This is a genomic window from Gluconacetobacter aggeris, assembly GCF_014174395.1.
In the GTDB taxonomy this organism is placed as follows: domain Bacteria; phylum Pseudomonadota; class Alphaproteobacteria; order Acetobacterales; family Acetobacteraceae; genus Gluconacetobacter; species Gluconacetobacter aggeris.
The window spans coordinates 56314-113984 of the sequence record NZ_JABEQD010000002.1; the positions used below are offsets into that span (position 1 = coordinate 56314).

At 67.8% G+C, this 57671-nt stretch carries 50 protein-coding genes (2 of these 50 only partly in view); 18 read left to right on the plus strand and 32 right to left on the minus strand.

Translation table 11 applies throughout. The annotated features are described in order from the left end of the window. The 19 genes from rplD to HLH36_RS20005 form a co-directional block, all read right to left on the minus strand. Positions 1–268: the 5' portion of a 50S ribosomal protein L4 gene (gene rplD, locus HLH36_RS02985; RefSeq protein WP_182966053.1), read on the minus strand. Its footprint begins 347 nt before the window's first position; 268 of the gene's 615 nt are visible here — the first part of the coding sequence; the start codon lies at positions 266–268; the stop codon falls past the left edge of the window. A gap of 12 nt (positions 269–280) precedes the next feature. Further along, entirely contained in the window at positions 281–964 is a 684-nt protein-coding gene (gene rplC, locus HLH36_RS02990) for a 50S ribosomal protein L3 (protein ID WP_182985007.1), read from the minus strand. 10 nt (positions 965–974) lie between these two features. Beyond that, the gene (rpsJ, locus tag HLH36_RS02995) at positions 975–1283 is read right to left on the minus strand and encodes a 30S ribosomal protein S10 (RefSeq protein ID WP_007282720.1); all 309 of its coding nucleotides are present in this window, start codon (positions 1281–1283) and stop codon (positions 975–977) included. Positions 1284–1391: 108 nt separating this feature from the next. Continuing rightward, the gene (tuf, locus tag HLH36_RS03000; protein ID WP_182985008.1) at positions 1392–2582 is read right to left on the minus strand and encodes an elongation factor Tu; all 1191 of its coding nucleotides are present in this window, start codon (positions 2580–2582) and stop codon (positions 1392–1394) included. A gap of 94 nt (positions 2583–2676) precedes the next feature. Then, positions 2677–3153, minus strand: coding sequence for a 30S ribosomal protein S7 (rpsG, locus tag HLH36_RS03005; RefSeq protein ID WP_182985009.1), 477 nt, complete (start codon positions 3151–3153; stop codon positions 2677–2679). A 15-nt stretch (positions 3154–3168) separates the two neighbouring features. Next, entirely contained in the window at positions 3169–3540 is a 372-nt protein-coding gene (gene rpsL, locus HLH36_RS03010) for a 30S ribosomal protein S12 (protein ID WP_003621118.1), read from the minus strand. A 516-nt stretch (positions 3541–4056) separates the two neighbouring features. Beyond that, positions 4057–8244 (minus strand): DNA-directed RNA polymerase subunit beta', encoded by a 4188-nt coding sequence (gene rpoC, locus HLH36_RS03015; RefSeq protein WP_182985010.1) that lies wholly within the window; start codon positions 8242–8244, stop codon positions 4057–4059. Positions 8245–8349: 105 nt separating this feature from the next. Beyond that, entirely contained in the window at positions 8350–12522 is a 4173-nt protein-coding gene (gene rpoB, locus HLH36_RS03020) for a DNA-directed RNA polymerase subunit beta (protein WP_182985011.1), read from the minus strand. A gap of 276 nt (positions 12523–12798) precedes the next feature. Further along, a complete protein-coding gene (rplL, locus tag HLH36_RS03025) occupies positions 12799–13173 on the minus strand; it encodes a 50S ribosomal protein L7/L12 (protein WP_114727484.1) in 375 nt (124 codons plus the stop codon). A gap of 101 nt (positions 13174–13274) precedes the next feature. Next, complete coding sequence (gene rplJ / locus HLH36_RS03030; RefSeq protein WP_182985012.1) at positions 13275–13793, minus strand: 50S ribosomal protein L10; 519 nt, start codon at positions 13791–13793, stop codon at positions 13275–13277. A gap of 293 nt (positions 13794–14086) precedes the next feature. Further along, entirely contained in the window at positions 14087–14782 is a 696-nt protein-coding gene (gene rplA, locus HLH36_RS03035) for a 50S ribosomal protein L1 (RefSeq protein ID WP_182985013.1), read from the minus strand. A 4-nt stretch (positions 14783–14786) separates the two neighbouring features. Further along, entirely contained in the window at positions 14787–15221 is a 435-nt protein-coding gene (rplK, locus tag HLH36_RS03040) for a 50S ribosomal protein L11 (protein WP_182977378.1), read from the minus strand. Between the two features lie 108 nt (positions 15222–15329). Beyond that, the gene (locus tag HLH36_RS03045) at positions 15330–16961 is read right to left on the minus strand and encodes an efflux transporter outer membrane subunit (protein ID WP_182985014.1); all 1632 of its coding nucleotides are present in this window, start codon (positions 16959–16961) and stop codon (positions 15330–15332) included. Next, positions 16958–18241, minus strand: a complete 1284-nt coding sequence (locus HLH36_RS03050) for an efflux RND transporter periplasmic adaptor subunit (RefSeq protein ID WP_182985015.1) — start codon at positions 18239–18241, stop codon at positions 16958–16960. The genes HLH36_RS03045 and HLH36_RS03050 overlap by 4 nt, the downstream gene beginning before the upstream one ends. Beyond that, complete coding sequence (locus HLH36_RS03055; RefSeq protein WP_182985016.1) at positions 18238–21420, minus strand: efflux RND transporter permease subunit; 3183 nt, start codon at positions 21418–21420, stop codon at positions 18238–18240. Before HLH36_RS03055 ends, HLH36_RS03050 begins: the two co-directional genes overlap by 4 nt. A gap of 157 nt (positions 21421–21577) precedes the next feature. Next, positions 21578–22990, minus strand: a complete 1413-nt coding sequence (locus HLH36_RS03060; RefSeq protein WP_182985017.1) for a sensor histidine kinase — start codon at positions 22988–22990, stop codon at positions 21578–21580. A 3-nt stretch (positions 22991–22993) separates the two neighbouring features. Next, the gene (locus HLH36_RS03065) at positions 22994–23737 is read right to left on the minus strand and encodes a response regulator transcription factor (protein ID WP_182985350.1); all 744 of its coding nucleotides are present in this window, start codon (positions 23735–23737) and stop codon (positions 22994–22996) included. Positions 23738–23766: 29 nt separating this feature from the next. Continuing rightward, on the minus strand, positions 23767–25005 hold the full coding sequence (locus tag HLH36_RS03070) for a DNA recombination protein RmuC (RefSeq protein WP_182985018.1): 1239 nt from the start codon (positions 25003–25005) through the stop codon (positions 23767–23769). Between the two features lie 22 nt (positions 25006–25027). Next, the gene (locus HLH36_RS20005; RefSeq protein ID WP_182985019.1) at positions 25028–28285 is read right to left on the minus strand and encodes an AsmA-like C-terminal region-containing protein; all 3258 of its coding nucleotides are present in this window, start codon (positions 28283–28285) and stop codon (positions 25028–25030) included. Between the two features lie 89 nt (positions 28286–28374). On the opposite strand from HLH36_RS20005, the gene HLH36_RS03080 reads away from it, so the two are divergent. Then, positions 28375–31473 carry a bifunctional [glutamine synthetase] adenylyltransferase/[glutamine synthetase]-adenylyl-L-tyrosine phosphorylase gene (locus HLH36_RS03080; protein WP_182985020.1) on the plus strand — a complete coding sequence of 1033 codons (3099 nt, stop codon included), beginning with the start codon at positions 28375–28377 and terminating at the stop codon, positions 31471–31473. Between the two features lie 51 nt (positions 31474–31524). Continuing rightward, a complete protein-coding gene (gene bcp / locus HLH36_RS03085; protein ID WP_182985021.1) occupies positions 31525–32004 on the plus strand; it encodes a thioredoxin-dependent thiol peroxidase in 480 nt (159 codons plus the stop codon). A gap of 19 nt (positions 32005–32023) precedes the next feature. Here the strand turns inward: bcp and HLH36_RS03090 are convergent, their stop codons facing one another. The 4 genes from HLH36_RS03090 to aat form a co-directional block, all read right to left on the minus strand. After that, positions 32024–32407 (minus strand): hypothetical protein, encoded by a 384-nt coding sequence (locus tag HLH36_RS03090; RefSeq protein WP_246376384.1) that lies wholly within the window; start codon positions 32405–32407, stop codon positions 32024–32026. A 137-nt stretch (positions 32408–32544) separates the two neighbouring features. Continuing rightward, on the minus strand, positions 32545–33135 hold the full coding sequence (locus tag HLH36_RS03095) for a hypothetical protein (RefSeq protein ID WP_182985023.1): 591 nt from the start codon (positions 33133–33135) through the stop codon (positions 32545–32547). Next, positions 33132–33806, minus strand: coding sequence for a DUF4412 domain-containing protein (locus HLH36_RS03100; RefSeq protein WP_220792689.1), 675 nt, complete (start codon positions 33804–33806; stop codon positions 33132–33134). Before HLH36_RS03100 ends, HLH36_RS03095 begins: the two co-directional genes overlap by 4 nt. A gap of 46 nt (positions 33807–33852) precedes the next feature. Next, positions 33853–34557: a leucyl/phenylalanyl-tRNA--protein transferase gene (aat, locus tag HLH36_RS03105; RefSeq protein WP_182985024.1), complete on the minus strand. Its 705-nt coding sequence runs from the start codon at positions 34555–34557 to the stop codon at positions 33853–33855. Positions 34558–34663: 106 nt separating this feature from the next. On the opposite strand from aat, the gene HLH36_RS03110 reads away from it, so the two are divergent. Next, positions 34664–35638: a 2-hydroxyacid dehydrogenase gene (locus HLH36_RS03110; protein ID WP_182985025.1), complete on the plus strand. Its 975-nt coding sequence runs from the start codon at positions 34664–34666 to the stop codon at positions 35636–35638. Positions 35639–35643: 5 nt separating this feature from the next. Further along, positions 35644–35808: a hypothetical protein gene (locus tag HLH36_RS03115; RefSeq protein WP_182985026.1), complete on the plus strand. Its 165-nt coding sequence runs from the start codon at positions 35644–35646 to the stop codon at positions 35806–35808. A gap of 42 nt (positions 35809–35850) precedes the next feature. On the opposite strand, the gene HLH36_RS03120 is transcribed toward HLH36_RS03115, so the two are convergent. Continuing rightward, positions 35851–36702, minus strand: a complete 852-nt coding sequence (locus tag HLH36_RS03120; RefSeq protein ID WP_182985027.1) for a shikimate 5-dehydrogenase — start codon at positions 36700–36702, stop codon at positions 35851–35853. A 44-nt stretch (positions 36703–36746) separates the two neighbouring features. Then, positions 36747–37742, minus strand: a complete 996-nt coding sequence (locus HLH36_RS03125; protein ID WP_182985028.1) for a LacI family DNA-binding transcriptional regulator — start codon at positions 37740–37742, stop codon at positions 36747–36749. A gap of 149 nt (positions 37743–37891) precedes the next feature. Here HLH36_RS03125 and ptsP point away from each other — a divergent pair, with 149 nt between their 5' ends. Genes ptsP through HLH36_RS03140 form a run of 3 tightly spaced genes read left to right on the plus strand, consistent with a single transcriptional unit; the run spans position 37892 to position 43121 of the window. After that, positions 37892–40429 carry a phosphoenolpyruvate--protein phosphotransferase gene (gene ptsP / locus HLH36_RS03130; RefSeq protein WP_182985029.1) on the plus strand — a complete coding sequence of 846 codons (2538 nt, stop codon included), beginning with the start codon at positions 37892–37894 and terminating at the stop codon, positions 40427–40429. Continuing rightward, entirely contained in the window at positions 40429–41397 is a 969-nt protein-coding gene (gene pfkB / locus HLH36_RS03135) for a 1-phosphofructokinase (protein WP_182985030.1), read from the plus strand. Before ptsP ends, pfkB begins: the two co-directional genes overlap by 1 nt. Then, the gene (locus tag HLH36_RS03140; RefSeq protein ID WP_182985031.1) at positions 41394–43121 is read left to right on the plus strand and encodes a PTS fructose transporter subunit IIC; all 1728 of its coding nucleotides are present in this window, start codon (positions 41394–41396) and stop codon (positions 43119–43121) included. The genes pfkB and HLH36_RS03140 overlap by 4 nt, the downstream gene beginning before the upstream one ends. A 22-nt stretch (positions 43122–43143) precedes the next feature. Here HLH36_RS03140 and HLH36_RS03145 read toward each other — a convergent pair whose 3' ends face one another. Then, the gene (locus HLH36_RS03145) at positions 43144–44034 is read right to left on the minus strand and encodes an EcsC family protein (RefSeq protein ID WP_182985032.1); all 891 of its coding nucleotides are present in this window, start codon (positions 44032–44034) and stop codon (positions 43144–43146) included. A gap of 232 nt (positions 44035–44266) precedes the next feature. Here HLH36_RS03145 and HLH36_RS03150 point away from each other — a divergent pair, with 232 nt between their 5' ends. Continuing rightward, positions 44267–44806 carry a hypothetical protein gene (locus HLH36_RS03150; RefSeq protein WP_182985033.1) on the plus strand — a complete coding sequence of 180 codons (540 nt, stop codon included), beginning with the start codon at positions 44267–44269 and terminating at the stop codon, positions 44804–44806. Positions 44807–44819: 13 nt separating this feature from the next. On the opposite strand, the gene HLH36_RS03155 is transcribed toward HLH36_RS03150, so the two are convergent. Together HLH36_RS03155 and HLH36_RS03160 are read right to left on the minus strand one after the other, a co-directional pair. Continuing rightward, positions 44820–45230, minus strand: coding sequence for an EVE domain-containing protein (locus HLH36_RS03155; protein WP_182966001.1), 411 nt, complete (start codon positions 45228–45230; stop codon positions 44820–44822). Positions 45231–45233: 3 nt separating this feature from the next. Then, the gene (locus tag HLH36_RS03160) at positions 45234–45527 is read right to left on the minus strand and encodes a YciI family protein (RefSeq protein WP_182965999.1); all 294 of its coding nucleotides are present in this window, start codon (positions 45525–45527) and stop codon (positions 45234–45236) included. Between the two features lie 179 nt (positions 45528–45706). Here HLH36_RS03160 and HLH36_RS03165 point away from each other — a divergent pair, with 179 nt between their 5' ends. From HLH36_RS03165 to HLH36_RS03205, 9 genes are read left to right on the plus strand one after another with little or no spacing between them, the layout of a single operon-like run. Next, on the plus strand, positions 45707–46522 hold the full coding sequence (locus tag HLH36_RS03165; protein WP_182985034.1) for a heme ABC transporter permease: 816 nt from the start codon (positions 45707–45709) through the stop codon (positions 46520–46522). After that, a complete protein-coding gene (gene ccmD / locus HLH36_RS03170) occupies positions 46519–46674 on the plus strand; it encodes a heme exporter protein CcmD (RefSeq protein ID WP_182985035.1) in 156 nt (51 codons plus the stop codon). Before HLH36_RS03165 ends, ccmD begins: the two co-directional genes overlap by 4 nt. Then, positions 46671–47201, plus strand: a complete 531-nt coding sequence (gene ccmE / locus HLH36_RS03175) for a cytochrome c maturation protein CcmE (protein WP_182985036.1) — start codon at positions 46671–46673, stop codon at positions 47199–47201. Before ccmD ends, ccmE begins: the two co-directional genes overlap by 4 nt. Positions 47202–47207: 6 nt before the next feature. Next, complete coding sequence (locus tag HLH36_RS03180; RefSeq protein WP_182985037.1) at positions 47208–49187, plus strand: heme lyase CcmF/NrfE family subunit; 1980 nt, start codon at positions 47208–47210, stop codon at positions 49185–49187. Continuing rightward, positions 49184–49762, plus strand: coding sequence for a DsbE family thiol:disulfide interchange protein (locus HLH36_RS03185; protein WP_182985038.1), 579 nt, complete (start codon positions 49184–49186; stop codon positions 49760–49762). Before HLH36_RS03180 ends, HLH36_RS03185 begins: the two co-directional genes overlap by 4 nt. Next, the gene (locus HLH36_RS03190) at positions 49759–50235 is read left to right on the plus strand and encodes a cytochrome c-type biogenesis protein (RefSeq protein WP_408871835.1); all 477 of its coding nucleotides are present in this window, start codon (positions 49759–49761) and stop codon (positions 50233–50235) included. Before HLH36_RS03185 ends, HLH36_RS03190 begins: the two co-directional genes overlap by 4 nt. Before the next feature lie 16 nt (positions 50236–50251). Beyond that, the gene (ccmI, locus tag HLH36_RS03195; RefSeq protein WP_182985352.1) at positions 50252–50971 is read left to right on the plus strand and encodes a c-type cytochrome biogenesis protein CcmI; all 720 of its coding nucleotides are present in this window, start codon (positions 50252–50254) and stop codon (positions 50969–50971) included. 44 nt (positions 50972–51015) lie between these two features. Then, positions 51016–51312: a hypothetical protein gene (locus HLH36_RS03200; protein WP_182985039.1), complete on the plus strand. Its 297-nt coding sequence runs from the start codon at positions 51016–51018 to the stop codon at positions 51310–51312. A 54-nt stretch (positions 51313–51366) separates the two neighbouring features. Further along, positions 51367–51534 carry a DUF1674 domain-containing protein gene (locus tag HLH36_RS03205; protein WP_182985040.1) on the plus strand — a complete coding sequence of 56 codons (168 nt, stop codon included), beginning with the start codon at positions 51367–51369 and terminating at the stop codon, positions 51532–51534. Positions 51535–51568: 34 nt separating this feature from the next. Here the strand turns inward: HLH36_RS03205 and HLH36_RS03210 are convergent, their stop codons facing one another. The 3 genes from HLH36_RS03210 to HLH36_RS03220 all read right to left on the minus strand — a co-directional run bounded on the left by HLH36_RS03210 (position 51569) and on the right by HLH36_RS03220 (position 53722). After that, a complete protein-coding gene (locus HLH36_RS03210; protein ID WP_182985041.1) occupies positions 51569–52090 on the minus strand; it encodes a hypothetical protein in 522 nt (173 codons plus the stop codon). Positions 52091–52221: 131 nt separating this feature from the next. Further along, on the minus strand, positions 52222–52428 hold the full coding sequence (locus HLH36_RS03215; RefSeq protein ID WP_182985042.1) for a (2Fe-2S)-binding protein: 207 nt from the start codon (positions 52426–52428) through the stop codon (positions 52222–52224). A gap of 121 nt (positions 52429–52549) precedes the next feature. Next, the gene (locus HLH36_RS03220; RefSeq protein ID WP_182985043.1) at positions 52550–53722 is read right to left on the minus strand and encodes a serine hydrolase domain-containing protein; all 1173 of its coding nucleotides are present in this window, start codon (positions 53720–53722) and stop codon (positions 52550–52552) included. Between the two features lie 107 nt (positions 53723–53829). Between HLH36_RS03220 and HLH36_RS03225 the strand changes: the two genes are divergently transcribed. Next, positions 53830–56532, plus strand: coding sequence for a M16 family metallopeptidase (locus HLH36_RS03225; RefSeq protein ID WP_182985044.1), 2703 nt, complete (start codon positions 53830–53832; stop codon positions 56530–56532). A gap of 206 nt (positions 56533–56738) precedes the next feature. Here HLH36_RS03225 and rpsA read toward each other — a convergent pair whose 3' ends face one another. Then, on the minus strand, positions 56739–57671 hold the 3' portion of the coding sequence (gene rpsA, locus HLH36_RS03230) for a 30S ribosomal protein S1 (protein ID WP_182985045.1). 783 nt of this gene lie beyond the right edge of the window; 933 of the gene's 1716 nt are visible here — the last part of the coding sequence; its start codon lies beyond the right edge, outside the window; the stop codon is at positions 56739–56741.

Sequence of the window (57671 nt, forward strand, 5' to 3'; positions counted from 1 at the left end):
CATGCACGGCGCCACCGGTGCGGTACTGCGGCGCACGCAGCGAGCCCTGGCGGGCGCTACCCGTGCCCTTCTGGCGGTACGGCTTCTTGGTCGTGCCGGAGACTTCGCCCATCCCCTTGACCTTGTGCGTGCCGGCGCGGCGCTTGGCCAGCTGCCAGTGCACCACACGCGCCATGATATCGGCCCGCGGCGTCACCCCGAAAATCTCGTCCGGAAGCACGGCCGTGCCGGCGCTCCCGTTGTCGAGGGTTTTGATCTCGTAATCCATTGCCCTCTATCCTCAGCCCGCAGCCTCAACCAGGGCCGCCGGATACGGCGCCTCGGCATGACGGGCTTTCTTGATCGCATCACGAACCAGCACCAGCTCGTTCTTGGCGCCGGGCACGGAGCCGCGGACCAGGAGCAGGTTCTTCTCGGCATCCACCGCCGCCACCTCGAGATTGAGGGTGGTCACGCGCTCGGAGCCCAGGTGGCCGGCCATCTTCTTGTTCTTGAAGGTCTTGCCCGGATCCTGGCGGTTACCCGTCGAACCATGCGAACGATGGCTGATGGACACGCCGTGTGAGGCCTCGAGACCCGCGAAGTTCCAGCGCTTCATGGCGCCGGCAAAGCCCTTGCCCTTGCTGGTGGCGGTCACGTCGACCTTCTGCCCCACCACGAAATGGGCGGCGGAGAGGGTAGCGCCAGCTTCCAGCACGGCATCGTCCGCAACGCGGAACTCAACCAGCTTCTTCTTGGGTTCGACCTTCACGCGGGCAAAATGGCCGCGGTTCGGCTTGGAGACGTTCTTCACCTTGGCATTGCCGAGCCCGAGCTGCACGGCGGTATAGCCGTCGCGTTCCTGGGTACGGACATCCACCACCTGCACATTGTCGATATGCAGGACGGTGACAGGCACATGGGTGCCGTCTTCCTTAAACAGCCGGGTCATGCCCAGCTTCTTTGCGATCAATCCGGTGCGCATCGTCTGGACCTTAGAGTTTAATCTCGACATCCACGCCAGCGGCGAGGTCGAGCTTCATGAGAGCGTCCACGGTCTGCGGGGTCGGCTCGACAATGTCGAGCAGCCGGCGATGAGTCCGAATCTCGAACTGCTCGCGGCTTTTCTTGTCCACGTGGGGAGAGCGGTTCACGGTGAACCGTTCGATATGCGTCGGCAGCGGGATAGGACCCCGAACCCGCGCACCCGTACGCTTCGCCGTATTGACGATCTCTTTGGTGCTGTTGTCGAGCACCCGATGATCGTACGCCTTCAGGCGAATGCGGATGTTCTGGTTGTCCATCGTCTATTCAGTCCAACTTCAATGGTTCGGGGGAACCCGAGCCGCCAAAGGAGACCCCGGCCGGATTGCTCCGGCCGGGGCGCCTCCAGTTCTGGTTAAGAACCCCGATCAGGCCGTGATCGAGGCCACCACGCCGGCGCCGACGGTGCGGCCGCCTTCGCGAATGGCGAAACGCAGACCTTCGTCCATCGCGATCGGGGCGATCAGCTCGACATCCATCGCGACGTTGTCACCCGGCATGACCATTTCCGTGCCCTCGGGCAGGTGAACGACACCCGTCACGTCGGTGGTGCGGAAATAGAACTGCGGGCGATAGTTGGTGAAGAACGGCGTGTGACGGCCACCCTCTTCCTTCGTGAGGATGTACGCCTCGGCCTTGAACTTCGTGTGCGGGGTGATCGAACCCGGCTTGGCCAGAACCTGGCCGCGCTCGACGTCTTCACGCTTCGTGCCACGGACCAGCGCACCGATATTGTCACCGGCCTCGCCGCGATCCAGCAGCTTGCGGAACATTTCGACGCCCGTCACCGTCGTCTTCTGCGTCGCACGCAGGCCGACGATTTCGATTTCGTCACCGACATTCACCACGCCACGCTCGACACGGCCGGTCACCACGGTGCCGCGACCCGAGATCGAGAACACGTCTTCGATCGGCATCAGGAACGGACGGTCGACCGGACGCTCCGGCTGCGGGATGTAGGCATCGACGGCGTCCATCAGGTCGCGCACGCGGTTCTCGCCGACCTCCGGGTCGCCATCTTCCAGGGTGACCAGAGCCGAACCCTTGACGATGGGGATATCATCGCCCGGGAACTGGTAGGCCGACAGAAGCTCGCGCACTTCCATCTCGACCAGCTCCAGCAGTTCCGGATCGTCGACCTGGTCAACCTTGTTCAGGAACACGACCAGCGCCGGAACGCCGACCTGACGCGCCAGCAGGATGTGCTCGCGGGTCTGCGGCATCGGGCCGTCGGCAGCCGAAACCACCAGGATGGCGCCGTCCATCTGCGCCGCACCCGTGATCATGTTCTTCACGTAGTCGGCGTGGCCGGGGCAGTCGACGTGCGCGTAGTGGCGCTTCGCGGTCTCGTACTCGACATGGGCGGTCGAGATCGTGATGCCACGGGCGCGCTCTTCCGGCGCCGCATCGATCTGGTCATACGCCTTGAAGGTGGCGCCGCCGGTCTTCGCCAGCGTCTTGGTGATCGCGGCGGTCAGCGACGTCTTGCCATGGTCGACGTGACCGATCGTGCCGATATTGCAGTGCGGCTTCGTCCGCTCGAATTTAGCCTTTGCCATCGTCTATCTCCGTTACCTCGACCCTCGGGCCGGGAGTCGGGTTGAAATGTTCCTAACCGGAAGCGTGCCGGTCTTTAGACCGGAGCAGCGCCTCTTACCAGCGGTAATGACTGAACGCCTTGTTGGCCTCGGCCATGCGATGCGTGTCTTCACGCTTCTTGACGGCGGCCCCGCGATTGTTGACCGCATCCAGAAGTTCGTTGGACAGACGCTCCTGCATGGTGTTCTCGCCACGCTTGCGCGAGGCGTCGATCAGCCAGCGGATCGCAAGCGCCTGACGACGCTCCGTGCGCACTTCGACGGGCACCTGATAGGTGGCACCACCGACGCGACGCGAACGGACCTCGACGGCCGGCTTCACGTTGTCCAGCGCGCTGTGGAACATCACAACCGGATCGGCAGCCGCGCCACCACGGCGACGCAGCACCTCAAGCGCACCATAGACGATGCCTTCGGCGGTGGACTTCTTGCCGTCGTACATGAGCGCATTCATGAAGCGCGTGATGACGACGTCACCAAATTTCGGATCGGGAAGAATCTCGCGCTTCACGGCGCGATGACGGCGACTCATGCCTGGTTATTCCTTTTACTTCGGACGCTTCGCGCCATAGAGCGAGCGACGCTGACGACGCTTGGCGATACCCTGGGTATCCAGAACGCCACGCAGGATGTGGTAACGCACGCCCGGAAGATCCTTGACGCGGCCACCACGGATCAGAACCACGCTATGCTCCTGCAGGTTGTGGCCTTCACCGGGGATGTAGCTGACGACCTCATAGCCGTTCGTCAGACGCACCTTCGCAACCTTACGCAGAGCCGAGTTCGGCTTCTTCGGTGTAGTCGTGTAGACGCGGGTGCAGACACCGCGCTTCTGCGGGCAACCCTGCAGAGCAGGCACCTTGTTGCGCTTGGCTGCGGGCTCGCGGCCTTTGGCGATCAGCTGGTTGATGGTCGGCATACGCCTTTCCCGATCCTTACAAATTTCGGCCGGCCAACCGCGTCTTAGGTTGCCGACTGTCGTTCACAACAAAATCCCACCGAATGAGGATCATTCGCCTGGGCATCATATTTACATCCGGCCTTGGCGACCCTTCCGGATCACGGCGCCGCATGCCTGCATGCTGCATTCGACGGCCAACGACGTCATGCGAGACGGGGCTAGCCGAGGGCGCGGAACCTACGAAGCCCCTGCCCCTGAGTCAAGTATTACCTCGGGATTCGCGGCCGATTCCCGCCGAATTATCTCGTCGGGCCGGCGATGGCCGGCATGCAGTCACGGCAGGCCCGCCGTCGCACCATCATCACGCATCCCGATCGTGCCAATCATCCGATTCGGCACGATCCGGTGAGCCATCAGATACAGGAGCACGCTCCCATATGAAAGGGGCCGGGTGTTGCCACCCGGCCCCTTCATCACCCCGCATCGTCACGCCCGCGCCAGACGCCCCCTGAGAGGCGCCCGGCCAGAGGCCGCTCAGCCGGCCTTGGTGACCACCGGACGGCCCTGCGCCAGGCGCTGGCGGTCCTGCCCCGCCGCGATCGCCCGCAGCTTGTTCATCACACTGCCCGTGCCCGCCGGGATCAGGCGCCCGACGATCACGTTCTCCTTCAGGCCGTTCAGCGTGTCGCGCTTGCCGGCCGTCGCCGCCTCGGTCAGGACACGAGTCGTCTCCTGGAACGAAGCCGCCGAGATGAAGGACTGGGTCTGCAGCGAGGCCTTGGTAATGCCCTGGAGCACGGGCATGGCCGCAGCCGGGCGCTCGCCCATGTTCAGGCGCTTCGTGTTCTCGGTCTCGAACTCGATCCGGTCCACCGTCTCGCCGATCAGGTAGGTCGTGTCGCCGGGTTCGAGGATCTCGACCTTCTGCAGCATCTGGCGAACGATCACCTCGATGTGCTTGTCGTTGATCTTCACGCCCTGCAGTCGATAGACGTCCTGGATCTCGTTCACCAGATAGTCCGACAGCGCCTCGACACCCAGCACCTTCAGGATGTCATGCGGCACGCGCGGACCGTCGACCAGCGGATCGCCCACGCGGACGAAATCGCCTTCCTGGACCGAGACATGCTTGCCCTTCGGGATCAGGTAGTCGGTCTCTTCGCCCGTCTCGTCGTTCTTCACGATGATCCGGCGCTTGGCCTTGTAATCCTTGCCAAACTCGACGCGGCCATCGGTCTCGGAAATGATCGCATGGTCCTTCGGACGCCGCGCCTCGAACAGTTCGGCGACGCGGGGCAGACCACCCGTGATGTCACGGGTCTTCGAGCCTTCGCGCGGGATACGGGCCAGCACGTCACCGGCGCTGACCTGCGCGCCGTTTTCGACCGACAGCAGCGAATCGGGCGAGAGGAAGTAGCGTGCATCGTTGCCGTTGGACAGCTTGATGACGTGACCGTTCGCATCCTTCAGCTGCAGGCGCGGACGCAGGTCCACCCCCTTGGCCGCCTGCTTGTAGTCGACGACCACCTTCGAGGTCAGGCCGGTCACTTCGTCCATCCGCTCGACGAGCGTGATGGAATCGATCAGGTCCAGATACTCGACCGTTCCCGACTGCTCGGTGATGATCGGCAGGGTGTACGGGTCCCACTCGGCCAGCTTCTGGGCACGCGTGACCGAAGCCCCCTCATCCACCAGCAGGCGCGCGCCGTAAGGCACGCGGAAGCGGGCGCGTTCGACCCCCTTCTCGTCCGTCAGCACGATCTCGCAGTTACGCGACATCACGATCGGCACGTTCTGGCTGTTATGGACGACGTTGCGGTTGTTGATCGTCACATGCCCGTCACGCGACGCCTCGACCATCGACTGCTCGGCGCCACGCTGCGCCGCACCGCCGATATGGAAGGTACGCATGGTCAGCTGGGTGCCCGGCTCGCCGATCGACTGGGCGGCGATCACGCCGACCGCTTCGCCGATATTGACCGGCGTGCCGCGCGCCAGGTCGCGGCCGTAGCACAGGCCACAGACGCCGACCCGGCTCTCGCAGGTCAGGACCGAACGGATGAGCATGCTTTCCACGCCCGCCTTCTCGATCTTCTCGGCCAGGGCCTCGTCGATCAGCAGGTCGCGCTTGACCAGGACCTCGCCCGTGGCCGGGTCCAGCACGTCCGCCGCAACCGTACGGCCCAGGATCCGCTCGGACAGCGAGGAGACGACCTCGCCGCCATCCATCACCGCACGCACCGTCAGGCCGCGCTCCGAGCCACAATCCTCCTCGACGATGATGCAGTCCTGCGCCACGTCGACCAGACGGCGGGTCAGGTAACCCGAGTTCGCGGTCTTCAGCGCGGTATCCGCCAGCCCCTTGCGGGCGCCGTGGGTCGAGGTGAAGTAATCGAGAACCGACAGGCCTTCCTTGAAGTTGGCGATGATCGGCTGCTCGATGATCTCGCCCGACGGCTTGGCCATCAGGCCGCGCATGCCGGCCAGCTGCTTCATCTGCGCCGGCGACCCACGGGCACCGGAGTGGCTCATCATCCACACCGAGTTCGTGACCTTGCCGACCTCCTGGCGCGAGATCTCCTTCATCATCGCGGCCTGCACCTCGTCGGTGCAGCGCGACCAGGCGTCGACCACCTTGTTGTAGCGCTCGCCAGCGGTGATCAGGCCGTCCTGATACTGCTGCTCGAACTCCTTCACCTCGGTGGCGGTCCGCTCGACCAGGCCCTTCTTCTCGTTCGGGATGATCATGTCATCCTTGCCGAACGAGATGCCGGCCTTCGCCGCGTGACGGAAGCCCAGCCCCATCATCCGGTCGCAGAAGATCACCGCTTCCTTCTGGCCGCAGTGGCGATAGACCGCGTCGATCACGTCCGACACGTTCTTCTTCGTCAACTGCTTGTTGATCAGCGAGAAGGGAATCGCCGCATGGCGCGGAAGGATCTGCGCGATCAGCATACGGCCCGGCGTGGTGATGACGGTCTGGCGCACCGGCTTGCCGTCGGCGTCGACCGTCTCGAAACGCGCCACGATCTTGTCATGCAGCTTGATGGCGCCGGCCGACAGGGCGTACTCCACCTCGCCGACCGTGGCGAAGGACGACGCGCCCTGCACCGTGATCCGGCCTTCGGCATCGTATTCGTTGCGGTCGGGCGTAACGAGGAATTCAGGCGTCTCGAGGCTGAGATAGTACAGCCCCAGCACGATGTCCTGCGACGGCACGATGATCGGCTTGCCGTTGGCGGGGCTGAGGATGTTGTTGGTCGACATCATCAGCACGCGCGCTTCCAGCTGCGCCTCGAGGCTCAGCGGGACGTGCACGGCCATCTGGTCACCGTCGAAATCCGCGTTGAAGGCGGTGCAGACCAGCGGATGAAGCTGGATCGCCTTGCCTTCGATCAGCACCGGCTCGAACGCCTGGATGCCCAGGCGATGCAGCGTCGGCGCGCGGTTCAGCATCACCGGATGCTCGCGGATCACCTCTTCGAGGATGTCCCACACCTCGGGACGCTCCTTCTCCACCATCCGCTTCGCGGCCTTGATGGTGGTGGCATGACCGTATTTTTCGAGCTTCGAGTAGATGAACGGCTTGAACAGCTCCAGCGCCATCTTCTTGGGCAGGCCGCACTGATGCAGCTTCAGTTCCGGCCCGACCACGATCACCGAACGGCCCGAATAATCGACGCGCTTGCCCAGCAGGTTCTGGCGGAAGCGGCCCTGCTTGCCCTTCAGCATGTCGGACAGCGACTTCAGCGGCCGCTTGTTGGCGCCCGTGATCGCACGTCCCCGACGACCGTTGTCGAACAGCGCATCGACCGATTCCTGCAGCATGCGCTTTTCGTTGCGGACGATGATGTCCGGCGCGCGCAGCTCGATCAGCCGCTTCAGGCGGTTGTTACGGTTGATGACGCGGCGGTACAGGTCGTTCAGGTCGGACGTGGCGAATCGGCCGCCATCCAGCGGGACCAGCGGACGCAGCTCCGGCGGGATGACCGGGATCAGGTCCATGATCATCCATTCGGGGCGCGAATCGCTGTCCGCGAACGCCTCGATCAGCTTCAGCCGCTTGACCAGCTTCTTGCGCTTGGCCTCGGACGTCGTGTCCTTCAGCTCCTGGCGCAGCCGGTCCTTGTCGGCGCGGCAGTCGATTCGCTCCAGGACCTTCTTGATGGCCTCGGCGCCGATTCCGACCTCGATTCCTTCCTCGCCATGCTCGTCCATGACGTCGAGATACTGGTCTTCGGTCAGCAGGCTGTACTGCTTCAGCGGCGAGGTGCCGGGCTCCAGCACCACGTAGCTTTCGAAATACAGGATCTTTTCCAGATCCTTCAGCGTCATGTCGACCATCAGGCCGATACGGCTGGGCAGCGACTTCAGGAACCAGATATGCGCGACCGGGCTGGCCAACTCGATATGGCCCATCCGTTCGCGGCGGACCTTGGCCAGCGTGACCTCAACGCCGCACTTCTCGCAGATGATGCCGCGGAACTTCATGCGCTTGTACTTGCCGCACAGGCACTCGTAGTCCTTGATCGGCCCGAAGATGCGCGCGCAGAACAGGCCGTCGCGCTCGGGCTTGAAGGTCCGGTAGTTGATGGTCTCGGGCTTCTTGATCTCGCCGTACGACCAGGACCGGATCTGCTCGGACGAGGCGAGCTGGATCTTGATCTGGTCGAAGACCATGGTCTGGCCAGTCTGGCCCAGGATCTTCATGAGTTCGTTCATGCGCCGCAAACCCCCTGGGGGAAATGAATGGCTGCGCCCCCCAGGGCCGCAACCATCCATGAAAAAAGAACAGACAGAGACGGAATGGTGTGACTGACGCCGGCGTCAGTCGCCACTCTGCTCCAGATCCACGTTCAGGCCGAGCGACTTCAGTTCCTTGATCAGAACATTGAAGCTCTCGGGAATACCAGCCTCGAAATCGTCCTGCTCGCGCACGATCGCTTCGTAGACCTTGGTGCGGCCGGACACGTCGTCCGACTTCACCGTCAGCATTTCCTGCAGCGTGTAGGCCGCGCCGTAGGCTTCCAGCGCCCAGACCTCCATTTCGCCGAAGCGCTGGCCGCCGAACTGGGCCTTGCCGCCCAGAGGCTGCTGCGTGACCAGCGAGTACGGACCGATCGAACGGGCATGGATCTTGTCGTCGACCAGGTGATGCAGCTTCAGCATGTAGATGTAGCCCACCGTGGTCAGACGCTCGAACTTCTCACCCGTGCGCCCGTCGATCAGCTGCGACTGGCCCGACTTGTTGACCCCCGCATAGGTCAGCATCGCCTCGATATCGGGGATCGACGCACCGTCGAACACCGGCGTCGCGATCGGCACGCCCTTGCGCAGGTTGTTGGCCAGCTCCACCAGCTGCTCGTTGGGCAGGGTGACGATGGAATCGTCATACACCTTGTCGCCATAGACGGTCTTCAGGCGATCCAGCAGTTCCTGCTTCTTCTCGCCGGTGCGCTGATACTCGTCCACCAGTCCGCCGATGCCGCGGCCGATATTGGCGCAGGCCCAGCCCAGATGGGTCTCCAGGATCTGCCCGACATTCATGCGTGAGGGCACACCCAGCGGGTTCAGCACCAGATCGACCGGCGTGCCGTCCTCGAGGAACGGCATGTCTTCCACCGGCACGACACGCGAGACGACACCCTTGTTGCCGTGACGGCCGGCCATCTTGTCGCCCGGCTGCAGCTTGCGCTTCACCGCGACGAACACCTTGACCATCTTCATCACGCCGGGCGGCAGCTCGTCACCGCGCTGCAGCTTCTCGACCTTGCTTTCGAAGCGCGCCTGGATGCGGGCCACGGCGGCATCGAACTCGCGCCGCAGAACTTCCAGCTCGACCATCACCGCGTCGGAAGCGACGGTGATGTTCCGCCACGCGCCACGCGGATGCTCGGCCAGCACCTCTTCGGTGATCTCGGTGCCCGAACGGAGCCCCTTGAAGCCGGTGCCGGAGACCTGCCCCACCAGACGCTCGCGCAGCCGGTTGTAGAACGACCGTTCCTGGATCGCGCGCTCATCGTCGCGGTCCTTGGCCAGACGCTCGATCTCGGCGCGCTCGATCGCCATCGCGCGCTCGTCCTTGTCGACGCCGCGACGCGAGAAGACGCGCACATCGACGATCGTGCCGGTGGTACCAGGCGGCAGCTTCAGCGACGTATCGCGGACGTCCGACGCCTTTTCACCGAAGATGGCGCGCAGCAGCTTCTCTTCCGGCGTCATCGGGCTCTCGCCCTTCGGCGTCACCTTGCCGACCAGGATATCGCCAGGATTCACCTCAGCGCCGACATAGACGATGCCCGCCTCGTCGAGGTTGCGCAGGGCCTCCTCGCCGACATTGGGAATGTCGCGGGTGATTTCCTCCTGACCCAGCTTGGTGTCGCGGGCCATAACCTCGAATTCCTCGATATGGATCGAGGTGAAGACGTCATCGCGCGCGATCCGCTCGGAAATCAGGATCGAATCTTCGAAATTGTACCCGTTCCACGGCATGAACGCGACCAGCACGTTCCGGCCCAGCGCCAGTTCGCCCAGTTCGGTCGACGGACCGTCGGCAATGATGTCGCCGGCCAGCACCTGGTCGCCCACGCGCACCAGCGGGCGCTGGTTGATGCAGGTCGACTGGTTCGAGCGCATATATTTGCGCAGGCGATAGATATCGACACCCTGGGTCGCCCCGGCCGCATCGGTGGCACGGACCACGATACGCGCGCCGTCGATCTGGTCGATCACGCCGCTGCGCTTGGCCACGATCGTCGCACCCGAATCGTGCGCGACGGCCGCTTCCATGCCCGTGCCGACCAGCGGCGCGTCGGAGCGCACCAGCGGCACCGCCTGACGCTGCATGTTCGAGCCCATCAGCGCGCGGTTGGCGTCATCGTTCTCCAGGAACGGGATCAGCGCCGCCGCGACCGACACGAGCTGCTTGGGCGATACGTCGCAGGCCGTGACCTCTTCAGGCTTCACCAGGCGGAAATCGCCGCCACGGCGCACCGAGACCAGCTCGTCGGTCAGGCGGCCTTCGCCATCCTGCTTGGCGTCGGCCTGGGCGACGATCAGCTTTTCCTCTTCCATGGCGGAGAGGTATTTCCAGCCATCCTGCAGCACGCCGTCACGCACCAAGCGATACGGGGTCTCGATGAAGCCGTACTTGTTCACCTTGGCGTAAGTGGCCAGCGAGTTGATCAGACCGATGTTCGGCCCTTCCGGCGTCTCGATCGGGCAGATGCGACCATAATGAGTCGGATGGACGTCACGCACCTCGAAGCCCGCGCGCTCACGCGTCAGGCCGCCCGGACCAAGCGCCGAGAGGCGGCGCTTGTGCGTCACTTCGGACAGCGGGTTGGTCTGATCCATGAACTGGCTGAGCTGCGACGAGCCGAAGAACTCGCGCACCGCCGCCGCCGCCGGCTTGGCGTTGATCAGGTCATGCGGCATCACGGTGTCGATATCGACCGAGCCCATGCGCTCGCGGATCGCGCGCTCCATGCGCAGCAGACCGACGCGATACTGGTTCTCCATCAATTCGCCGACCGAGCGGACGCGACGGTTGCCCAGATTGTCGATATCGTCGATCGCGCCGCGGCCGTCCTTCAGCTCGCACATGATCTTGACGGTGCGCAGGATGTCTTCCTTGCGCAGCACGCGCATCGTGTCCGGTGCGTCCAGGCCCAGGCGCATGTTCATCTTCACGCGGCCGACCGCCGACAGGTCGTAGCGGTCCGCATCGAAGAACAGGCCCGAGAACATGGCCTCGGCGGTTTCCGGGGTCGGTGGCTCGCCGGGGCGCATCACGCGATAGATGTCGGTCAGCGCATCATCGCGCGAGCCGTTCTTGTCCACCGCCAGCGTGTTGCGGATCCACGGGCCGTTCGCGGCATCGACCGCCAGCGTCGGCAGGCAATCGACACCCGCCTCTTCCAGCGCTTCCAGCCGCGCCTCGGTCAGCTCTTCGCCTGCCTCGGCATAGATCTCGCCCGTCTCGGGGTTGACCAGGTCATGCGCCACGTAGCGGCCGACCAGGCCAGCCGCGCCGACCAGCACTTCCTTGGTCGTCTCGGCGATCTTGCGCACCATGCGGGCGGTCAGCTTGGCGTCGGCCTCGGCCACCACCTCGCCGCTCTGCGCGTCCACCAGCGGCTCCAGCAGCTTCATGCCGCGGAACGACTCGGCGTCGAACGGACGGGCCCAGCCCTTGGGGGTCTTGGTGAAGACGACCTGATTGTAGAAATAGCCCAAGATCTCGTCGGCATCCATGCCGCGGATCTCCAGCGCGTCGACGTCGCCGCCCTCGGCGATCTTCGCGGCACGGGCCGCCGCCGAAGCTTCGCCCTCGAGGGCGTACAGCAGCGTCGTCACCGGCAGCTTCCGCTTGCGGTCGATGCGGACGTAGATCAGGTCCTTGCTGTCGAATTCGAAATCAAGCCACGAGCCGCGATAGGGGATGACGCGGGCGGCGAACAGGAACTTGCCCGACGAATGGGTCTTGCCCTTGTCGTGGTCGAAGAACACGCCGGGGCTGCGGTGCATCTGGCTGACGATGACACGCTCGGTCCCGTTGATGATGAAGGTGCCGTTATCCGTCATCAGCGGCATGTCGCCCATATAGACGGGCTGTTCCTTGATGTCGCGGATCGAGCGCGAACCCGTATCCTCGTCGACATCCCACACGATCAGACGGAGCACCACCTTCAGCGGGGCCGCGAAGGTCAGGCCGCGCTGGATGCATTCCTCAACGTCGTATTTCGGCTCTTCGAGCTCGTAATGCACGAACTCCAGGCGGCCGCGCCCGGCAAAATCATTGATCGGGAAGACCGAACGGAACACTTCCTGCAGGCCGGTCTGCGTCCGGCTGTCGGGCGACACGTTCATCTGCAGGAACGCCTCGTAACTGGCGCGCTGCACGTCGATCAGATTGGGCATCGGAGCGATTTCGGGTATCCGCCCGAAGCTCTTGCGGATGCGCTTGCGTCCCGTGAACGATTTTGTAATCGCGTTCATCGTCTATCCTGCCCCCATCCCCGACGACCCGGACCTTTCCGCGCCCGGAACCCGGAGCCACGGCGACCGAAAGCGGATCATCACAAACCGTCTATGCCTGGACACCGCAACCGGCGCCCCGCCCACCCCGAAGGATGGGCCTTCTACCGCCGAAGGCGCCCGAGACCTTGCGGTCAGGGCGCCAGAACGGCCAAGGGGGCGGGACCCTTTCGGGTTCCCGCCCTCACCTGGCATCAAGCAGGAGAGGCAGCCCGGGGGCCGCCAACACCCGGCAGATTACTTCACTTCGACGGTCGCGCCGTTCTCTTCAAGAACCTTCTTGATCTTCTCGGCTTCGTCCTTGTTCACGCCTTCCTTCACGGTCTTCGGCGCACCCTCGACCAGGTCCTTGGCTTCCTTCAGGCCCAGGCCGGTGATGCCACGGATTTCCTTGATGACGTTGATCTTCTTGTCGCCGGCCTTGGCCAGGACAACAGTGAACTCGGTCTGCTCTTCAGCCGGGGCAGCGGCGGCAGCGGCCGGCGCGGCGGCAACGGCAACCGGAGCGGCGGCGGAAACGCCCCACTTCTCTTCCAGCAGCTTCGAGAGCTCGGCGGCCTCGAGAACCGTGAGGGCGGACAGCTCGTCAACGAGTTTGGTCAGATCGGCCATGATTTGGTCTTCCTAATGTATACACTGATTGGCGCAACACAATCCCGATTTCACGAGACCGTGCAAATTTCATCACCCCGCGCATGCGGGGCGCAGATGGCTCAGGCAGCCTCGTCCTTCTTGGCGTAGGCCCCGAAAACCCGCGCAAGCTGTCCGGCCGGCGCCTGAACGACACCCGCGATGCGCGTGGCCGGCGTGGAGATGAGCCCCACCAGCTGCGCCCGGAGCGTATCCAGGGACGGCAGCTCGGCCAGCGCCTTCACACCATCGACATTCAATGTCTGGGTGCCGAGCGCTCCACCGAGCAGAACGAGCTTTTCGTTGGTCTTGGCGAACTCGACAAGCACCTTGGCCACGGCCACAGGATCGGCGGACCACGAAATCGCGGTCGGCCCCTTCAGCAGCGGCGAAATGCCTTCGAATCGGGTCCCTGCCAGGGCGAGGTTGGCCAGCCGGTTCTTCGCGACCTTGTAAGTCGCTCCAGCCGCGCGCACGCGCTGCCGAAGGATCGTCGCATCAGCCACCGTCAGCCCGTCATTGCGGGTTACGACAACCATGGACGTCTCGGCGAACACGGCCGCGAGGGAGGCAACAAACTCCCGCTTCTCCGTACGGTCCAATTCCCGTCTCCGTCGTGACCTGCCGGGGATGCCCCAACAGGCCGGGTTTACCCTAGGAGGACGAGACCTTGCGGCCCACCCTCCGGTTCGCCTGTCCTGTGAACAACGGAACAACCAGTGCGGGCAGCGCAGCCACCCCTATCCGGCAATCCCCGTCTTCCGGTTGCGGACCCGGAGGTCCATCAAGGCATCAGCCACATCCGGTCATGGACAGGTTCGGAAGAACGGGGCGCCGCAGGCGCCCCGCCTCCTGTCCGCGATGCCCTTGCAGGCATCACGTCATCTCTCGCGCGTCAGCCCGCCGAGAAGGCGGAGACGTCGACGCGAACGCCCGGGCCCATCGTCGAGGACAGCGCGGCCTTGCGCAGATAGGTGCCCTTGGCGCCCGTCGGCTTGGCCTTCTGCACCGCGTCGACGAAGGCACGGATATTTTCGGCCAGCTTGCCGCTGTCGAACGACGCCTTGCCGATACCGGCATGGATGATACCGGCCTTCTCGGCGCGATACTCGACCTGGCCGGACTTGGCGGCCGTCACGGCCCCCTTCACGTCCATGGTCACGGTGCCCAGCTTCGGGTTCGGCATCAGGCCGCGCGGACCCAGGATCTTACCCAGGCGACCGACCAGGGCCATCATGTCCGGGGTCGCGATGCAACGGTCGAAGGCGATTTCGCCGGCCTGCACCTTCTCGGCCAGATCCTCGGCGCCCACCACGTCGGCACCGGCGGCCAGGGCTTCCTCGGCCTTCGCGCCACGGGCGAACACGCCCACGCGCAGGGTCTTGCCGGTACCGTTCGGCAGCGACAGCAGGCCGCGGACCATCTGGTCGGCGTGACGCGGATCGATGCCCAGGTTCAGCGAGATCTCGATCGTCTCGTCGAACTTGGCGGTCGCGGTCTGCTTCACCAGACCGATCGCCTCGTCCAGGCCATAGGCCTTGCTGCGGTCAACAGAGGCCTGGCCGGCCGTCAGACGCTTATTCTTGGCCATTGGATCAGCCCTCCACCACCGTAAGGCCCATCGAACGGGCGGAGCCGATCAGCATCCGCACAGCCCCGTCGATGTCGTTCGCGTTCATGTCCTGCTTCTTCTGCTCGGCGATCTCGCGCAGCTGCGCCATCGTGACGCTGCCGACCGCGGCCGACTTGCCCACCGTCGAGCTGCCCTTCTTGATGTTGGCAGCCTTCATCAGGAAATAGGTGTTCGGCGGGGTCTTGGTGATGAAGGTGAACGTGCGGTCGGCATAGGCGGTGATGACGACCGGGATCGGCATACCGGGCTCGAGGCCCTGCGTCTTGGCGTTGAACTCCTTGCAGAACTGCATGATGTTCAGGCCGCGCTGACCCAGCGCCGGGCCGACCGGCGGGGACGGATTCGCCTTGCCGGCGGGAATTTGCAGCTTGATGTAGCCAACGATCTTTTTGGCCATATCCGGGGCTCCTGACTGTTTCACCCGGACCGCGGTTCCTGCGGCCCGCCCGCCGTGCAAGACGGCGGACGCGGCCTCCCGCGTTCCGTAAGAGGCGGGTCCCTAACCCTAATGGGCCGGGCTTGTCAACCCCGTCCCGGCCAGCCCGGTCCCGGTCAGGTTCAGCTGGTCCGGCCCGCTGCCGGTCGCGATGCCCCCGGCCTCCTTGGGCACGCGCAGCCCCTCGTACTGCAGGGGCGCGAAGGGCATGACCGACTTGTCGGACGGCAGTTGGGCCCGCGACCATCCGCCGCCCAGCGCGCGGATCAGCGCCACCGTCGCCTGATGGCGCCGGGTCTCGACCTGGACCTCGGCTATGCGCGCGGTCAGGGCGGCGATCTGGGCCACCACCACGTCCAGATAGTTGGTCAGCCCGCCCGTATAAAGCGCCATGGTCATGCCCTGGGTCCGGACGGCGGCCTGCACCGAACGGTGCTGCTGCGCCAGTTCGGTACGCAGTTGCCCGGTCATGGTCAGCCCGTCCTCGACATCCTGGAAGGCCTGCAGCACCACGCCGCGATAATTGTCTTCCGCCTGGCGGTACTGCGACCAGGTGCGCTGCAGTTCCGCCCGGCGCAGCCCCCCCTGGAACAGCGGCATCGCCGCCTGCACGGCATAGGAATACATGCTGTTCGACAGGTCGGCGAGCGTGAAGCCGTTATCCATGAATCCGGTCATCGCGTTCACCGACACGTTCGGATAGAACGCGGCGCGCGATACGCCGATGGCGCGGTTGGCCTGCGCCATCTCACGTTCGGCGGCCGCCACGTCCGGCCGGCGCTCCAGCAGCGCCGAAGGCAGCAGCATCGGTACCCCGACATCGGGGAAATGCATCTGGTTTTCAGGCTCCAGATGGAAGGATGCCGGCACCACGCCTACCAGCGCCGCGATCGCATGCTCCAGCACCGCCCGGCGCGCCAGCAGGTCGGTCTCCTGCGCCTGGGTGGCATAGAGCTGGTTTTCGGCGCGCGAGACGTCCAGCCCGGCGGCGATCGCCCCGGCCTGGCGCATATGGGTGATCTGCACTGCCAGCTTGTAGGTGCGAATCGAGTCGCGATAGACCGCGTCCTGCACGTCCAGCCCGCGCAGGGCGATGTAATCGGACGCCAGTTCGGCATCGGTGCTCAGCCGCGTCAGCGCGTAATCGGCGGCACGTTCCTGCGCCGCCTGCACGCGCATCCGCTTGCGGTTGCGGATCGCCGACCAGAAATCGGGCTCCCACGTCGCAGTGCCGCTATATTGCTCCGACGACATGTAGGTCGGACCGGTCGATCCCGCCCCGCGCCACAGCCGATGCGCCGAGCCCTTGTATTTGGCCATGCCCGCACCAGTCGTCACCTGCGGATACAGGCCCGCCTGCGCCTCGGCCGCCATGTCGCGCGCCTGGGTGAAGGTCTCGGCCGCGACCTGCAGATCGGGATTGGCGCGATTGGCCTGCTCTTCCAGCCGGTTCAGCGTCGGGTCACCGAACAGGGTCCACCAATCCCCCCGCAGCGCGGCCTCGTCGGGCGCGGCGTAGCGCACCGTGCCCTCGCCCTTCCAATTGTCGGGAAAGACGAAATGATCGGGGTGATAGGCGGGTGCCATGTCGCACCCGGCCAGGCCGGCCAGCAGCGCCAGACCGCCAGCCCAGCGGGCCGCGTGCGGCAGCCGGCCGGCGGAACGGCGCCGCAATCGCCGCGCGGGAGAGGACAGGGTCATTGACGGGCTCCCGCCTCCTCCGCACCCGACCGATCATTCGGCATGGCGCGGACATCGTCGGTACGGGCCGAATCGTTCGCCACGGCCGGCTGCGCGTTATAGCCCGGCGTCGCATCCACCACCCGGACCTCCTGCCCGTCCAGCAGGCCGGCCGAGGGATTGTTGACCAGCCGGTCCGTCGCCTTCAGCCCGCCCCGGATCTGCACCGTGGTGCCCAGGTTGGTCCCGACCGTCACGTTATGCAGCCGGATGCGGTTATGCTCGTCGACCAGCGCCACCTGCATGCCCTCGGCACGGAAGATCAGCGCGCCTTCCGGAATCACCAGAATGTCCGGGTCGCCCGGCGCGCGGAAATGAACGGTGGCATAGGAATCCGGCCACAGCGTGCGGTCGCTGTTATCCAGCGTCAGCTCGGTGGTCACCGTGCGGGTCGTCGCGTTGAACGCGCCCGCGGTGGCCAGGAACATGGCCTTGTACACCCGCCCGGGATGCTGCGGTACCGTCACCTCGGCCGTCAGCTTGGGGCTGATGATGTCGGCATAATCCTGCGGCACCGAAACGAATACGCGCATGCGATGCACGTCGGCCACACTGAACAGCTCGGTCGCGGTCCCATGTGCGCTGACATCGCCGCCGCCGGCATTCACATAATCGCCGACATCGGCCAGGCGCGACGTCACCACCCCGTCGAAGGGGGCGACGATCTGCTTGAAGCCGATCAGCGCCGCGTAGCGCGAGACCTCATGCCGGGCGGCCTCCACCTGCGCCTGCTCGGCCTCGGCGTTCGCGGCCTGCACGTCGACTTCCTGCTGGGAGACGGCCTGCGTGCCCTGCAGCGCCTTCCAGCGCTTCGCCGTGATCTGCGCCAGCTTGTAGCGCGCCATCGCCACGTCGAAATTCGCCTTCGACGCGGCGTATTGCGCATCCAGCCCCGGCGTGTCGATGGTGGCCAGCACGTCGCCCGCCTTCACCTCGGCGCCGAAATCCTTGTACCACATGCGCACATAGCCCGAGACCTGGGCATAGATCGGCGCCAGGTACCAGGCCGAGATATTGCCCGGCAGGTCCAGCGTGCGGATGCTCGGCCCCTTGCCGGGCGAGATCAGTTGCACCCGCGGGATCGCGGCATCTTCCGTCTGGTGCCGCAGCGCCCTCAGATGGGCCTGCCGCTGGATGATCCCACCGCCGACCACCACCACCGCAAGGACGACGCCGACGCCGGCCAGCAGCTTCCCACGCCCCGACGGTTTTGGTCCGCGGGTCTGTTCCACGGCGCTCATGCGCGTTCTCCTTCGGCGCTACGGTGTCGCTCGGACCGCCTGCCATGCAGCAGGGCGAAGACGCAGGGCACGAACAGCAGCGTCGCCACCGTCGCCACCATCAGCCCGCCCATCACCGCCCGGCCCAGCGGCGCGTTCTGCGAATTGCTCAGGGACATCGGCAGCATACCGATGATCATGGCCGATGCCGTCATCAGCACCGGCCGGATACGTTCGAACCCGGCCTCGATGGCGGCCTTCACGGCATCGCCATGCACCTCCAGCCGCTCACGGGCGAACGACACGACCAGGATCGAGTTGGCGGTGGCGGTCCCCATGCACATGATGGCCCCCGTCAGCGCCGGCACCGACAGCGCGGTATGCGTCAGGAAGAGGCTCCACGCGATCCCCGCCAGCGCGCCGGGCAGCGCGGTAATGATGATGAACGGGTCCAGCCACGACTGGAAATTGACGACGATGATCAGGTACACCAGCAGGATCGACATCGCCAATCCGATGCCCAGTTGGCGATACGCGTCGTTCATCGTCACCGCCTGCCCGCGCACGACCAGGCTGGAGCCCATCGGCAGGTCATGGCGCGACGCCTCGACCACCCGGCTCACCGCGCGCGAGACCGCGCCCAGGTCCAACCCGTTATTGGTGGCGTAGATGTTGAACACCGGCAGGATGTTGTAGTGCGAGACCTCGCCGGGCGTGCCGGTCTGGATGATCTGGCTCAGCCCGCCCAGGATCTGCGGTGCCTTGCTCATCGGGTTGCCGTCGCCCCGGTCGATCGGAATCGTCTCCAGATCGTTCAGCCTCTGCAGGAACTGCAGCGGCGTCTGGATATCGACCAGATGCGACACGCCGGTCTTCGGGTCCAGCCAGTAGGTCGGCGAGACCTGGCCGCTGCCCGACAGGGTCGCCAGCGCGTTGTTGGCGATGTCGGCTTCCGTCAGGCCGGTCCCCAGCGCGTAGGAGCGCCGGGCGTTCACCCGCAGGGTGGGCGTCGTCATCGGCTCCTGCACCGACACGTCGGTCACGCCCGTCACATGGCGCAGCCGCTCGGCCAGATGCTGGGCGAAGGTGAAATTCTCCGCCAGGTTACGGCCGCTGATCTGCACGTCGAGCGGCGCCGGCAGGCCGAAATTGAGGATCTTCGCCGTCAGGTCGGCCGGCATGAAGGTCAGTTCGGTACCCGGAAACCGTTCGGCCAGGCCCTTGCGCAGGATATCGCGATAGGCCGCGACCGGCGCCTCCTCGTCGCGCAGGGTGATGGTCAGGTCGCAATCCTGCGCGCCGACGGTGGGGGTCGGGATGAAGGCCTGGTTCAGGCCACTGAACGGCAGGCCGCAATTGGCCACGATGTCATCGACCTCGCCGGGCAGCAGGCGATGGATCTCGCCACTGATCAGCATCGAGATCTTGCCCGCCTCGTTGATCTTGCTGCCCAGCGGGGCGCGCATATGCATCGCCAGCGCGTTCGAATTGATCTCGGGGAAGAAATCCTGCCCGACGAACACCAGCAGCCCCACCGAGCCCACGGCCAGCCCCAGGAAGGTGCCGATAAAGCGCATGCGCGCGGCCACCAGCGCCGTGAGCAGGTCGCGATAGGCATGGCGGAAGGCGGTAAACCGGGCCTCGAACCCCTGCTGGAAGCGGCCGAAGAAGCCCTTCGGCGCCGCATGACCGTGCTTGGCGGCATGATGGGCCGCGACCTGGGCCGCCAGCAGGTATTTCGCCATGGTCGGCACCAGGGTGCGCGACAGGATGAATGAGGCGATCATCGCGAAGATGATGGCCTCGGCCATCGGCATGAACAGCCAGCCCGCAACGCCGGTCAACTGGAACAGCGGCATCCAGACGATGCAGATGCACATGGTGGAAACGAAGGTCGGGATCACGATCTGGTTGGCCGCGTCGATGATCGCGTTTTCCAGATCCTTGCCCATCTCCAGATGGGCGTCGATATTCTCGATCATGACGGTGGCGTCATCGACCAGGATGCCGACCGCCAGCGCCAGGCCACCCAGCGTCATGACGTTGATCGTCTGCCCGGCCCACCCCAGCCCGATGATCGAGCACAGCATGGCCAGCGGGATCGAGGTGGCAATGATCACCGTGGAGCGCCAGGAGCCCAGGAACAGCAGTACCACCAGGCTGGTCAGCAGCGCCGCCGTGCCCATTTCCTGCACCACGTCGCGCACCGCCTCCTTCACGAAGGTCGAGGCGTCGTTCAGCACCTTGATCTGCACCCCGGGCGGCAGGGTCGCGGTCACGCCGGGCAGCAGCGCCTTCACCCCGCTGACAACGTCCAGCGTCGAGGCATCGCCGCTCTTCATGATCACGATCAGAACGGCCTGATGCCCCTTGACCAGCACCATGTTGGTCTGGGGCGGCCCCCCCTGGTGCACCCATGCCACGTCACGCATATAGACGACCGCATTGCCGACCTGCTTGATCGGAATCGCGTTGAATTCGTCGATCGCGCGGGGCGTCGCATTCGTCTGGACCATGAAGTCCAGCGCCCCGATTTTCTGGTCACCCGCCGGCAGCACGATATTCTGCTTGCCCAGCGCATTGCCTACGTCAGTGGCCGACAGCCCATGCGCCAGCAGCTTCGCCTGATCCAGATCGACCATGATATTGCCTGGCTGGCCACCATAGGGGTTCGGAATCGCGGCCCCCGCCACCGACACCAGGGCCGGCCGGATCAGGTTCGACGACATGTCGTAGATCTGCGACGCGGTCATCGAGTCCGACGACACCTGAAGCGTCAGCACCGGCACCGAGGACGCATTGTAGGTCAGCACAAGGGGCGGCGTCATGCCCGCCGGCATCTGCTTGATCACGGTCTGCGAGACCGAGGTAATCTGCGTCTGCGCCACCGCGGTATCGGTGCCGGGCTGGAAGAACACCTTGACGATGCCGCGCCCGTAATAGGACTGGCTCTCGATATGCTCGATATTGTTGACGGTCGCGGTCAGCGCGCGCTCGTAATAATAGATGACGCGCCCCGACATGTCTTCCGGCATCAGGCCGGTATAGGTCCAGACGACGGCGACGACCGGGATCTTGATGCTGGGGAAGACGTCGGTCGGGGTCTGGACCATCGACCGGACACCAAAGACGACGATAAGAATCGACAGGACGACGAACGTATAGGGCCGCTTGAGCGCGGTGACGACAATGGCGTTCATGCGCGGCGCGAACCTCCTGCGCGCGCGTCCGCGCGCCGTCCATCCCGCCTGTCCGCCACGCCCCTGCGATCTGGCCCGCAAGCGTGCATCGTCGTCACTCCCGATCGTTCGGGGGCCTCGTTAGCACGCCATGCGAACGCGCCAATGAAATTCCCATTTAAAAACCGGCCTGGGCCGGCGGGGCCGCGACCGGCGTGGAAGGCGGGAATGCCACTCCGAACAGCGCGCCGGGCCGGGCATCGTGCCGGCGGGCGTTCGAAATGGTCAGTTGCGCATTGTGCAGGCGCAGGATGGCCGAAACCAGGCTGAGGCCCAGCCCGCTGCCCGGCACATGGCGGCTCTTGTCCGAACGGTAGAAGCGGTTCATCACCGCCTGCCGCTCCTCGGGCATGATGCCGATGCCGGTATCGGCAACCTCCAGCCGCGCCCCGCCCTGGCCGTCGGGATAAGTCGCCAGCGTGACGTCGCCGCCAGGATCGGTGAATTTCAGCGCATTGTCGATCAGGTTCGCCAGCATCTCGATCAGCAGGTCCCGGTCGCCATGCACCGGCACGGGCCCCGATGCCGCGCGGAATGCCAGCCTGATCTGCCGCGTTTCGGCGATCGGCTCGTACAGATCGACGATATCGGTCGCGATCTCGTTCAGGTCCACGACCGAGAATCCGACCCGCCGGCGGGCATTCTCGATCTCGCCGATCCGCAGCAGGGCGGTGATAATGGAAAAACACTGGTCCAGATCGTCGATCGAGCGCGCGATGACGGTGCGCAGATCATCGGCCGACAACGTGCCCGCCTGCGCGCGGTCCAGACGGGCGCGTACACGGGCCAGGGGCGTGCGCAGGTCATGGGCGATGTCGTTGCCGACATCGCGGATCTCGCCCATCAGATATTCCAGCCGGTCCAGCATCCGGTTCACGCTGCCGGCCAGGCGCTGCATCTCGTCCCGCTGGCGCCCGGCGGGCAGGCGCTCATGCAGGTCGCCATCCATGATCCGGTCGATCGCCTCGTGCATCCGGCCCACGCGCCCCAGCGCGCGATGACTCAGCACGATGCCGCACAGCAGCGCGAACAGCACCGTGGGCACGATCGAGACCAGCAGCGAATGGCGCATCATCAGCCGCCATTCCGCAATCATGTGCAGGCCGCGCCCCAGGACCAGCACCCGGTCGCCGGCGACCGGCACGGCCAGGATGCGCAGGATATAGGGCGCGTCCTCGTTCGGCAGAACGGTCACTTCATGGACATGCCCATCGACCACCAGCCCTTCGGGCCAGGTGCGCAGGTCGCCCGCGATATGGCGATGGGCGGTATCGAACAGCGCGGCCTGGTTGATCACCACGCGCAGATCGTCGGTCGCGCGCTCGCTGATCTTGTGTTCCAGATCCTGCTTCTGCTCGCGCGCCAGCAGGGTAGCCTCGCGATGCAGCAGTTCGTCCGTGCGCCGGAACTCGAACGCCTTGGTCTGGCTGTATCCGACCGAGAATTGCAGCGCCGCGGTACCGATCATCGCCACGACCACCGCCAGCGTCAGCCGGAACGTCGCGGTGCGCAGCACCTCGCCCGGTTGCATGACCTATTCGGGCACGCGCAGCATGAATCCGGTGCCCCTGATGCTCTGGATCAGCGGCACCCCGGCCGGGTCGTCGATTTTGCGCCGCAGCTTGCCGATATGGACATCCACCAGGTTGGTCTGCGGGATGAAGCGGTAGTTCCACACATCTTCCAGCAGCATGGTGCGGGTCAGCACCTGGTTCGGCCGGCGCATCAGATATTCCAGCAGCCGGAATTCGCGCGGCAGCAGGTCGATCGGCTGCCCGTCCCGCGTCACCGTGCGCTCGATCAGGTCCATGCTCAGCGGCCCGACATGCAGCATGGTCTCGCGTGTATTGTTGGGGCGGCGCATCAGCGCCTCCAGCCGGGCGGTCAGTTCCTCCATCGCGAAGGGCTTGGTCAGGTAATCGTCGCCACCCGCCTTCAACCCGCTCACCCGGTCGTCGACGGCCGACAATGCCGACAGCACCAGCACCGGGCTCGGCACCTGGCGCCCGCGCAGGGTCTCGATCAGCGTCAGCCCGTCCATCTGCGGCAGCATCCGGTCCACGATCATCACGTCGAACGTCTCGGCCATGGCCGCCGCCAGCCCGTCCCGCCCCGTCTGGGCATGACGAACGGCAAAGCCCCGGCTTTCCAGTTCCTCGGCGACTTCCTGGGCGATCTTGCCGTCATCCTCCACCAGCAGCACCCGCGGCCGGCCCTCGCGGCCCGGTCCAGCCCCCCCGGCGTGGGAAAACGGTTCTGAGGTCGATGTCGCATTCATGGTCCGGTCAGGCATGATCTCCCCCCGCCTCAAGCACCATTAAATTCCGTTTCACTCCGCCCGGCCACCTCCTCGTCCAGCGGCGGGATGGCGGCCGCGTCGATCCCGTCCAGCCCGCGCAACTGCTTCGCCACCACCCGCGTCCGCCGCCGCGCCTCGTCGATCGACGACGACATGGCCGAGGCATTGCGCGCCAGCCGCTCCAGCACGCCATCCATCCGCAGCATTTCCTGCCGGGTGGCGCCCAGCAGGCGCGCGATGCCGTCCGTCCTCTCCTCCAGCGCCATGGTGACGTATCCCAGATGGATCGTCCGCAGCATGGCCGGCAGCAGGCCGGGGCCCATGATCATCACCCGGCAGGTCCGCCCGATCTCGTCCACCAGTCCCGGAATCCGCGCGATCTCGGCATAGAGCCCGTCGGTCGGCAGATACAGGACCGCGAATTCCACCGTCACCGGCGGGACGATATATTTGGCGGCAATCTTGCGGGCTTCAATCTTCAGCGTCGTCTCCAGCGCGCGGCGGGCGGCGCGCTCGGCCTCGGCATCCACCCGGTCCACGGCATCCAGCAGGCGCTCATACGCCTCGGTGGGGAATTTGGAATCGATGGCCAGCAATGGCGGCGTGGTGGCCCGCACCGGCATGCGCACGGCAAATTCCACCACCTCGGCACTGCCCTCGCGCAGGCGGCAATTGGCCTCGTAGGCGCCGGGCGGCAGCACATCGTCCAGAATCGCGCGCAACTGCGCCTCGCCCCAGCCGCCACGCGTCTTGACGTTGGAGAACAGGCGCTTGAGGTCGCCGATCTGCGCCGTCATCGCCGAGACCTCGCCCATCGCCTTCTGCATGGCCGTAAACTGTTCCAGCACCCGCTGGAACGAGGTCTGCATCTGCCGCTCCACCGCCTCGTGCAGGCGCTCGTCCACCGTGGCGCGAATGGCGTCGAGCTGCCGGGCCGAGGTCTCGGCCATCTCGCGCAGCGCCTCGCTCTGGCGCACCCGCGCCTCGGCCAGGTCCCGGGTCAGCGATTGCGCCATCGCCCCCAGCCGGTCCGCCGTCTCGGCGCGGAACTGGTCCAGCCGGGTACGCTGGGCCTCGCCATCGGCCAGGCGCGCGGCGGAATCGCGCTCCATCATGACATAGACGCGCGCCAGCAGGTCACCCCCATCCGCTCCACGCCCGCGCCGCGCCAGCAGCATCAGCGCGGCCACGATCGCGATCGCAGCCAGGGCCACAAGCCCCCACCCCCCGGCACCCAGACCGTCCATCGCTTCTCCTTCCACGGACCGCCTACTCGACCAGCCGGCGCATCACGCCGGGCAGGAAGAGCGAAAACGGATTGACCCGCAGCGCCGGCGAATCCAGCGCCCCGCTGACCACGAAGGTAGCCGCCAGCAGGCCGCCCCCCTTCTCCGGGCTCATCAGCCGCCCCACGCCCGGCATGTGACCGGGGATGGTATTCACGGCAAAAGCCGGGACGATGGTCCCTTTCAGCTCCAGCTTCCCCCGGTCCAGATCGACCGGCCCCTCGACCGTCACCCCCAGCGAGGCATTGCTGGCCACCCCGTCATGGACCTCCAGCACCCCGTCGCGAAAGGTGAAGGGCAGGGAAACGCGCTGGATCGCGAATCCCGGCGCCGGCGCGGCCTGCATCCAGCCATAGAGCGAGGCATTATTTGCCAGGCGCACCGCCCGCGGCACCTCGCGCAACGTGATGGGATCGACAGTCAGCACACCCGTAAAGGGCGCGCTGGGCTGGGCATCGTCGAACACGCCCCGCATCACGGTCCGCCCGCCCTCGAACTTGGTCGTCACGCCCAGCGTGCGCAGCATCAGGCCCAGATCCTGGACACTGGCCCACAGGTGCCGCCCGTCCCGCTCCGGCGTCAGGGTCGCACTGGCCGGCGACGGCCCGGCCATGGAAAACCGCATCCGCGTCAGGCGGACGCCATTATCCTCCAGATGCGCATGCACACCGGTCAGCGCCGCGGCGCGGGCATAGAACAATGTATGGACATCGGCATCGATCAGCCAGCTCCGTCCAGGCGGCCCATGCACCCGGCCCGACGCGGCCTCGGGCATGTGATAGGCCCCCTTTTCCGATCCCGTGGGAGACGCAGCCACCTCCGGCGTGGGCGCCAGAAGCGGCGACAGGTCCAGCACCGAAGCATGGACCGCCACACGAAGCGGATCGGCCGGTCGCGGCGAAACCTCCACCGTCGCATCCCCCCGCGACCGGCCGACGCGGAACCCGCGCATGATCAGGCTGCGCCCGCCATCCCGCCCCATGGTCGCGCGGCCATCGATCAGCAAGTCGGGGCCGGTGGCATGAATGGCCTCGACCGAGACCAGGCGCCCGGCATCCAGCCCCAGCCGCGCCGAGGCCTCCGCCGCCTGCCCCCGCTGCTTGCTCCACACCGGAATGGTCAGCGCCGCATCCGCCAGGTCCAGCTTCAGGTCCACCTGACCGGTACTGTCGGGGAAGCGATCATAATCGACATCCAGGTCCGCGCTGCCGTGGAAGCGCTGGCCGACATCGAAACCGGCGCGCACCGCGCTCTCGGGCGTGGCATGGATGCGCACATGCGCGCTCTCGGTGGTACGGACCTCCGGCGTGCCGCGAAAATCCATGGCATAGGTCAGGGCCGACTCCATGCCGCCCAGCAGCGCCGTACCCCGCATGGTCAACCCTTGCGTCGTGGCATCCAGCGTCACCCGGCCGTCATCCAGGGCGCGCCCCTGCACCACGTCGCCCAGATGCAGATGATCCAGGTCGGCATGGCCATTCAGCCGGATCTGATCCACCGAGACCTTGTCGTCCAGCGGCAGGACCAGATGCAGGACGACCCGCGCATTGCCGCTGGGCTGGTCGAACGCGACCGGATGGCGCGACAGCAGATGCAGGCGGGGCTCAGCCAGCAGGGCCAGCACATCGCGCAGATTGCCGCGCAGGGTCGTCGTGATGTCGCCGGTCTGGTCCTTCCCCTGCAGGCCGGTGATGCGCATGTGCCCGTCGCCGACCGCAAGCCGCCCGATGCCGGCGGTGCCGACATGCCGGCCGGTGCGCTCCACGGTCTGCACACCGTCGCTGAAGGCGATCGACAGCGCATCCGGCCCCTCGAAGGTCAGGACGGCATTCACCCCCTGGATCGGCGGGATCGGACGCAGCCAGTGCAGGTCCAGACCCGACCCGGTGACGCCGCCCGCCATCGACCGCATGGCAAGCGCCTTCCACCCCGACGCACTGCCCAGCCCGATGGCGACATGCAGGTCCTGCGCCGTGCCGCGCGTGATGTTCCGCGTCACCCACGCCCGCGCGCCCTTCATCGCCCCCGCCGGCCAGTAAGCGGCCAGGGTCGCGAAATCGAGCGTGGGAATGGTCGCGTCCACCGCGCCGTCGATCGGCCCGGGGCCATTCAGGTTGGCGATATCCAGCGCCGCATGCGCGGACAGCGTGACCGTATCGCCGGGCACGCTCGCCGGGCGGTCGGAGGGCAGTATGCTGGCCGCCAGCGTCTCCAGCCGGATCTTCGCCCCACCCGGAATTACGCCGCCGCCGGCATCGGGCGGGAAACGGGCCGTGAAATCCGCCTGCGCGCCGGCCACGCGAACCAGGCCCCGCGCGCCCGTCACGATCCGCCCGGCACCCGCCCGCACGCGCAGGGCGGCCGAGACCGGGCGGGCCATCAGGCCATCCCGATCGGCCGCCAGACGAACCGTTGCATCCAGCCCGACGGGCAGGTCGGCATGGGCCAGGCCCGGCGCCAGCGGGGCCAGTGCGCTCGGCGTCACCGGCGTGGCGGCAAGATGCCAGACCAGTCCCGCCGCACCATCGGCCTGGCCATCGGCGCGCAGCGTCGCGCGCAGTCCAGGCCCCGCCAGCGTCACCCCGGCATGGCCGGCCAGGCCGAACAGGGCGGCATGACGCACGGCATGCAGTTCGGCATGCACCCCCGCGGCGCGCCAGGTCTGGCCGCTAGGCACGTCGCGCAGCGTGACCGCGACATCCTCCAGCGCAAGCCTTTCCATCATCCGGGGATCGAGCGGCACGCCCACTTTGCCGCCCCCCGCCTGCATCCCCCCGGTATCGAGACCGATCGCTCCATCCACGCCCCGACGCAGCGTCACCCGCGCACCGGATACCGCCAGCTCGGGCGCGACAAGCCGGCCATGCAGCAGCGGCCCGCTGGCCAGCACCAGCCGCAGCGCGCGGACACTCTCCGCCACGCTTCCATCGGGCCGGCGCAGGCGCAGATCGTCGGCCGCGACGTCCAGCGGCGCGGCCAGGCCGCGATGCAGCCAGTCCCAGCCAACGCGCATCCGCCCCAGTTCCAGGCGGACCGCCTTCTGCCCCCGCGCGCCGGGCGGCAGCACGCGCGCCAGCGCCAGCCGCGCCAGCGGCGTGACATCGACGGGCCGCCAGGAGAGCCACCCCGCCAGCCCCACCACCAGCAGAACCGGCACGGCCATGCAGGCCGCAGCCAGCACCCGGACGATGCGCCACCCCCTGCGTGGCGCCGGAGGTCGGGGGCCTTGACCGTGGGTCATCGCGCCGTCCAGGGTGCGCCGCGGCCTCGGCGCAGCATGGCGCGGGATAGCGCCCCTTTTCTTTTCTGCCTCCCGGACCAGGACGACCCATGCCCGGACATCGCACCGCCCGCGCCACGCAGGCGCCCCCCGCCGCCGGCCCGACAGCCTGGACCGACCGCGCCTGGCCCGCCCCCGCCGATCCGCGCGGCGTCGCCCTGCTGCGCGAGGACCTGGACGAGCTGTGGCGGGAGCACGCGCTGGACCCGGCATTGCTGAAGGCCGAGGGCGTGGCGGCCATGCTGGCGGCGATCGGCGGCAACAGCCCCTATCTGGCCGGCCTGGCTCGGCGCGACGTCATTCCCTTCGCCCACCTGCTGGCCGAAGGGCCGGACGCGGGCATGGCCGCCGCCCTGGACAGCATGGCGGCGCTGACCCCGCGCGACGACCGCGCCACGATCGCGGCAACCCTGCGCGCGGCCAAGCGGCAGGCCGCGCTGGCCATCGCGCTGGCCGATATCGGCGGTCTGTGGACGCTGGAACAGGTCACCCTCGCGCTCAGCCGCCTGGCCGAGGGCGCGCTGGATGCCGCGGTCAGACATCTGCTGCGGACGGCACATGACACGGGGCAACTCGTTCTGCCAGATCCGGGCCACCCGACCCGGGGCAGCGGATTCGTCGTGCTGGCAATGGGAAAACTGGGTGCGCGGGAACTGAACTACTCCTCGGATATCGACCTGATCGTGCTGTACGATCCGGACTGCCATCCGGGCCACGAGGATTTGCGCCGGATCTTCATCCGCATGACTAGCGATCTTGTCAGCCTGATGGAAGCGCGCGATGCCGATGGCTACGTGTTCCGCACCGACCTGCGCCTGCGCCCCGACCCGTCGGCCACCCCGCCCGCAATCTCGTTTCCCACCGGCATCGCCTATTACGAAAGCATGGGCCAGACCTGGGAACGCGCGGCCATGACCAAGGCGCGCCCGGTGGCGGGCGATATCGGCGCCGGCCGCCGCTTCCTGCGCGCGATCCACCCGTTCGTCTGGCGCCGCCACCTCGATTTCGCGGTGATCGACGACCTGCACGACATGAAGGCGCGCATCGACCGCCACCGCAATGCCGGCCATACCGGCCTGTCGCGCCTGGGCGACCGCACGGTCCACGATCCGCGGCTGGCCCGCGACTGGCTGTTGGGCCACAACCTGAAACTGGGCCAGGGCGGCATCCGCGAGGTCGAATTCGTCGCCCAGGCGCTGCAACTGGTCTGGGGCGGGCGGCAGCCCGAACTGCGCGATCCCACCACGCTGGGCGCGCTGCGCCGGCTGGTGCGCGCCGGCATCCTGCCCCGCCCGCAGGGCGAAAGCCTGGCCCGCACCTATCGCATGCTGCGCCGCGCGGAGCATCGGCTGCAGATGCAGGCCGACCACCAGACCCACCGCCTGCCGACGACGCGCGAAGCCTTCAACATCTACGCGATCTTCATGCAGGAGGAAAACGGCCGCGCCCTGGCCGCCATGATGCTGCCGATCATGCAGGATTCCCGCCGGATCTTCGAGCGCCAGTTCGCCGAACCCGAGGGCACGGACGCCTCGATCGACCCCGAGGCCGAAGACATGGAGGAGCATCTGCGCCTCGCCAGCTTCCCGAAAGCCGACATCCCCGATGCGCTGGCCCTGTTGGGCCGCTGGAGCGGCAACCGCCTGCGCGCCCTGCGCTCGGACCGCGCGCGCAGCCTGCTGCGCCGCCTGATGCCGGTCATCCTGTCCTGCTTCGGCCAGCGCCGCGAGCCGCTGACCTGCCTGCGCCGGTTCGATGCCATGCTCGCCCGCCAATGGGCGGGGGTGCAGTTCCTGACATTGTTGGAGCGCAATCCGGCGCTGATCGGACGCATCGCCACCATCCTCGACGGCTCGCCCTTCCTGGCCGACCATCTGGCCGAAACCCCGGCGGCGCTGGAAGGGCTGCTGGGCGGCATCGGCGACGACGAGGCCGACACCCGCGCCGCCGACCTCACGCCCGCCCAGCTCGTGCGCCAGCATGTGGCGGGCGCCACCTCGACCGAGCAGCTCCTGCCCGTCCTGCGCACGCTGGTGCGCGGCGAGGAATTCCGCCTGTCCACCGCCCGGCTGGAAGGTCGGCTGGACGTGGACAGCGCCAGCCGCGCCCGCACCGACATGGCCGACGCGGTGATCCGCGGCCTGCTGCGCACCGTCACCGTCGAACATCGCGAACGCTACGGGCGCATCCAGGGCGGGGCGATCGCGGTGGTGGCGCTGGGCAAGGCCGGATCGCGCGAGATGATGCCGGGTTCGGACCTCGACCTGATGCTGATCTACGACCACCCGCCCGGGGTGACCGACAGCGTGGTCTCGCCGCGCGCCGCCGCCGAGGGGGGCGGGCTGCCGCCACGCCCGCTGCCGGTCGGGCAATATTTCGTCCGGCTGGCCCATGCCTTCATCGCCGCCCTCACCGCGCCGGGCCCGGAAGGGCCGCTCTACGAGGTCGACATGCGCCTGCGCCCCTCCGGCTCCAAGGGCCCGGTCGCGCTGTCGCTGGACTCGTTCCGCCGCTATCACGCCGAAAGCGCCTGGACGTGGGAGCGCATGGCCCTGACCCGCGCACGGGTCGTCGCCGGCGCGCCCCCGCTGGTCCGCGCCATGCGCGCGGCGATCGCCACCGCGCTGGATGGCAGCCCCTCCCCCGCCGCCCGCCAGACGATCCTTGACGATGCGCGTGCGATGCGCGCCCGCATCGCGCGCGACCTGCCGGCCGAGGGCCCGTGGGACATCAGGCGTCGTCCGGGCGGCCTGATGGATGTGGAATTCATCGCCCAGGCGCTGCAACTCGTCGCCGGCACCGCCGAGGCGCGCGCGCCCTCGACGCGCGAAGCCCTGCGCCTGCTGGCGCGGCATGGCGGGCTGGACCCGGCGGCGGAACGCGTGCTGCTGCGCGCGGACCGGACATGGCGGTCGGTACAGAGCATGCTGCGCATCCTCTTCGGCGCCCGCCCGCCGACCGATCCCGCCGCCATGCCTGCCGCCACCAGCGACATCCTGCTGCGCGAGATCGGTGTTGGGTCGATGGACGACGCCCTGTCCCTGATGGACGATCTCGCGGACTCGGTGCGCGCCCTGTTCGTCCGCCTGGTCGGCCCGGTCGAGGACACGGCGGAACGCTTGCGGGCACCGGCAAACCCATCGAAATAGAAGGCCCGCCCACCGCACCTCGCCCCGACCGGGGCCGAACGGAGACCCATCATGGCCGAAACCCCGATCTTTCCCGCTATCGGCGCCCCGGTGCCGGATTTCGACATGCCGGCCAGCAAGGGGCGGCATGTCAGCCTGGCGGCGATGCGGGGCAAGCCGTTCATCCTGTATTTCTACCCCAAGGCCAGCACGCCGGGCTGCACCACCGAGGCCTGCGGTTTCCAGGAGGCCCTGGCCGCGCTGGGCGGCACGGGCCTTCCCGTCATCGGCGTCTCGCGCGATTCGATGAAGGCCATCGACAATTTCGCCACCAGGCAGAATCTCGATTTTCCGCTGGCCTCGGACGCCACCGGCGCGGTCACCGAAGCCTACGGCGTCTGGGTCGAGAAGACGCTGTACGGCCGCAAATATATGGGCATCGAACGCGCCACCTTCCTGATCGATGCCGACGGCCGGGTCGCCCATGTCTGGCGCAACGTCAAGGTACCCGGCCATGTCGCCGAGGTGATGCGGGCCGCCTCACAGATCTGACGGCCCGCGCCCCGCGCGATCAATAAGCCGGATAGGCATAGGCGTAAGGCTGCACATAGACCACCGGGGGCGGAGGCGGCGGCGGAGGGGGCGGCGGCGCATAGGCATCGGCCGCAATCGCCGTTCCGGCCGCGCCGATCAGCGCCCCGCCGATCAGCCCGCCGACAAAGGCACCGCCCACACCGGGGCCGCGGCCATAATAGCCCCGCCCGCCCCAACCCGGGCCACGCCAGCCGGGCCCCCGCCAGCCGCCACCGTGCCAGCCGCCGTCATGCCAGCCACCGCCATGCCAGCCCGGACCGGGACCGCCCCACCCATGTCCGTGCCATTCCGCATGAGCCGCCGGAGCAGCAGCGGCAAGACCCGCCGCCAACACCGGAACCACCAGCAGAAGTCGCGCCATTTTACGCATGGCCGTACCCTTTCTTTCCAGGCGGGAGCAAACCGCCCCGCGTAAAAAGAAACACACCACCCCCTCATGGCGATTTACGGGCAGGTTTCGCCCCATTTCCGTCACGAACCCCGCCAGCCAGCGGATTTCTAGGGATGGGCGGCCTGGATGGTCTTCAGTCCGGCTGGCACGACGAACACCAAATCCGGCTGGATCGCGCGGCTCACCTGTTCCGCACGCACCACGATCCGGTCGCCCTGCATGACCTGGAGCATGACGCCGTCGTCGCTGTAGCAGACATCGCTCACCCGGCCGTCCGTGTCATGGGTATGCCAGACGGTGCAGCTCTCGCCGGCCACCAGCATCGTCTCGCCGCGCGCCCAGTCCCCCGATGCCCGCTGCCCGGGTTCCGACAGGGCTGGGCCGGGAGCGGGAATGATTGTGCGGGCCCCGTGGGCCTGATCGATCACCGTCAGGCTGCCCGCCCGATAGTCGGTGATCATGTAGGTGGCCGACCCGTCGGGATCGACACGCTGGCGGCGTGTGCCGGCCGACCAGCGCATGCGCTGGTGCTGCACCGGAATCGACGGATCGGGCGATGCCAGTGCGTAGCTGACGTCGACATCCCGCTGCGGCGTGACGAAGGGCGCGTCCCCGGCCGCCCGCGCCGCCGGACCAACCGGCAGCGTCAGGGCGAGGATCAGGCCCGCCAGCGCCAGGCGGTGCGATTCGCCGCTCATTGGCCGGACTGCGCCGCTCCACCGGTCACCGGCTGGCCGCCACCCATCGCGTGCGACGGGGCGACGCGATGGCGTGTGACCATCTGATAGCCCTCGGGCGGCTGGAACGTGCTGGTCGGAATGGGGCCATAGGTGACGCGCGTCGCCTCCAGCCGGCCCTTCATGCCGTCGCCATCCACCCCGTCCTCGCGCAGGATCACGCCGTCATCGGTCACGCAGGCGGTCGCCGTCCCGCGCCCCGACACCACGCCCCATTCGGTGCAGGACACGCCCGCCACCTGCGCCGTGCCCCTGCGGGTAAACTGCATCGACAGATCCAGCAGGAACGGGTTGCGAATCCCGTTATGCGCCTCGAACTGCGTGTAGACCTTCTGCTTGTTCAGCACGATCGTCACCTGCCGCGTGGTGCGGTTCAGGATGGTCGAGCCCATGGCCTCGGGGCTGTCGATGCGCATCATCCCGCCATTGGCGGTGAACCAGGCCTCGATCGTCTTGGGAGCCGGGGCGCCATCGGGCTGCACGGCATATTGCACCTGCACGTCGCGCGCGGGTGCAAGCGGCGGATGGTCGGCATCGGCCTGCGCCCGCGCCGGCTGAGCCGCAACGGCCGTCATCAGGCTCACCGCCAGCGCGCCAGCCACGCCCGCGCGCGCCCCCGTCGGATGGATCATGATCCCGAACTCCTCTTCCCGCTTCGTCCAATAATGCCCGACGACCCTAACCGCTTCCGTCGCCAGACGAAATTGCACCCGCGCCGCTTCCGCACCGCATGGCGATAATTTCATGACGGATCGCCTCGCGTTCCACGGGCGAGGACTCGTCCGGCCAGCGGGCCGGCAGTCGCAGCGCGGCCGCCAGTTGCTTCTTGTAGCGCCATGAGGGAATTTCGACCCCGCCGAACCGCGCCAGGTGCTCGGTGCCGAACTGCGTATCGAGCAGCGTGAAGCCGCCACGCCGCAGCCGCGCGACCAGCGAGACCAGCGCCGCCTTCGACGAATCGCGGGTGCGGCTGAACATGCTCTCGCCGAAGAACGCCCCGCCGATCGCCACGCCGTAGAGCCCGCCCACCAGTTCCCCGTCGCACCAGCTTTCCACGCTGTGGGCATGACCCAGCGCATGCAGGTCGCAGAACAGGCGGACGATCCGCTCGTTGATCCATGTCTCTTCCCGACCCGGCGCGGGGGCGGCACAAGCGCGGATCGTCGCCTCGAAATCACGGTCGGAGACGATCTCGAACCGGTCGGACAGCACGGTGCGCAGCAGGCGGCGGGGGGCGTGAAACCCGTCCAGCGGCAGGATTCCCCGCAATTCCGGATCGTACCATTCCAGGTGCTGCGACCGTGCATCGGGCGCCATGGGAAACAGGCCGATCGAATAGGCCTGGATCATGATCTCGGGGGTGATGTCCATCCCGTTGCCCATCGCGCTCTCTTTCTCGTCATGCCGGGCGTCTGGACACAAACCGGCAATAGGTCGAACCTGTTACGGAAGCCGGCTGTACGGCACCTTTGGAAAAGAGGTCGATCCCATGTCCCGGACACGCCCCCGCCTGATCGTTTCCCAGCACCTGCTGGCCGCCGCCAACGCCCGCATCGCCCGGGATTATGACACGCTGCCGGCCCCGGACCACAAGCTGACGGAAGACGAACTGGTTGCCCAGGCCCGGGAATTTCGCCCCGATGCCGTGGTGGTGACCAGCAGCACGCCGGTCTCCGCCGCCACCGTCGCCGCCCTGCCCGACAGCGTGCGCGTCATCGCCACCATCAGCGTCGGCACCGATCACCTGGACATTCCGGCGATCCTCGGGCGCGGCATCGCCCTGACCAACACCCCCGACGTACTGACCGACTGCAACGCCGACCTGGCGATGATGCTGATCCTGGCGGCATCGCGCCGGGCGAAGGAATATCTCTCGCTGGTCGATTCGGGCTGGGGCCGGACCCTGGGCCTGGACGAAATGCTGGGCACGCGCGTCACCGGCAAGACGCTGGGCATCATCGGCATGGGGCGCATCGGTCGCGCCGTGGCCCGGCGGGCACGCGGTTTCGAGATGAAGATCCTCTATTCCAACCGCAGCCGCCTGGCGCCGGAACTGGAAGAATGCGCCACCTATTTCGCCGATCCGCGCGCCATGCTGCCCCAGTGCGACGTGCTGAGCCTGCACATGCCGGGCAGCAAGGACGGCAAGCCGGTCATGACCGCCGAATTGTTCGGCCTGCTGCCGCGCGGCGCCATCTTCGTCAACGCCGCACGCGGCAGCCTGGTGGATGAGGGCGCGCTGATCGCAGCCCTGAAGGACGGGCAGATCGCGGGCGCGGGGCTGGATGTCTGCCGCAGCGAGCCGAACCCCGACCCGCGCCTGCTTTCCCTGCCGAACCTGTTCCTGACGCCGCATGTCGGCAGTGCCACGGTGGAAACCCGCACCGACATGTGCATGCTGGCACTGGACAATGTCGATGCCGTCCTGGCCGGCCGCCCGGCCCCGACGCCGGTGACAGGATAACGTTCATGCAGGCCGGCCAGACCTTCTTCCTCTGCTGCCTGGCAGGCTGTGCCGTGGCACTCGCCCTGCTGCTGCTGATGCCGCATTACGCCGGCATGGCCCGCACCCTGATCGGCTTCTACCTTCTCGCCGCGATGGCAGCAGCAACCCGGATGGCTATCAAAGCCTGACCCTGACAAAGCCTGACCCTGAATGCGCGCGCCGGCGCGCCTTCAGCGCGCCGGCAGGGCCAGGGCTTCGGCCGTGGCCGGACCATGGGCGAACAGCACCGCCTCGCGCACCTGGGCCGGGGATGGCCGGATGCCGGTATAGAGCACGAACTGCTCGATAGCCTGCAGCACGATCACCTCGGCACCGGAAATGACGGTCTTTCCGCGCGCGCGCGCCGCCCGCAGAAAGGGCGTCTCCGGCGGCAGGGCCACCACGTCGAAGGCGATGGTGCAGGTATCGATCAGCGATTCGGGAAAGGCCAGCGCCGCGCTGTCCGGCCCTTCCATGCCCAGCGGCGTCACATTGATCAGCAGCGACGCCCCCTGCTCCGGCAGGTCGGGGCACCACTGATAGCCATATTCCTCGGCCAGGCGCCGGCCCGCCTCTTCATTGCGGGCCACGATCGTCCCGTCCACGAAGCCGCTGTCGCGCAGGGCCGCCACCACCGCCCGGGCCATCCCTCCGCTGCCGCGCAGCAGGAAGGGCGTCGCCGGGTCGATCCCCCGCTGGGCCAGCAGGGTCTGCGCCGCGATGTAATCCGTATTGTGCCCGACCAGCACACCGTCGTCATTGACGATGGTATTGACGCTCTCGATCGCCTGGGCCGACGGTTCCAGCCGGTCGATCAGCGGAATGACGGCTTCCTTGAACGGCATGGAAATCGCGCAGCCCCGAATGCCGAGCGCGCGCACCCCGCCGATCGCCGCCGGCAGGTCGGTGGTGCTGAAGGATTTGTAGATATAATCGAGCTCCAGCAGCTCATAGAGACGGTTGTGCAGCCGCGACCCGGCATTGCCGGGCCTGCCGGACAGCGACATGCACAATTTCGTGTCACGACCAATCGGCGGTTTCATGTCCGTACTCTCCTTTCGTTTTTCTTCGTTTTTCCGGGCGCCGATCAGGCCTCGACGCCCCGCCCTCCCGATCCCCGGGCGATGAAACGCCCCGCCAGCACGACGCGGCGCGTGACGCAATCGGCGTGATCCAGCCGGTCCATCAGCATCGTCACGGCCGTGCGCCCGATTTCTTCCACCGGCTGCTCGATCACGCTCAGCCCGCCGCCGACGAATTCCATCCAGGGTTCGTTGTCGAAACTCGTCAGGGCCAGGTCCCGGGGGATCTCCAGCTCCAGCGCATCGGCGACCCGCAGCACGCTTTGCAGCATGACGCTGTTGCTGACGACCAGCGCACTCGGCCGCCGCGACGCATCCTCCAGCAATGCCGCGATCACCCGCTGGGCCTGCTCGCGTTCATGCGGCACCGGGACGACCTGCCCGGGAATGCCGCATTCCTCCATCGCACGCCTATATCCATCGCAGCGTTCGCGCCCGGTCACGGTATCGGTGCCGAACAGGCCGGCAATGCGACGGTGCCCCAGCCGGTGCAGATGCACGACCAGTTTCGCCGCCATGGCCGCATTGTCGATGACGACGCTGTCGCACGAGGCATTCGGCGCCGCACGGTCGATCAGGACGATCGGAAAATCGCTCTCCACATGCGCGATCCTGTCCGCCCCTTCGCGCGTCGGCGCCAGGATGACGCCGGTGACCCGCTCCTCCTGCATCAGTTGCAGGTACATCGCCTCCTTTGCCGCATCTTCGTCGGTATTGCAGAAGATGACGCGCAGCCCCCGGTCATAGGCGATGGCCTCGACCGTGCGGGACACGGCGGTAAAGAACGGGTTACGGATATCGGCGACGATCAGGCCGATGGTATTGGTGTGCCGCGAGCGCAGGCGCCGCGCCGCCAGGTTGGGGCGGTAGCCCGTCTCGTGCACCGCCGCCATCACCCGATCGCGCATGTCGGGATCGACCGGACGTCCGGCCAGAACACGCGATACCGTGGCGGGCGAGACCGCCGCCACCCGCGCGACATCCTTGATTCCGACATTCATCAGGAAAACGTTCTCCCTCCACGCGCAGCAGGAAACGGTATCCACGGGAAGTGATTATGCCATGGCACCCTTCGAATATCCTGTCTATTGACAAAAACCACAGAGAACGTTTTCCCTGCTAGGAAAATAAAAACGGAGAGGCTCGTCGAATGCCCCCCACCACCGTTATCGGCCCGGCGGTCGAAACCCTGATCCGGATCGATGCCCGCGCGGCGAACAAGGACGATGCCATTCGCCAGGCGGGACAATTGCTGGTCGCGGCCGGCTGCGTGATCCCCGGCTACGAAGAAAGCATGATCCGGCGCGAGCAGGTGGCCAACACCTATCTCGGCTCGGGCGTCGCCATTCCGCACGGCACCGGCGATGACAAGGGGCTGGTGCGCCAGGACGGCATCGTGGTGCTGCAATTCATAGACGGAATCGAATGGAATCCCGGTCAGGTCGCCCATCTGGTCGTCGGAATCGCTGCCGGATCGGACAGCCATATCGCGATCCTGCGGCGCCTGACACGCCTGATCCAGAACGAGGCCCGCCTGCAGGAACTGGTTGCCACGCGCGACCCGGATGTCATTTCCGCCGCCCTGCGCGACGAGGCCCCGCCCCCCGCCTCCTCCGGCGCCGCCGAGGATTATCCCGAGCGGATCGAATGGATTGTCGATTACCCGACGGGCCTGCACGCGCGCCCCGCCTCCACATGGTCCGAAACCGCGAAGGGCGCCGGCGCCCCGCTGCGCGTGCGGCATGGCGCGGAAGCCGCCGATCCGCGCAGCCTGGTCGCCCTGCTGCAACTGGGCCTGAAGGCCGGTGACACGATTGTGATCTCCGCCGGCGGCGCCAATGCCCGTACGGCACTGGAACGGTTTCACAATGTCGTCACCCGCCTGACGCCGCAGGAGAAGGCCGATGCCGCCCGCGCTGCCGAGAAAGCCGCCGCGGCGGCCAAAGCCGGCCCGCTGAAAGGATGGAAGCCGGTCGGCACGCCGCGCCTGATGCCAGGCGTCGCCGCCAGTCCCGGCCTGGCCATCGGCAAGATCCATATCCTCGCCGCCGCCGAAACCGAAGTCCCGGACGAACCGGTGGACCTGGTGGCCGGCGGCGCGCTGCTCAATGGCGCCCTGGCGCGCACGCGCGCGCAGATGGAAGGACTGATCGACGACACGACCCGCCGCCTCGGCGCGGGGGATGCGGCAATCTTCATCGCGCAGGCCGGTCTGCTGGACGATACCGACCTGATCACGCTGACCTGCCAGATCATGGTCGAAGGCCATGGCGTCGCCTGGTCGTGGCACCAGGCCGTCGAGCAGATGGCGGCCAGGCTCTCGTCGCTCGGCAACCCGGTCCTGGCCGCGCGGGCGGCGGATTTGCGCGATGTCGGACGCCGCGTCCTGGCGCAGATCGACCCCGATCTGGGTACCGGCACGCTGGGCGACCTGCCGGAAGAACCGTGCATCCTGGTCGCCTCCGACCTGTCGCCCTCCGATACCGCGACCCTGGACATCAGCCGCGTCGCCGGTATCGCGACCGCGCTGGGCGGCCCGACATCGCACAGCGCGATCCTGGCACGCACGCTGGGCCTGCCCTCGGTCGTCGCGGGCGGCCCCGGGCTGCTGGCCCTGGCAGCCGGCAGCACGGCGATCGTCGATGGCGATACGGGGCGCATCTGGCTGGACCCGACGGAGGCCGACCTGGACTCGGCACGGGCCTGGCTCGCCGACCGCGCACGCCTGCGCGCGGCGGAGGAAGAAAAGCGCGCCAACCCCGCCGAGACGACGGACGGCCATCGCGTCGCCATCGGCGCCAACGTCAACCGCCCCGACCAGGTGGCGTTCTGCCTGTCGCAGGGGGCCGAGGGCGTCGGCCTGATGCGGACCGAGTTCCTGTTCCTCGAACGCGGCGAAACCCCCAGCGAGGACGAGCAATACGCCGTCTATCGCGACATGATCGAGGCCCTGGGCGACCGCCCGCTGATCGTGCGCACGCTCGATATCGGCGGCGACAAGCAGGTCCCGCACCTGGACCTGCCCCATGAGGAAAACCCGTTCCTGGGCGTGCGCGGCGCACGGCTGCTGCTGCGCCGGCCCGACCTGCTCGACCCGCAGTTGCGCGCGCTCTATCGGGCGGCGAAGGCGGGCGGGGAACTGCTGATCATGTTCCCCATGATCACCTCGGTCCCCGAACTGGTGGCGCTGCGGCAGCGATGCGAGGCCATCCGTGCCGAGCTGGACGCGCCGACGGTCCCGATCGGCATCATGATCGAGGTCCCGGCGGCGGCGGTCCAGGCCCACATCCTGGCGGAACATGCCGATTTCTTCTCGGTCGGCACCAACGACCTCACGCAGTACACGCTGGCCATCGACCGGCAGAATCCGGAACTGGCCAGCGAGGCCGACAGCCTGCACCCCGCCGTGCTGCGCCTGATTGCGCAGACGGTGGAGGGCGCGCGGCGCCACGGGCGCTGGGTCGGCGTCTGCGGCGGGCTGGCGGGCGATCCGTTCGGGGCCGCCCTGCTCACCGGGCTCGGCGTCGATGAACTGTCGATGACCCCGCGCGACATCCCCGCCGTAAAGGCGCGGATTCGCAACACCAGCCTGGCGGATCTGCGCGCCCTCGCCGCCCGCGCGCTCGAGGTCGGCACACCGGACGCGGTCCGCGCGCTGGACCGCGCGCCCGATGGAAAGGACGCGTGATGCGTATTGCAACCGTCACCTTCAACCCCGCGATCGACCAGACCATCACGGTCGATCACCTGGTGCCCGGCGAAGTCCATCGCGCCCGCGCCGTGCGGCAGAATGCGGGCGGCAAGGGCGTGAACGTCGCCAGCTGTCTGGCCGACTGGGGCATCGCGGTTACCGCGTTCGGCCTGCTGGGCCGCGAGAATGCCGCGCTGTTCGAGGCCCTGTGCGCACAGAAGAAGATCGCGGACCGTTTCCTGCGCATCCCGGGCGCCACCCGCGTCAACATGAAGATCGTCGATGATCGCGACACCACCGACATCAACATGGACGGCGCCCCCGTCGATGCGGCCACCACCGAACGGCAGGTCGGGATGGTGGAGGCATTTGCCGGCGACGACAGCCTGATCGTGCTGTCGGGCAGCCTGCCGCCGGGATGCCCGCCCGACCTCTATGCCGGCCTGGTCGCCCGGCTGCGCGGCAGGGGTGCGCGCGTGCTGCTGGACACCAGCGGCACGCCGCTGACGCTGGCGCTCCAGGGCGACACGCTCCCCAACATCATCAAGCCGAACCTGCGGGAACTCGCGGACTGGGCGGGCGAACCCGTCGAGACGGCGGACGACGCCCTGCGCATCGGGGCCCGGCTGATCGCCCGGGGCGTCGAACTGGTCGTAGTGTCGATGGGCGCGGACGGCGCGCTGTTCCTCCAGGATTCGGGCGCGATCACCGCACGGTTGCGGGCCCATACGGTCACCAGCACGGTCGGCGCCGGCGATGCCATGGTCGCGGGCCTGGTCGCCGCCCTGTCGGAAGAAGCGGCGCTGGAGGATATCGCCTGCCTGTCCACCGCCTTCGCGGTCGGCAAGCTCGGCCTGGCCGGGCCGAATCTTCCGGGCCGCGACGCGACCCTGGCCCTGATGAAGAACGTGACGATCGCGCCAGCCGGACACATCGAAGCCGGCAGCGCGGGAGAAACAGCATGAAGCACATACTGGCCGTCATCCAGGCCGGCGAGGAGAGCGTCACGGGCGTTCTCGCCGGCGAGGCGCTACGCCGCGCAGCGCGCGAAACAGGCCGCCCGCTGGACGTCGAAATCCGCACCGCGCAGGGCACCCTCAACCCCCTGCCCGCCGGCGTGCCGGGCGAGGACGAGGTGCTGCTGCTGGTCGGCACCGGCGGACAGCCCGACGAGGCCCTGACCGCACGGGCCAGCCGTCATCTGACGCTCGAATCCGTCCTGGCCGATCCGGGCCGCGCGATCGCGGGCCTGGAGGCCCCGAGCGGTGCCACGTCGCCGCCGGCTGCACGCCCGCCGCGCATCGTCGCCGTCACATCCTGCCCCACCGGCATCGCCCATACCTTCATGGCGGCCGAGGGCCTGCAGGAAGCCGCGCGCCAGCTCGGCTATCCGTTCCGCGTCGAAACGCAGGGCTCGGTCGGCGCCGGCAATCCGCTGACCGCGCAGGAAATCGCCGATGCCGACGTGGTGGTGATCGCAGCTGACCGGGAGGTCGATCGCGGCCGCTTCGGCGGCAAGCGCGTCTATGCCACCGGCGCCAAGCCGGCCATTACCGGCGGCGCCGCCGTGATCGCCAAGGCCCTCGCCGAGGCGACCGTGCAGCCCGCGACCGGCGCGGCCTCCGCCGGCGCGTCCCAATCGTCCGGCAAGGGCGAACGCGCCGGCCCCTACAAGCATCTGATGACGGGCGTGTCCTTCATGCTGCCCTTCGTCGTGTCCGGCGGCCTGCTGATCGCGCTCGCCTTCGCACTGGGCGGCATCCATGCCAACGATGCCTCGTCCGACGGAACCCTGGCCCATACCCTGTTCACCATCGGGGCCAAGGCCGGCTTCGCGCTGATGGTCCCGGCACTGGCGGGCTATATCGCCTTCTCGATCGCCGATCGTCCGGGCCTGGCGCCGGGCATGATCGGCGGCATCCTCGCCGCGAACCTCAATGCCGGCTTTCTCGGCGGCATCGCGGCAGGCTTCGTCGCAGGCTACGCGGTGGACGCGCTCAACCGCCTGATCAGCCTGCCCAAGACCCTGCAAGGGCTGAAGCCGATCCTGATCCTGCCGTTGCTGGGCACGCTGATCACCGGCCTGCTGACGGTCTACGCGATCGGCCGGCCCGTCGCCGCCCTGATGGCCTTCTTCACGGAATGGCTGCGCGGCATGCAGGGGTCCAGCGCGATATTGCTGGGGCTGATCCTGGGGGCGATGTCCGCCTTCGACATGGGCGGCCCGGTGAACAAGGCGGGCTATGCCTTCTCGGTCGGGCTGATCGCCAGCGCGGTCTATACGCCGATGGCCGCCACGATGGTCGCCGGCATGGTGCCGCCCCTGGCGGCGGCACTGGCGACACGCCTGTTCCATGCACGCTTCACGGCGGAAGAGCGCGAGGCCGGCGCAACGGCGGCGGTGCTGGGACTGGCCTTCATCACCGAAGGCGCCATCCCCTTCGCCGCCCGCGACCCCCTGCGGGTCATCCCCGCCATGATGGCGGGGTCGGCAACGGCGGGCGCGATCTCCATGGTCGCGGGCGTGGAGCTGAAAGTGCCGCATGGCGGCATCTTCGTCCTGCCCATTCCGGGCGCCGTCACGCATCTGGCCGCCTATGTGGTGGCGCTGCTCGCGGGCACCGTCGTCAGCGCCGTATTGATCGGCCTGCTGATGCGCGCGCCCGTACGAGCCGAAAAGATGACCTGAAGGGCGCCGAACGCGCCCTTCGTCAGAAAGGCTGGCTGGCGCCGGTCATGCCGGCGCGCAGCGATTCGGCGGTGCGCCGCACTTCCGGTCCATGTTCCCGCTCCAGGCGCCGGATGGTGAAATGCGCCCGGGCCAGGGCACGGTAATGCGCCAGGAAGGCCGCGTTGAGCGAGGCCCCGCATAGCGCGCCCGCCACCGGCATCATCTGCACCGCCAGCTTGCGCGACAGGCCCAGCCCGTAATGCGACGCGACCTCGGATACCAGCATCACCACCGGCCGGCCGCGCAGCATGGCACGGGCCGAGAAATAGCCCAGCTCGCTCTCGTCATCGGCGGCACCGACCGGAAAGGCCCGCAGCGCGAACACTTCGAGGCACGCGCGCCGGGCATCCTGGGTGGACAGATCCTCGCCTTCCTCGCGGGCAATGCGCGCGATCTCGCGCATGATGGCCAGGGTGGTGAAGGTGACATCGGGCAGCAGGCCGGCAAGCCCGGCAAACCCACCGACCGCACCCGACACCGTCACCGCCGCCTGCAGCGCCGGCCCCCGCCATGCCGGGGTGGAAATCGGGGCGGGGACAGCGGCGGAAATAGAGGAGCGGGTCGCCACCGCAGCCGAGTCGGGTACCGCCTGCTCGCCCTTGAGCGGGGTCATGCCGACGATCGCGATATCAAAAGCGCGTGAAATCGCGCTCTCGGCGATTCCCTTCAGCTTGGCCTGCATGGTGGGCGCCATGCCCAGGCCCCGCATGCCCAGTTGTGCCGCCTGGCCGACCGCACCGCCCATCAGGTCCGCCAGCCGCACCAGCACGCCACGACCCGATTCGACCTTTTCCAGCGCGCGCTGCAGTTCGGCGATCGCCGGGGCGTCCAGCACCAGCGGAGCGACCTCGCCCCCGGTTTGAATGGTCATTCCCCAACCCTCCTGCCGATCATGCGCCCCCGCCCGCCCGCATGGACGAGGCGACGGCCAGTAGATGAAGCCCCACCGGTAACGGCGGATGTCGCTTTATCAAGCATATTACCCCTCTCGCAAATCCACCGTCACGCCGTATATGGTTCGTGACGCAGGGCCGCCATGTCCATGCCGGGAGAGGACGAACCGGTCACAGCCCAGGTACAGTCCGAACGCAAGGAGAACCCTTATGGATGTGATAAAGGCCCCCCGGCCCGCCATGCGGACGACGCGCCCGACCCTGCTCTGCTGCGCCGGCGCGGCCCTCGTGGCCGGCTGGAGCATGGCGGCGATACACGCCGCCCAGGCCGCCCCGCGCCACGCAACCCGCGCGCCGGCACCCGCGACCGGCACCCTGAATGCGCCCGTTTCGTCGTCGCTCGAGCCGGCCGACGCCCGCCACGACCCGACCGCCGATCCCGACAATCCCCCGGCCCCGCCGCCGCCCGACGGCTACCAGGTGGTGCAGGACGAGGATGTCACGGCCCAGACTTTCAGCCCGGAGATCGCCGCCCTCCACGGCCCCGGCCTGCCGTCGATCGAAGCCCGCCAGACCCCGCGCGATTCCCGCGACGTGCCGTCGCATTTCAGCGTCTTCGACGTCCCCGTGAAATTCAACGCCCCGGTGCAGCCCGCCTATAACGCGGCCTTCACCTATTCGACCTATGGCGGCCAACCCGGACGCGGCATCCAGGCCATCGGCGCCGAAGGCGCCGCCGGAGAGCCGTAAAGGCCCTCTTACTTCATTTAAATCCGCCCATACGGCACAGATGCGCCCAGTGCGCATCCGATACCGGCACGACCGAAAGGCGCGACTGGCGCACCAGGGCCAGGTCGGCCAGGTCCGGGTCGGCCTTGATCGCGGCCAGCGTCACCGGATGGGGCATCGGCCCCACGGCGCGGACATCGACACAGACCCAGCCGCCATCGGCGGCGGTCGGGTCGGGATAGGCTTCCCGCACGATCTCGACCACGCCCACGATCTCGCGGCCGATATTGGAGTGATAGAAGAAGGCACGGTCGCCCCGCGCCATCGCCATCAGGTTGCGCTTTGCCTGGTGGTTGCGCACGCCGGTCCAGGGCTCGACGCCATGGGCGACCTGCTGGTCCCACGAAAAGGCGTCGGGTTCGGATTTCACAAGCCAGTATGCCATCCGCTATTCCACCAACTGCCCGTCACGGAAGACCGGGCGGAAGGGGCGAATCACCACGCTTTCGAACACATCGGCCTTGGCATACGGGTCGCTGGCGGCAAAACCCTCGGCGGTTGCACGGTCTTCCACGTCGATCAGCAGCATGCTGCCGCAGGGCCGCCCGTCCGCGCCCATCAGCGGGCCACCCTGAATGATCCGGTCCTGATAGGCCTGCAGATAGGCCAGATGCTGCGGCCGCGTGGCGATGCGCGTTTCCAGCGCCCCCGGCTTGTCGGTGCAGATGATGGCGAAAAGCATGGGAAGTCTCCTTCCGGAAAGGCGGGCCGGCCCGCCACGTGAACTACGCGCCATGAATCCGGCGCGGGCCGTGCCTTTCTTCGCATGTTCGTGTAGGAACGGAAAGCGAAACGCCCCCACCGTCCCCGACGGACGCATAAAGCAGGAGTCCCCCGCGCGTGGGGGAGAACGAAACCGTCTTGAACGCCACACCGAGCCTTGCCGCACGCACGGGCAATTTCTTCCACCGCTACGCCAATCCGGGGCGGTTTCTCCGGCTGGGCGCGCGCCTGCAACCCTGGCTGACCTGGCCCGCCATCCTGCTGTCGGTCGCCGGCATCGCCTGGGGCCTGTTCCTCTCGCCCGCCGACTGGCAGCAGGGGGACAGCGTGCGGATCATGTATGTCCATGTGCCTGCCGCATGGCTGGCATCGTCGGGCTATATGGGGCTGGCGATCTGCTCGCTGCTGTCGCTGGTCTGGCGCCATCCGCTGGCCGACCTGGCGGCGGTGGAAATCGGCCCGGTCGGTGCCTCGGTCACCGCCATCTGCCTGGCCACCGGTTCGCTGTGGGGCAAGCCGATGTGGGGCACCTGGTGGGTGTGGGACGCACGGCTGACCTCGGTGCTGGTGCTGTTCTTCCTCTATCTGGGCCATATCGCGCTGATCCGCGCCTTCGACGAGCCGCAGCGCGGCTATCGCGCCGCCGCGATCCTCGGCCTCGCCGGGGCGGTCGACCTGCCGATCATCAAGTTCAGCGTGCAATGGTGGAACACGCTCCACCAGCCCGACAGCATCACGCTGACGGCCGCCCCCACCATGTCGACCGCCATGCTGTGGCCGCTGCTGGTCTGCACCATCGGCTTCACGCTCGGCTTCGCCGCCATCCTGGTCGCACGCCTGCGCGCCGCCGTGATGGAAAGCCGGGTCCGCACCGCGCTGGCCATGCGCCGCGGCCGGGCCGACAGCCATGACGCCCGGGATTCGGGCCAGGACCTGAGCGGAGCCGTCGCATGACCCACCTGCCCTACATCGTCACCGCCTACGGGCTGACCATCGGGCTCGCCGTCATCCTGGGCGGCGGTGCCGCGCTGCGCCTGCGCCGGGCCCGCGCCCGCCTGGCAGCGCTCGAGCGCCCGTCCCGCACCGGCGGAGCCTCCGCACCATGACCCGCAAGAGCCGCCGCCTGTGGCTGGTCGGCGGGTGCCTGGTCGGACTGGGCACCGCCACCGCGCTGACGCTGAGCGCGTTTTCCTCCAACATCGTCTTCTTCATGGCGCCGTCGCAGGTCCATGCCCACCCGCCTGCCGCCGACCGCACCATCCGGCTGGGCGGCATGGTGGTGGCCGGATCGGTGCGGCAGCAGAAGAACGGCGACACCCCCGTCAACCGGTTCGACGTGACGGACGGACAGGACGCCGTCACGGTGCGTTACGAAGGCATCCTGCCCGACCTGTTCCGCGAGGGGCAGAGCGTGGTGGCCATCGGCACCGTGCTGGCCGACGGATCGTTCCGCGCCAGCGAAGTGCTGGCCAAGCATGACGAGACCTACATGCCCAAGGAAGTCGCCGAGGCCCTGCGCCGCAGCGGCAAATGGGACCCGCGCTATGGCAAGGCCCCCGATGCCGCAAGCTGGAACAGCATGACCACAAGCGCCTCGGGCCAGGATAAAGCCGCCTCGCAGCATGGAAGCTGACTGAACATGACCCCGGAACTGGGAAATTTCGCCCTCGCGCTGGCCTGCTGCCTCGCCGCCGGGCAGGCAGTGCTGCCGATGGTCGGCGCGCAGCGCCGCGATCCGCGCCTGATGGCGCTGGCCCCCGCGCTGGCCATCGGGCAGCTTCTGGCGCTGCTCTATTCCTTTGCCTGCCTGATCCATTCCGCGATCCAGGACGATTTCTCGGTCCAGAACGTCGCGGCCAACAGCGCGGTGGCCAAGCCGCTGCTGTACAAGATCACCGGCGTGTGGGGCAATCACGAGGGCTCGGTCCTGCTGTGGGCGCTGATCCTGGGCCTGTGCGGGGGCGCGGTGGCCCTGTTCGGCCGCGACCTGCCCTCCGCCCTGCGGGCACGGGTGATCGCGGTGCTGGGCGGGGTCTCGGCGGGCTTCCAGCTTTTCTGCCTCACCACATCGAACCCGTTCGACCGTGTCTGGCCGGCGCCGATGGACGGCCAGGGGATGAACCCGCTGTTGCAGGACCCCGGCCTCGCCTTCCATCCGCCCATTCTCTACACCGGCTATGTCGGCTTCGCCGTGCCGTTCGCCTTCGCCGTCGCGGCGCTGATCGAAGGCCGCGTCGATGCCGCCTGGGGCCGCTGGGTCCGCCCATGGGCGGTCGCGGCCTGGTGCTTCCTCACCTGCGGCATCGCGCTCGGGTCGTGGTGGTCCTATTACGTGCTGGGCTGGGGCGGCTACTGGTTCTGGGACCCGGTGGAAAACGCGTCGCTGATCCCGTGGCTGACCGGCACCGCGCTGGTCCATTCCGCCATCGTCGTGGAAAAGCGCGAGGCGCTGAAGATCTGGACCGTGCTGCTGGCCATCGGCACCTTTTCCTTCTCGCTCTCCGGCACGTTCCTGGTCCGCTCGGGCATCCTCAATTCCGTCCACGCCTTCGCCAACGACCCCGCGCGCGGCATCTTCATCCTCGGCCTGCTGGGGCTGGTGATCGGCGGGTCGCTGCTGCTGTTCGCCATCCGCGCGCCGCAGCTCGCGGCCGGCGGCGTGTTCGCCCCGGTATCGCGCGAGGGGCTGCTGGTGCTCAACAACATCCTGCTCTGCTCGATCTGCGCGGTGGTGCTGACGGGCACGATGTACCCGCCCTTCATGTCGCTGCTGTTCGGCAAGACGATCTCGGTCGGCAAGCCGTTCTTCGACGCCACGGCAGCACCGATGGCAATTCCCCTGATGGCCTTCATGGGGCTGGGCCCGATGATGCCGTGGAAGCGCGCGCAGCTCTGGCCGGTGCTGCGCCGGCTGTGGTGGGCCGGGGCCGTGACCGTGCTGGCCTTCGCCTTCGCGGCCTGGCGGGTCCGCGACCTGCTGCCGCTGCTGGCCGCCACCGGCGCCGTCTGGGTCATCGCCGGCAGCATCGCCGACATTGCCGAGCGCATCCGCCTGTTCCGCATCCCCGCGGGCGCAAGCTGGCAGCGCGCCCGCATGCTGCCACGCGCGGCCCTCGGCGCGGCGCTGGCCCATGCCGGGGTCGGCGTCAGCGTGCTGGGGCTGGCCGCGATGTCGCAGGCCCAGCACCGGATCGTCGAGGTCCATATCGGCCAGACCGAAATGCTGGCCGGCGATTCCTGGACGCTGACCGACGTTCGCGCCGCACCGGGCCCGAACTACACGGCGCTGATCGCGACCATCGAGGTGCGACATGACGGGCATCTGGTCGCGGTACTGCACCCCGCCAAGCGCACCTTCGCCAGCCAGAACCAGACGACGACGGAGGTGGCCATTCATACCAACCTGATGTCCGACCTGTACGGCGTGCTGGGCGACCGGCACGATAACGGCGCGGAGACGACCTACGTGCTGCGCCTGCATTACAACCCGCTGGCACCCTGGATGTGGCTGGGCGGGCTGATCATGGCCCTGGGCGGGGTACTGTCCCTGTCCGACCGGCGGATGCGCGTGGGCGCCCCCCGCCGCGCCGCGGCCGCCGGCCTGGTGGCCACGCCATGAGTGGCGACGCATCCCGGCCGGACCTGGCGCGCCGGCGCCTGCTGATGGCGGCCCCGCTCGTGGTGGCGGGCGGCGCGGGCGTCGCATTCTGGCGCATGCTGTCGGGCATGCAGCAGGGCTCGTTCGACCCGCACGACATCCAGGCCCCGGCGCTGAACCGCCCGGTGCCGGATTTCACCCTGCCCGACCAGTTGCCGGGCCAGGGCTTCGGCGCCGCCGACCTGCGGGCCCTGAAAGTGCCGGTGCTGGTCAATTTCTTCGCTTCCTGGTGCATCCCCTGCGTCGCCGAGATGCCGCAGCTCAACGCCCTGAAGGCCCGGCTGCCCATCTGGGGCATCGCCTACAAGGACAAGCCGGCCGACGCGCTGGGCTTCGTCCGCCGCGCGGGCAATCCCTACGCGCGCATCGCCAGCGACCTGTCGGGCATGACCGCGATCGACTGGGGCGTGTCGGGCGTGCCGGAATCGTTCCTGATCGGCCCCGGCGGCGTCATCCGCTGGCATTCCGCCGCCGCGCTGGACGAGGCCACCGTCCACCAGGCCCTGCTGCCCCTGGCCGCGAGCCTGCGGACATGAGTGCCGCGATGCGCCGTCTGGCCGCCATGCTGGCCACCGTCCTCGCCCTGACGATCGGCCTGTCGCCGCTGGCCGCCATGGCGGTGGACGACCCGTCGGAAATGCTGCCCGACCCCCGTCAGGAAGCCCGCGCCCAGGCGATCGGGTCGCAACTGCGCTGCCTGGTCTGCCAGAACGAATCAATCGAGGACAGCAGCGCCGGCCTGGCCCGCGACCTGCGCCACGTGGTGCGCGCGCATGTCGCCAAGGGGGAATCCGATCGCCAGATCATGGACTGGATGGTCGGCCGCTACGGCAATTTCATCCGCCTGAGCCCGCCGCTGACCACCGGCACGATCCTGCTGTGGCTGATGCCGGTCCTCGCCCTGCTGGTCGGCGGTCTCGTCGCCTTCCTGTCCTTCCGCCGCGCCCGCGGCACCGGCCCCGCACCGCTGAGCGACGACGAGCGCGCGCGCCTGACCGACCTGACCTGACCGCGCTGAGATAATGATGATCTGGATTGGCATTTTCCTGCTCAGCGCCGTGGTGCTGCTGCCTTCTCTCCTGGCCTTCCGCCGCACGACCCGCCTGCGGGACGAACGGGAATCGGCCCTGGTCCTGCTGCGCGCGCAGCTTGCCGAACTGGACCGCGACCGGGAGTGCGGCCTGATCGCCGCCAGCGAGCATGAGGGCGCGCGGCTGGAAATCCAGCGCCGCCTGCTGGCGTCGGACGCAGCGCCCGCACGCGGCATCGGCCGCTCCATCACCACCCCGGTGGTGCTGGTCTGCCTGCTGCTGCTGCCGCTGACCGCGACGGGGCTGTATCTGCTGTGCGGCCACCCGTCCCTGCCCGCGCAGCCCCTGGCCCCGCGCCTGCTGGCGCAGAAGGCGCAGGACAGGCGCGATGACGGGCTGCTGGCGGAACTGCGCGCCGGACTGGCGCGGATGTCGCCGGATGATCCGAACCGCTTCCGGGGCTTCCTGCTGCTGGGCCAGGCCGAAGCCGCGCGCAACCATTATGCGGCGGCGGCCGAAGCATGGCGCCAGGCCACGACGATCCAGTTCATCCCCGAAGTCGCCGCCCGCGCCGCCGAGGCCCAGACCCTGGCCGATGGCCGGGTAAGCCCGGAAAGCGCCGCCCTGTTCCGCCGCGCGCTCGATGCCGCCCCGGCCGACGCGCCGTGGCGCATGGCCGCCCAGCAACGGATCGCCCAGTCCGAACATCAATAGATTCCGAACATCAATAGAGATCGCGGCGAAGCATAGGGCCCATCATGATCGAACCCACCGCCGGCACCGTCGAGCAATGTCCGTTCTGCCGCCGTACGATCCGCGGCACGGCCGAAATCTGCCCCCATTGCGGCGCGGAACGGCGCTTCGGCCCGACCTTGCGCGAAAGCGTGCTGACCTTCGCGGCCGGGGTGACGGCCGGCCCGGTCTTCATGCTGCTGATCGGCGCGGGTACCCAACTGGCGGTCCTGGCGGGGGCGATCGGCGGCTTGATCGGCTTCTTCATCGCCCATTCCCGCCATGCCGGCGATCGCTGGATGAAACCGCCCGACAAATCCTGACCGATCACACGGCCGTTTCTTGCCCATGGCCGAAAGTCGCGCCAAGCTGACGCCATGACCAGCACCGATACCAACACCGAAGCCCCCCCGCCCGCCACGCCGGCCACCGACGCGCCCCAAACCGCGACTCCGGCCGACGCCAGGGAATATGGCGGCCCCAAGGAAAAACAGCCCACGCGCTATGGCGACTGGACCGTCAAAGGGCGCTGCATCGATTTCTGAAAATCGCGGAGGGCGCGTGCGATAGCGCCCGTCCCTATAGCCCGCCCTGCTCCTGCATGCGCCCGAAGCGCGCACGGGCGGTCTGACGATGGCCGGGTGGACGCACCTCGCACGAGATCAGATAGATCCCGGCGACGAAGATGATATTGGCCAGCGAATTGAACCACAGCGCGATCTCGAAATGCGGCGGCGCCGTCGCACCCTGATAGAGCGCATAGATCGCGAACGGGATCGAGAGCGGCCGCATGCCCGACAGCATCACGCGCAGCGGGTTCATATGCCCGGGGCGGACCAGCGGTCGCACCCGGTTGATGCCGACATAGAATGCCAGGCCGAGGCACCAGACCAGCACATTGAACATCGCATCGCTGATCGACATGTGCCCGATGACGATCATGGCGACGATCGACGCCGCCGACAGCATGATGGCCCCGAACTGAAAGCTCATGCCCAGGGCCAGCGCCGGCAGGCGCTCGGGCAGGCGGTCGGCAAAAGGCTGGAACACCCGGTCCAGCAGCCAGACATCGAACTGATTGATGCGATCACCGAGAGACATGCGGACCTTGTATCAAGCCCACCAACCCGCCGCATCCCCTTTTCGGGGGGGGGGCGTGCCGGGAAATGCTGGCGGCGATCCGACGCGGGCTTCCCCGCAGGCCCGCACGGGTCACAAAGCCGGCAACGCGTTCAGACGGCGGACAACGTCTCCGTGGGCACCATTTCGGCACGGGCCTGAAGCGCGCGGCGCAGCAGGCACAGCACGCCCGGCACGCAGTTGCCGCACTGCGCCCGGCACCCGCGTGCCGCATAGATCTCGCGCGGGCGGGTCGCTCCCCCGTCAACCGCGCGCTCCACATCCTGGTCGGTCAGCATATTGCAAGAACACACAAACATCGGGCGTCCCATCTCCGTGCCCCTCCCTTCAAGCACGGATGATAATAGTTCGCAATATCATTCTCATCTGCTTTCCACATAGGAGGCCACCGCCCCGCGCGGATGCCGCCTCCCGCCCGCGCTACCCGGCGCCGTACACCGCATCCCGCACCGCGTCGGGATAGGACCCGGCCATGCCGGCCAAGGCGGTGTTGCTGATCATCACGATCGACACGCCCCGCACGGGGTCGGCGATCCATTGATGGCCATACACGCCACCCCAGGTGAAACCGCCCCGCGAAACCGGGGTCCGCGCCCGCGCCGGGTCTTCGACCACCGCCGCCCCGATCGCGAAGCCCATCCCGGCATTCATCGGCCCCATCGACAGGCCGCCGATCGCATTCCGCCCGAACAGTGCCGCACTTTCCGGCGACAGGATCGGCCCGCCCCCGCTGCGTAGCGCCTCGACAAACAGCAGGAACTCCTCGGCGGTGCCGACCATCCCGGCGCCGCCCGACGGATAGGATCGCGGGTCCAGCACCCGATCGGGGGCGAACAGGATCTCACTGACCTTGCCGCCGCCCAACTGGCGCGGCATCGCATAATGCGCGCCCATCGCCACCGGAACGGGCCGCCCATCGGCATAAGGCGGGCAGAGCGCGTCCGGGTCGGGCACGACAAACCCGGTGCGGGTCCAGCCCAGCTTCGCACCCACATGGCGCTGCACCAGCTCCGGCAGCGTCGCACCGCCCGCGCGTTCCAGCACCCCGCCCATCACATCCAGCGCCAGCGAGTACGCCCAGCCTTCGCCCGGCGCGAACAGCAGCTTGACGCTCGCCAGACGGGCCAGATTCTCCTCCAGCGCCATGCCCGGCTCGGCAATCCCGTCCGAAATCCCGGCCCTTGCATAAGGATTGTCGTCGCGCGGAAAGGCAAACCCGTAAGACAGGCCCGAACTATGCGTCAGCAGATGCCGCAGCGTGATCGTCGGCACCGACCCGTCGGCGCAGGCGGGGCGGAAATCGGGCAGGAAACGCGTCACCGGGTCTTCCAGCGACAGCACGCCCCGCTCCGCCAGGGCCAGCGCCACCGCCGTCACCACCGGCTTGGTCAGCGATGCCAGGCGCACCAGCGTATCCGTCCCCATCGGCTTCCCCGCTTCGCGATTCGCCAGCCCGACGGCACGGCGCACCAGCGTCTTTCCATCCACCGACACCAGCACCGTGGCGCCCACCAGCCGTCCGCGCGCGATCGCGGCATCCATCACCCGGCCGACACGTTCGTCCATTCCCGCAACCGGCATGGCCTCGCTCATCGCGTCCTCCCTTTTCCGTCGCCTTTCCCTGCCTGGCCGCCCTCCCCGGTTTTCACCGGGGCGCCCCGCGTCTACGCTGTCCGGGTCAGCAGGAGTACCCGTGAATCATGACAGCGCGCCTGGCCACCACCGCATTAAGCCTTTCCCTGGCCCTTCTGGCCATGCCCATGCCGCAGGCGGCCCGGGCCGACGCGCCACCTCCCCGGCCACTGACGGCCATCACCGACAATGCGGTCCGCGCAACCCTGCCGAACGGCCTGCGCGTGGTGGTGGTACGCGACCGGCTGGCCCCGGTGGTGACGACCGAGGTGAATTACCTGGTCGGCTCCAGCGAGGCGCCGAAAGGCTTTCCCGGCACCGCCCATGCGCTGGAACATATGATGTTCCGCGGCAGCGACGGGCTGGACAAGGACCAGCTCGCCGCCATCGGCGCACGGCTGGGCGGCAGCTACAATGCCGACACGACCGAGAACGTCACCCAGTATTTCTACACCGCCCCGGCCGAGGATCTCGACGTCATGCTGCGCATCGAGGCGCTGCGCATGCGCGGATTGGCCCTGGCAGCCCCCGACTGGGAGAAGGAACGCGGCGCGATCGAGCAGGAAGTGGCGCGCGACCTGTCCAGCCCCAGCTACCAGTATCTGACCCGCCTGCAATCGATCCTCTTCGCCGGCACGCCCTACGAGCATGACGCGCTGGGCACCCGTCCCTCCTTCGACAAGACCGACGCCACCCTGCTGCGCCGCTTCTACGATGCGTGGTACGCCCCCAACAACGCCATCCTGGTCATCGCCGGCAATGTGGACCCGGACCACGCCATCGAACGGGTACGGGCCATCTTCGGCGACATCCCCCGCCGCACGCTGCCCGAACGCACGCCCGTCCAGCCCGGCCCGGTCACGGGCCAGACGCTGCATTTTCCCACCGATTACCCGGTCGGGCTGGCAACCGTCGCCTGGCGCATGCCCGGCCTGCGGTCGAAGGATTACGCAACCGCGCAGATCCTGGCCGACGTGCTGACCAGCCAGCGCGGCGCGCTCTACGACCTCGTGCCGTCGGGCAAGGCGCTGTTCGCCGGCTTCGAATTCTCGCCCAAGGCCGATGCCGGCATCGGCATCGCGGTCGCGGCCTATCCCCGCAACCAGGACCCCGCCCCCCTGCTGGCCGAGATCAACGGCATCATCGCCGTCATCCGCGACAAGGGCGTGCCCCCGGACCTGGTCGAGGCCGCACGACGCAAGGAACTGGCCCAACTCGGCTTCGCGGCCAACAGCATCAGCGGTCTGGCGGAAACCTGGTCGCAGGCGCTGGCGGTGATGGGCGCGGACTCGCCCGACGCGCTGGGCACCGCCCTCAAGGCGGTCACGGTGGAAGACGTCAACCGCCTGGCCAAACAGATCCTCGACCCACGCCAGGCGGTCACCGCCGTGCTGACACCCGAGGATTCCGGCCACCCCGTCGCCGGCAAGGGTTTCGGCGGCTCCGAATCCTTCGCCACCCCGCCCGACCACCCGGTGACACTGCCCGACTGGGCGCACGAAGCCCTGTCGACCGTCACCCTGCCGCCGCCGGTGGGCCTGCCCAGCGTCTTCACCTATCCCAACGGGCTGCGGCTGATCGTCCACCCGGCCCATGTCAGCCACACCGTGTCGGTCTATGGCCAGGTCCGCCAGAACGCGAACATGCAGGAGCCGAAGGGCCAGGACGGCGTCGCCGCGATCACCGAGGATTTGTTCAGCTACGGCACCCGGTCGCTGGACCGGCTGGCCTTCCAGAAGGCGCTGGACGACATCGCCGCCACCGAGAGCGCCGGCCCTGGCTTCAGCGTGTCGGTGCTGACGCCCGATTTCGAAAAGGCCACGCGCCTGCTGGCGGATAACGAAATGCACCCGGCCCTGCCCGACCGCGCGTTCCAGGTGGTCCGCATGCAGACGGCCCAATCCTATGCCGGGCTGCTGACCTCGCCCAACTATCTGTTCGGCCGCGCGGTCAAGGCCGCGGTCTCGCCGGCCGGCGACCCCACGCTGCGCCAGCCCGATCCGCAAAAGGTCATGGCGCTGAAACAGGCCGATGTGCAGGCCTTCTATGCCAGCGCCTACCGCCCCGACCTGACCACCATCGTCGTGGTCGGCGACGTGACACCCGAACAGGCGCATGACGTGATCGGCCGCACCTTCGGCGCCTGGGCCCGGCCCGCCAGCCCGACGCCCACGGTCGACCTGCCGCCCCGCCCCGACAGCCGGGCCTCGCGCACCCAGGTGCCCGACCGCACCAGCGTGCAGGATTCCGCCCTCCTGGCCGAAAGCCTGGGCCTGACCGCCGCCCACCCGGACCATTTCGCGCTCGCGGTCGGCAACGAGATCCTGGGCGACGGCTTCTCGTCACGGCTCTATCGCGACCTGCGGGTGCGCACGGGCTATGTCTATTCCGTCAGCAGCAGTTTCTCCTGGTCGCGCCATCGCGGCGGCTACAGCATCAGCTTCGGCGCCGACCCGGACAAGGTGGGCCGCGCCCGCGACGCCGCCCTGCACGACGTCCAGACCCTGCAGGACCAGCCGGTGACCGACGCCGAACTGACCCTGGCCAAGGCGTCACTGCTGCGCGGCCTGCCACTCGCCCGCGCCAGCCTGGATTCGATCGCGGCGGAAGATCTGCACCTGATCGAACTCGGCCTGCCGCTCGACACGCCCGACCACGCCGCCCGCGCCTATTACGACATGACCGCCGCCGCCGTGCAGACCGCCTTCCGCACCTGGGTCCGCCCGCACGACATGGCGGAAATCGTCAAAGGGCCGACACCGACGCCGTGATCTCGACTTGAAGAGAAGCCTCTTCTTTTTCTGAAGAAAAAGAAGCAAAAAGACTTTTATCCGTTCAGGAGCCTTGTGCTTGCACGTTCCGAGGCTCCTGAACAAATCAGACCTTTTTGGTTCCTCGATAACCGGCCACACAAAGAAAAAGGGCGGTGCCGTTTCCGGCACCGCCCCTTCCCTGCTCAATCCGTGAAACGGACCGATCAGACCTCGGCGTTACGACGACGGATCGCCGCACCCAGGATGTCACCCAGCGAGGCGCCACTGTCGGACGAGCCGTACTCGTTGATCGCCTGCTTGTCTTCCTCGACCTCGCGGCCCCGGATGGTCAGGGCCAGCTTGCGGGCCGCACGATCGACCGACACGATCTTCGCGTCGACCTTCTCGCCGACGGCAAAGCGTTCCGGGCGCTGGTCGGCCTTGTCGCGCGCCAGCTCGGCGCGGCGGATGAAGCCGGTCAGCACGTCGTCAACCTTCACCTCGACGCCGTTCGACTGCACGGCGGTCACGATGCAGGTCACGATCGCGCCCTTCTGCACCTTGCCCAACGCGTCGGCGGCGGGGTCTTCATGCAGCTGCTTGATGCCCAGCGAGATGCGTTCCTTCTCGACGTCGACATCCAGCACCTTCGCCTGAACGACCTGACCCTTCTCGTAGTGGGTCATGGCGACTTCGCCGGCTTCGTCCCACGACAGGTCGGACATGTGAACCATGCCGTCGATGTCCGCGGACAGGCCGATGAACAGGCCGAACTCGGTGATGTTGCGGATCTCGCCCTCGACCGTGGAGCCGATCTTGTGCTCCTCGGCGAACTGCTCCCACGGATTGCGCTGCACCTGCTTCAGACCCAGCGAGATACGACGCTTGCCGCTGTCCACATCCAGGACCATGACGTCGACTTCCTGCGAGGTCGCGACGATCTTGCCCGGATGGACGTTCTTCTTCGTCCAGGACATTTCGGAGACGTGCACCAGGCCTTCGACACCCGGCTCCAGCTCGACGAACGCGCCGTAGTCGGTGATGTTCGTGACGCGGCCGGAATAGCGGGCACCCGGCGGATACTTGATCGCCACGTTCTCCCACGGATCGGCCTCAAGCTGCTTCATGCCCAGCGAGATGCGCTGCGTATCCGGGTT

Coding starts and splice junctions, on each gene's coding strand:
- HLH36_RS03055 (WP_182985016.1), bottom strand. CDS start 21,420: ATGAACGCCATTGTCGTCACCGCGCTCAAGCGGCCCTATACGTTCGTC.
- HLH36_RS03145 (WP_182985032.1), bottom strand. CDS start 44,034: ATGACCATTCAAACCGGGGGCGAGGTCGCTCCGCTGGTGCTGGACGCC.
- HLH36_RS03065 (WP_182985350.1), bottom strand. CDS start 23,737: ATGAATGCGACATCGACCTCAGAACCGTTTTCCCACGCCGGGGGGGCT.
- HLH36_RS03160 (WP_182965999.1), bottom strand. CDS start 45,527: ATGCTTTTCGCCATCATCTGCACCGACAAGCCGGGGGCGCTGGAAACG.
- ccmD (WP_182985035.1), top strand. CDS start 46,519: ATGACCCACCTGCCCTACATCGTCACCGCCTACGGGCTGACCATCGGG.
- HLH36_RS03200 (WP_182985039.1), top strand. CDS start 51,016: ATGATCGAACCCACCGCCGGCACCGTCGAGCAATGTCCGTTCTGCCGC.
- HLH36_RS03095 (WP_182985023.1), bottom strand. CDS start 33,135: ATGAGCGGCGAATCGCACCGCCTGGCGCTGGCGGGCCTGATCCTCGCC.
- HLH36_RS03090 (WP_246376384.1), bottom strand. CDS start 32,407: ATGGCGCGACTTCTGCTGGTGGTTCCGGTGTTGGCGGCGGGTCTTGCC.
- rplA (WP_182985013.1), bottom strand. CDS start 14,782: ATGGCCAAGAATAAGCGTCTGACGGCCGGCCAGGCCTCTGTTGACCGC.
- aat (WP_182985024.1), bottom strand. CDS start 34,557: ATGGGCAACGGGATGGACATCACCCCCGAGATCATGATCCAGGCCTAT.
- HLH36_RS03050 (WP_182985015.1), bottom strand. CDS start 18,241: ATGAGCGCCGTGGAACAGACCCGCGGACCAAAACCGTCGGGGCGTGGG.
- HLH36_RS03125 (WP_182985028.1), bottom strand. CDS start 37,742: ATGAATGTCGGAATCAAGGATGTCGCGCGGGTGGCGGCGGTCTCGCCC.
- pfkB (WP_182985030.1), top strand. CDS start 40,429: ATGCGTATTGCAACCGTCACCTTCAACCCCGCGATCGACCAGACCATC.
- rplC (WP_182985007.1), bottom strand. CDS start 964: ATGCGCACCGGATTGATCGCAAAGAAGCTGGGCATGACCCGGCTGTTT.
- HLH36_RS03150 (WP_182985033.1), top strand. CDS start 44,267: ATGGATGTGATAAAGGCCCCCCGGCCCGCCATGCGGACGACGCGCCCG.
- rpoC (WP_182985010.1), bottom strand. CDS start 8,244: ATGAACGAACTCATGAAGATCCTGGGCCAGACTGGCCAGACCATGGTC.
- rplL (WP_114727484.1), bottom strand. CDS start 13,173: ATGGCCGATCTGACCAAACTCGTTGACGAGCTGTCCGCCCTCACGGTT.
- HLH36_RS03110 (WP_182985025.1), top strand. CDS start 34,664: ATGTCCCGGACACGCCCCCGCCTGATCGTTTCCCAGCACCTGCTGGCC.
- HLH36_RS03210 (WP_182985041.1), bottom strand. CDS start 52,090: ATGTCTCTCGGTGATCGCATCAATCAGTTCGATGTCTGGCTGCTGGAC.
- HLH36_RS20005 (WP_182985019.1), bottom strand. CDS start 28,285: ATGACCCACGGTCAAGGCCCCCGACCTCCGGCGCCACGCAGGGGGTGG.
- HLH36_RS03120 (WP_182985027.1), bottom strand. CDS start 36,702: ATGAAACCGCCGATTGGTCGTGACACGAAATTGTGCATGTCGCTGTCC.
- rplK (WP_182977378.1), bottom strand. CDS start 15,221: ATGGCCAAAAAGATCGTTGGCTACATCAAGCTGCAAATTCCCGCCGGC.
- HLH36_RS03070 (WP_182985018.1), bottom strand. CDS start 25,005: ATGGACGGTCTGGGTGCCGGGGGGTGGGGGCTTGTGGCCCTGGCTGCG.
- HLH36_RS03185 (WP_182985038.1), top strand. CDS start 49,184: ATGAGTGGCGACGCATCCCGGCCGGACCTGGCGCGCCGGCGCCTGCTG.
- ccmI (WP_182985352.1), top strand. CDS start 50,252: ATGATCTGGATTGGCATTTTCCTGCTCAGCGCCGTGGTGCTGCTGCCT.
- HLH36_RS03215 (WP_182985042.1), bottom strand. CDS start 52,428: ATGTTTGTGTGTTCTTGCAATATGCTGACCGACCAGGATGTGGAGCGC.
- HLH36_RS03045 (WP_182985014.1), bottom strand. CDS start 16,961: ATGACCCTGTCCTCTCCCGCGCGGCGATTGCGGCGCCGTTCCGCCGGC.
- HLH36_RS03080 (WP_182985020.1), top strand. CDS start 28,375: ATGCCCGGACATCGCACCGCCCGCGCCACGCAGGCGCCCCCCGCCGCC.
- HLH36_RS03225 (WP_182985044.1), top strand. CDS start 53,830: ATGACAGCGCGCCTGGCCACCACCGCATTAAGCCTTTCCCTGGCCCTT.
- rpsJ (WP_007282720.1), bottom strand. CDS start 1,283: ATGGACAACCAGAACATCCGCATTCGCCTGAAGGCGTACGATCATCGG.
- bcp (WP_182985021.1), top strand. CDS start 31,525: ATGGCCGAAACCCCGATCTTTCCCGCTATCGGCGCCCCGGTGCCGGAT.
- HLH36_RS03180 (WP_182985037.1), top strand. CDS start 47,208: ATGACCCCGGAACTGGGAAATTTCGCCCTCGCGCTGGCCTGCTGCCTC.
- rpsL (WP_003621118.1), bottom strand. CDS start 3,540: ATGCCGACCATCAACCAGCTGATCGCCAAAGGCCGCGAGCCCGCAGCC.
- HLH36_RS03190 (WP_408871835.1), top strand. CDS start 49,759: ATGAGTGCCGCGATGCGCCGTCTGGCCGCCATGCTGGCCACCGTCCTC.
- ccmE (WP_182985036.1), top strand. CDS start 46,671: ATGACCCGCAAGAGCCGCCGCCTGTGGCTGGTCGGCGGGTGCCTGGTC.
- HLH36_RS03220 (WP_182985043.1), bottom strand. CDS start 53,722: ATGAGCGAGGCCATGCCGGTTGCGGGAATGGACGAACGTGTCGGCCGG.
- tuf (WP_182985008.1), bottom strand. CDS start 2,582: ATGGCAAAGGCTAAATTCGAGCGGACGAAGCCGCACTGCAATATCGGC.
- HLH36_RS03060 (WP_182985017.1), bottom strand. CDS start 22,990: ATGCAACCGGGCGAGGTGCTGCGCACCGCGACGTTCCGGCTGACGCTG.
- ptsP (WP_182985029.1), top strand. CDS start 37,892: ATGCCCCCCACCACCGTTATCGGCCCGGCGGTCGAAACCCTGATCCGG.
- HLH36_RS03140 (WP_182985031.1), top strand. CDS start 41,394: ATGAAGCACATACTGGCCGTCATCCAGGCCGGCGAGGAGAGCGTCACG.
- HLH36_RS03155 (WP_182966001.1), bottom strand. CDS start 45,230: ATGGCATACTGGCTTGTGAAATCCGAACCCGACGCCTTTTCGTGGGAC.
- HLH36_RS03100 (WP_220792689.1), bottom strand. CDS start 33,806: ATGATCCATCCGACGGGGGCGCGCGCGGGCGTGGCTGGCGCGCTGGCG.
- HLH36_RS03205 (WP_182985040.1), top strand. CDS start 51,367: ATGACCAGCACCGATACCAACACCGAAGCCCCCCCGCCCGCCACGCCG.
- rpoB (WP_182985011.1), bottom strand. CDS start 12,522: ATGAACGCGATTACAAAATCGTTCACGGGACGCAAGCGCATCCGCAAG.
- rpsG (WP_182985009.1), bottom strand. CDS start 3,153: ATGAGTCGCCGTCATCGCGCCGTGAAGCGCGAGATTCTTCCCGATCCG.
- HLH36_RS03115 (WP_182985026.1), top strand. CDS start 35,644: ATGCAGGCCGGCCAGACCTTCTTCCTCTGCTGCCTGGCAGGCTGTGCC.